A 56,711-nucleotide genomic window follows, 5' to 3' on the forward strand; every position below is an offset into this window, starting at 1 on the left:
CTTCTCAGCAAATGCCGCCGTCGAAAGCGCCGAAAGCATCGTCCCAGCCGCTAAGGCTATCACTAGTCGCTTCATCCTCGTCTCCTCCTGTGGTGCCCGGATGCACCGATTATTATCCGGTGGCTGTTGAAGCCTTCCTGCCTGCGCAGGACCTCATTGCTGGCCATAGCCGGCAAAAAGCTGGTTGCGGGGACTGCCGGTCAAAGGCAATCCGCCAATAATCGCTCAAATCGCTACGCGGTTAGCAAAGTATCGATCACGGTTCTCGCCTCCGCCTTGATATGGGGTATGGTACGTGACAAAAGGGAAATTCTGTCGAAGCTGTCCGGCTGATCCTCAAGCGACTGGCGAAGCGCCCGCCCGAACGCCATCCGGAGCTCAGTGCCGAAATTAATTTTTTTTACGCGCGTCTCACGCACAAGCCGTCGGCGGATATCGACCGGAATGCCGCTTCCGCCGTGAAGCACCAGCGGCAAACGCGTGACCTGCTCGATTTCGCGTAAAATATTGAAATTGATGCCGTCGGTCTTCTCGTGCTGCAGGTGGATATTTCCGACCGACACCGCCAAGGCGTCGGCGCCGCTCTCCTGATCAAAGCGGTGCGCGTCTTCGGGCAGGGTGTGGCGGGACGTTGCGCCGTCCGCATATCCGACGAAACCCACTTCGCCTTCGACAGAGACATTGCTCCCGCGCGCAGCTTCGACGACACGGGCGGTCAGCTCGATATTTGCACCGATTTCAAGCCTCGATCCGTCGATCATCACCGAAGTGAAGCCATTGTCGATTCCTTCCTGACATTCCTGCAGCGTATAGGCATGGTCGATATGGCAAACCACCGGAACCTTGGCCTGCTCGGCCAGCGTGCGGAACATTTTGCCGAGGATAGGAACGGGCGTATACTTGCGACAGCCCGGACCAGCCTGCAAAATGACGGCAGCGCCCACTTCGTCTGCGGCCTCGACATAGGCCAGAGCATCTTCCCAGCCGAGAACCACCAGCCCCGCGACGGCATATCGTCCGGTTATTGCAGGCTGAAGCACTTGGCTGAGCGTTGCGACTGTCATTTGAATTTCGCAATCATGTCTTTGATGCCCGGAATCGTTTCGATCTGATAGGCATGCGAAGGTTGAAAAAACTGGACGAGAGGACGCTGGCTCAACCCTCCCAAAATGGTGAAATAGTACATTTCATACCCGGGTGCCGCGACGCAGGGATGGTAGCCTTTTTCAAGAATGATGGTTGAGCCATCAATCAGATGATAGGCATCCCCGACTTTACCGTCTTCGCGTTGCACCAGCTGCAGGCCGAAGCCATGGTTTGGGCGAAACCGGAAATTATAGGTCTCGTCATGTCTGGTTTCTAATGGCAGACGATCCGTATCGTGCTTATGCGGCGGAAAGCCCGACCAGCCGCCCTGACCGACCGTGAAGAGTTCCGACACGAGCAGCCGACCGACACGATCGCGGTATTTGGTGCCGAGAATATGCTTGATCTTGCGGTGGGTCTTGGTTTCGTCCGAACCATATTGGATGTGGTCAATATCGCCGGCGCGCACCGCGAAGGGCTCGAGAGCCTTGTCAAATCTGGCGCCGGCAATGAATATTTCGGCAGAGTCCGACCTGCAGACAAACCGGACTTTGGCGCCGCTGGGGGCATAGACGCCTTCTGGTTCACCGTCCCAGACATCGGCGGTGCGGTTGCCGATTGCTGGAAAATTCAGACCTTCAATCTCAACATCGATTGTTCCGGTGGCCGGGACGACTGCGGTCTCATATGACGGCACCTGATATTCAAAGACCTGATCACGACCGAGTTTGACTATGTTGAAATAGTTCAGCGGCACACGCGCATCGTCAGCATCAATGATCGCACGGTTTTGATTGTCAAAAGGAGGAATATGCATCGATGGTCGTCCTTATTCTGGCCGGCTACACGAATGTGTTTCGATAAAGCTCTGTAACTCGGACGCATCTGGCATCGCGGGTGCGCAGCCCACCCGTGTCACGACAATTGCCGCCGCTGCAGAGCCGCGACGAAGGCAGGTTGCAAGGTCATGCCCTCTGGCAAGACTGGTGACAAAACTGCCCATGAACGCATCTCCTGCGCCAGTCGGCTTAAGAGCGTTCACAGTGAAGACGGGCGTGCTGATTTCAGCGCCATGGCTGAAACAGACAGAACCGCGTTCTCCCATTTTGTAAACGACAATGTCGGCTGTGCGGGCGGCAAGTTCACGGGCGGTATGCAACCCGTCGTTCTGGCCCGCGATCACACTGAATTCGACATCATTGCCAATCACGATATCGCTCAGCTCTGCCGCGCGTGCGCAGGTCATTGCCGCGCTGTCTGGACTGGTCCAGGAGTAAGGCCGGTAATCAATGTCGAAAATAACCGCGATACCTGCGGCGCGCGCCTGTTTGATCGCGTGGAAAGTCGCGCTGCAGGAGGGCTCTTTGGCAAGGCTGGTGCCGGTAAAGATCAATGCGCCAAAATTGCCGTATGGAATATTTTCCACATGGCCGATATCGAGTTCAAAATCGGCCGCGCCATTGCGATAGATGACGGACTGGCAGTTGTCGTTGCGTGTCTCCACCACCGCTAAAGAATTGCGTGCCTCGCCGCCGGCGGATTTGACGAAGCAGGTGTCGATGCCATATTTGTGAAGCTGCCTGAGCGTAAAACGCCCGACCGCATCATCCGAAACGAGCGTGACGAGCGCCACCGAGCCGCCGAGCCGGGTAATGGCTGCCGCAATATTAGCCGCCGAGCCCCCTAAGGCCGCACTGAACTGTGTTGCGTCTTCCGTGCGCGTTCCCGGTGGATCGGCATAGAGATCCAGGCCTGCACGCCCAAGAACCAGAAAGCTGTTTTGGCCTATCTGCGACATGGGCATGTCAGACTCCGGGCCGCTGATGTCGGCGTCCAGCCTCAACTTCGGCATGGGCTTTGTTGATTTCGGCGCGTTCCGAGATTTGCGGCGTGCCTATTTCCCACCACGTATGCCCTTCGCGGGTCCAGCCTTCAAAAGCGTCCACCTTCAGGCAGATCACGTAAGTGCGTTTTGCCGCCTTGGCGCGCAGGAACGCCTGTTTCAGATCGGCAATGGACTGGACGCTTTCGGCCAGTGCGCCCATGGAGCGCGCATGGGCCTCAAAATCGACGGCGAACGGCTCAACCGCGATATTGCAATCCTCGATAAGATTGTTGAAAGATACATTGCCCGTGTTGTTCTGCAGTTTGTTGATGACGGCGAAGCCGCCATTGTCGCACACCACCACGATCAGCTTTTTGCCGGTCAGAACAGATGAATAAATATCCGAGTTGAGCAAGAGATATGAACCGTCACCGGTAAAGACGATTGTGTCTTTGTCTGGCTCATCTTCGGCCTGAGCAATTCGCGCTCCCCAGCCGCCGGCAATCTCATAGCCCATGCAGGAAAAGCCGAATTCAACATCGACCGAGCCGACAGATTTTGTGCGCCAGTTTGCGGTGACTTCGGCTGGAAGGCCGCCAGCCGCCGCGACGACGCGATCGCGCGGAGCGCATAATTGATTGACCGCGCCAATAACCTGCGCATAGGACATGGGACGGTTGACGCCTTCCGGCGTCAGAGGGCTGGTGTTGGCCTCGACATAGCTGTTCCAGCCCGCGCGTTCGGCCTTGGCAAAAGTGCGCCACTCAGCAGGTGCTGAATAACCAGCAAGCTCGGGCGCCAGAAGCCCCAGCGATAATTTCGCATCGCCTATGATGCCCAGTGAACGGTGCTTTTCGGCATCGACGCGGCAGACATTTATGCTGATGAGGCGCGCGTCGCGCGAGAAGGCTGTCCATGAGCCTGTGGTAAAGTCTTGCAGACGGGTGCCGACAGCCAGAATAAAATCGGCCCTCGCAGCCAGTGCATTTGCTGAATTCGAGCCGGTGACACCAATCGGACCGCAGTTCAGCGGATGCTCCGCCAGCAGGTTTGCGCGCCCGGCAATTGTCTCCACCACCGGTATATGGTGAGCCTCGGCGAGGGCGGTCAGCTCTGCGGCGGCTTGAGAATATTGGACGCCGCCGCCAGCAATGATCAAAGGGCGCTTGGCTGATCTGAGCAATGATGCCGCTTCGGCGATATCGCGATGGTCCGGAGAATTGCGCCTGATGCGATGGGTCTTTTCCTCGAAAAATTCCACCGGATAATCATAGGCCCAGCCCTGAACATCCTGCGGCAGCCCCAGAAATGCCGGTCCGCAGGTGGCGGGATCCAGCATTGTGGCGATGGCTGCTGGCAAAGACTGGATAATCTGGGCGGGGTGGGTGATCCTGTCCCAGTAGCGCGTAACGGATTTGAACGCGTCATTGACCGAAATCGTCGGATCGCCAAAATGCTCAACCTGTTGAAGCACCGGGTCGGGCAGGCGTGTCGCATAGGTATCGCCGCACAGCAGCAGCAAGGGAAGCCGGTTTGTGTGGGCGATGGCTGCGGAAGTGACCATGTTGGTGGTGCCCGGGCCGGCCGAGGCCGTGGCAAACATAAAACGCTGACGCAGCTTTTGCTTGGCGTAAGCCACAGCGGCCATGGCCATGGACTGCTCGTTCTGTCCGCGCCAGACCGGCAACACATCGCGGTGCTGGTGCAACGCCTCGCCCAGACAGATGACATTGCCGTGGCCGAAGATGGCAAAACCGCCGCCACAAAGCCTGACACGCTTCCCGTCAATCTCGATGAACTGAGCCGCAAGGTGACGCACCAGCGCCTGCGCCATGGTCAGTCTGACGGTTTGCGATGTCGATTCCATTTTCTTCCCCCGGTCGCCCTTGACGAAAGTGTTTAAATCAGATTTGAATGTTTTGCAACCGGTTTCAATTTGGAATTTTGCGATGGGAAAAATAGGTATCGGAATTGTTGGGGCGGGCTATATGGGCAAAGCCCATTCGGTCGCATTTGCCGCCGTTGGCTCGGTTTTCAACACCGCGCTGCGTCCGTCGCTCGAGGTGATATGCACCACTTCAGAGGCCGGGGCGCAGGCAAGAGCGCGCGAATTCGGCTTCGCACGTGGCACGGCAAACTGGCGCGATTTGGTTCAAGACCCGAAAGTTGAGGCTGTTGTTATTGCCAGCCCGCAGGAGACGCACCGGGAGATAGCGCTCGCCGCCTTCGCGCTGGGCAAGCCCGTATTGTGTGAAAAGCCTTTGGGGCTGGGTTTGGCTGAAAGCCGCGAGATGGCACAGGCCGCCCAAAGAAGCGGGTGTATCAATATGACCGGCTTCAACTACATCCGTACGCCGGCCTCACAATTGGCCCGCGAGATTATTGGAGCAGGCGAAATTGGCGCGATTACCCATTTTCGCGGCGAACATACCGAGGATTTTTTTGCTGATCCGGATTTGCCCGCATCCTGGCGCACGCAAGGACGCGCCAACGGCAATATGGGCGATCTTGCTCCGCATATTATCAATGCCACTTTTGCTCTGGCAGGGCCCATAAAGTCGCTCATCGCAGAGATTGAAACCGTCTACAAGGTTCGCCCGTCGCCTCAGGGGCCGGTTGCCGTGACCAATGATGATCACGCCCAGATCATGTGCCGCTTCGCCAGCGGCGCGATGGGTTCGCTTTACATCAGCCGCATCGCGACTGGCCGGAAGATGGGATATGCCTATGAAATATTTGGCAGCCGCGGCGCGCTCCGCTTTGATCAGGAAGACCAGAATGCGCTCTGGCTTTACAAGGGCGACAGCGCGCCGGATCGTCAGGGATTCACCAAAATTCTGACAGGTCCGCTGCATCCTGACTACAAGGCCTTTTGTCTTGGGCCCGGCCACGGCACCGGTTATCAGGACCAGATCATGATCGAAGCACGGGATTTTCTCGAGGCAATAGCAACGGGTCAGGCCAGATGGCCAAGCTTTCATGACGGAATGCTGGTGAATCAGGTTATTGAGGCGGCTTGGAAATCGCACGAAGAACGCCGCTGGATTGACGTGGACACCATCTGAACAAGCAGGAATAGGGCTATACGTATGAATATTGAGATCGGAAATGCACCTTGTTCATGGGGTGTGGAATTTGCCGCGGACGCACGCAATCCGTCATGGCAGCGTGTGCTCGATGAATGCCGGGCCGCTGGTTACAAGGGGATCGAACTGGGCCCGATCGGCTTTATGCCGGAGGACCCGGCTGAACTGGGAGATGCCCTGCAGGCACGGGGTCTTGAATTGATCGGCGGCGTTGTGTTTCGCCCGTTTCATGATCCGGCCGGATGGAGCGAACTCAAGGATGCCGCGCTGCGCACCTGTACGTCCTTGCGCGCGCATGGAGCCAAGCATCTGGTTCTGATTGATTCCATCTCGCCGCGCCGCGCCCCCACTGCCGGGCGTCCGGATGAAGCTGAAAAGATGAACGGAGCCGAATGGGCCGCCTTTGTGCAGCGGTTCCACGAAATTGCGCGCATGGGACAAGATCACGGGTTGACGGTGTCGGTACATCCGCATGCAGCGGGCTTTCTTGATTTTGAACCCGAGATCGAACAACTTCTTGCTGATATCGACCCGGATCTGCTGAAAATATGCCTGGATACGGGCCATTCCCATTATGCCGGTTTTGATCCGGTGGCTTTCATGCATCGCCACATGCAGCGTATCGCCTATGTGCATTTCAAAGATATCGACCCGAAGGTGCGTGCGGAGGCTGTCGCAAAACGCACGGGCTTTTACGAGGCTTGCGGGCAGGGGATCTTCTGCAATCTGGGCAAAGGCATGACCGATTTCAGGGCCGTGTGCCAATTGCTGAATGACAAAGGCTATTCGGGCTGGTGTACGGTCGAGCAGGATTGCGATCCCGCCGGTTCAACATCGCCGCTCGACGATGCAAGGGCCAACCGGGACTATCTGAAATCCATCGGGTTCAATTAAGGAAGATATCCATGTCCAAGCTGAATTGGGGTTTGATCGGCGGCGGCGAAGGCAGCCAGATTGGTCCGGCGCATCGCATGAGTGCGGCGCTGGACGGGCTTTATAATTTCTCGGCCGGCGCGCTGGATGCCGATGCGGCAAAGGGGCGTGAATTTGCTGCGCGTCTGGGTGTGCCGCGGGATCGCTGCTATGGCGACTGGCGGGAGATGCTCGCCGGAGAGCGCGACCGCGCCGACCGGATCGACCTTGTGACAGTGGCGACTCCAAATTCAACCCATTATGAAATTGCCAAAGCCTTTCTCGAGGCCGGTATCAATGTTCTTTGCGAAAAGCCGATGACGGTGACGCTGGAGCAAGCCGAGGATATCGTTGCAACCGCCGGACGCACGGGCGCCGTTTGCGCCGTAAATTACGGCTACAGCGGATATGCGTTAGTTCGGCACATGCGCGCGATGGTGGCACGCGGTGACCTTGGCAAGATTCGTCTGATCAAGGCCGAATTTGCCCATGGCTTCCATGCGGATGCCGCCGATCTTGAAAATCCGCGGGTGCGCTGGCGCTACGATCCGGCGCAGGCTGGCATTTCGGCGCAGTTTGCCGATTGCGGCATTCATGCTTTGCACATGGCCAGCTTCGTCGCCAACCAGCAGGCGCGCGAACTTTCAGCCGATTTTGTTTCCTGTCTGCCCGGCCGAACGCTGGAAGATGACGCCATGGTCAATATTCGGATGGACGGCGGTGCGGTGGTGCGTTTATGGACCAGCTCGGTTGCTGTTGGCCGGATGCATGGCCTGAATATTCAGGTCTTCGGCGAAAAGGGCGGTTTGCGCTGGGCGCAGGAATGGCCCAACCAACTGTATTGGACGCCGCTGAATGGTCGGACGCAAATTCTCGAGCGTGGCGGACCTGACCTTTCACCCGAAGCCGACCGCGCCTCGCACGTGACCATTGGCCATGCTGAAGGCATGCCGCTCGCTTTCGCCAATATATATCGTGATCTGGCTGAAGCGATCAATGCAAAGAAGCAGGGCCGCACTCCCGATCCGCTCGCGTGTCACTACCCAACGGCGGTTGATGGACTGCGTTCAATTGCAGCAATCACAGCGGCAGTACAGTCGGCGGGCAAGGCAGGCGCATGGATCGACGCGCGTCCACTCAGCCTGCGATAATTGGCTTCAAAGTGGCGCGTTCGACGATATTGCAGGGAAAAAGCCGGATTTCCGGCTTTCTGTCGGCATCGTTGGCCAGCTCTACAACCAGTTCCACGGCGCTCATGACGATATCGCGTATCGGCTGACGTATGGTCGTCAGCCGGTAGGCGTCCCAGGCGGCGATGTCCATGTCGTTGAAACCCAAAAAACCGATGTCATGCGGAATGGACAATCCGTGCGAGCGGGCCGCGTCCATGGCTCCCATGCATATCAGATCGTCGCCACAAAACACGGCATCGACCTTTTTATCGGCCAGCAGCTCCAACATGGCCGTGCGTCCCGCAGCGTAACTGTAATTTTGAGCATAGCGAATTTCGGCAATGCCGATATTCAGTTCGTCCAGACGCTGCCTGAAACCGGCCAACCTGTCTTGTGTTGATGTGGCATATTCCGGCCCGCCCAGCATCGCAATTCTTTTGTAGCCACGATCAGCAAGCGTTTGCGCCGCCATGCGGCCGCCAAGCATGTTGTCGATACCGACCACATGCACATTCACGAGCGGGTCAAACCGTCCGAACGCATGAACGACGGGAACGTTGGCTTGCCGGAAGGCGTCGAGGAAATTCGGCGGCAGTGTGGAGGTGGCGACAATCATGGCGTCGACACTATATTGACGCAGAATCTGTACCGATTGCTCCGGATCGGTTTCGTCAGTCAGGTTGACAAGAACCGGACGCAATTCGCGTTGTTGCAGAACGCGCGTAAAAAGGTCGAAAACTTCAAGAAAAACCGGATTCTGAAAATTATTGGCGACCAGCCCGATCAGCTTTGTCCGTTTTGTGGTGAGACTTCGCGCAATCAGGCTTGGACTATATCCAAGAGAATTTGCGGCCTTCTCCACCTTGCTGCGCGTTTTTTGCGAAACGCTGGCGCCCGGTGTGAAAGCGCGGGACACCGCAGAGCGGGACACCCCCGCAAGTTTTGCCACGTCTTTAAGGGTAACAGCCATTTGTTCCGCTCAGTCATTCCAGCTGGTTCGTACAGCATTTCAGTTGTTTAAGAGTCGTAGCTGATCATTGGACCGACTTCTAGCACATAATGGCCGGAAGTCGTCCGCCAGCGCCGGCAAAGCCGGTGCGCTTCTGTCGTGGCGCAAGCATTCGGGCCACCGCGAAACCCCGGCTGGTGTATCAAGAGATGCGCGCCTGTCCAACCTTCACCCTGCGCAGCGGGATCGAGCTTTCGATAGAGGCCACACCGGGCAGCTTGGTGAACTTGCCTACAAGAAATTGTTCGAATTCGGCGAGGCCATTGGTGGCAATGCGTAACAAATAATCCCGGTTTCCAGTCATCAACCAACAATCCACCACTTCAGGAAACAGTTTAATGGCCGCTTCGAACTTTGCCAGAGCTTCATCGATCTGTTTGTCCAGTTTCACGGAAACGAATACTGAAAAGCCGTATCCAAGCGCCACCTCATCGATCTGAGCCGAATATCCGGTGATTATGCCTGCTTCTTCCAGTAACCGGACGCGGCGCGCGACGGGTGACGGGCTCAAACCGACGGCTTCGCTGATGTCGTTTATCGTGGCGCGGCCGTTTTTCTGCAACAGTTGCAGTACGGATATATCAACCTGATCGATATTGGTGGTTTTCATCATTATTTCCGTAAATTTTGATAATTGTGGCCAATATATATCGATTATTCAGTGTGAAAAGGTAAAAATCTTCTCTCAAGCCATATTATCTTAACACCATGAACATCATGGAAGGGCAGTCAAGGTGAACACTTCAGAACAAAAGCATCTGAGAACCGTGGAGCAGCGCCTGCTGTGGCTGTCACATTGGATGATCCATCACGCAAATCACATCCGCCCCAAGAGCGATGCAATAAAGATCGGCGGTCATCAGGCGTCTTCAGCGTCGATGGTCTCGATTATGACGGCGCTCTATTTTTCTGTTCTGCGCCCGGAGGATCGGGTGGCAGTCAAGCCTCACGCAGCGCCGGTGTTTCATGCGATGCAATATCTGATGGGCCATCAGACCCGCGAGAAAATGGAGAATTTCCGGGGCTTTGGCGGAGTTCAAAGTTATCCGAGCCGTACGAAAGATATCGATGACGTCGATTTTTCTACAGGGTCGGTCGGGCTTGGAGTTGCCGTAACCTGCTTCGCTTCTCTCGTTCAGGACTATATTCAGGCCAAGGCCTGGGGAGCAAAATTGTCCATGGGGCGCATGGTGGCGTTGGTCGGCGATGCGGAGTTGGACGAGGGCAATATTTATGAGGCGCTTCAGGAGGGATGGAAGAACGATCTGAGAAATTGCTGGTGGATCATCGATTACAACCGGCAATCGCTCGATGGGGTGGTGCATGAAGGGCTGTGGGGCCGCATAGAGCGAATTTTCGAGGCATTTGGGTGGGATGTCGTGCGGGTCAAATATGGTCGTCTGCAGCAGGCGGCGTTCGACGAACCCGGCGGAGACGCACTGCGCAAGTGGATCGATAACTGCCCGAATCAGCTCTATTCTGCGTTGACTTACATGGGTGGGGCTGTCTGGCGGGAGCGCCTGATGAATGATCTGGGCGATCAGGGGCCGGTCACTGAATTATTATCCCGTCGAAACGACAACGAACTGGCGGAGTTGATGGAAAATCTCGGCGGCAATTGCGTGCACACAATGGCCGAAACGTTTGCGTCCATCGACCATACAAGGCCAGTTTGCTTTCTTGCCTATACAATTAAGGGCTGGGGTACACCTATTGCCGGTCACAAAGACAATCACAGCGGTTTGATGACAAAAGCGCAAATGGCTGAATGGCAGGTGCGTATGCAGGTTCCCGAAGGTCAGGAGTGGGATCGCTTTGCCGGGGTGGAGGACAAGGCGGTATTGCAGCAATTTCTGGATAATGTGGCGTTTTTCCAGCGCGGACGGCGGCGGTTTGCCGACTCTGCACTGTCAGTGCCTGAAATAGGCTTTGAATCGAACAACGCAATTTCTACCCAGATGGCCTTTGGCAGGATTCTGGATGATCTTGCTAAAGGCAATAGCGATCTGGCCGGGAGGATAGTGACAACTTCACCAGACGTAACGGGTACGACCAATCTGGGGCCTTGGGTCAACCGGAGAAAGCTTTTCGCCCGGGTCGCTCGCGCGGATACCTTTATGGATGAAAAGATCGCCTCGACTGCGAAATGGGAATTTACCCCCGAGGGACAGCATATAGAACTCGGAATAGCCGAGATGAACCTGTTTCTGCTGCTGGCTGCGGCGGGGCTCTCGCATTCGTTGTTTGGCAAGCGGCTGATCCCGATTGGCACAGTGTATGATCCGTTTGTGGCGCGCGGCCTCGATGCGCTCAATTACGCCTGCTATCAGGATGCCCGGTTCATGATTGTCGGTACGCCGTCGGGCGTTACGCTTGCACCTGAGGGCGGAGCGCATCAATCCATCGGTTCGCCCCTGATTGGCATGTCACAGGATGGACTCGCGGCTTTCGAGCCGGCATTCGCCGATGAGCTGGCAGTTATCATGCAGTGGGCTTTTGAATATCTGCAGCGCGATGGCGAGGCCTATCCGGACGAACGTACCTGGCTGCGTGACGAGACAGGCGGCTCCGTCTATTTGCGGCTCAGCACAAATCCGATCGAGCAGCCACCCAAGCGGCTGAATGAGGACTTCCGTCAGGGCGCAGTTGACGGAGGCTATTGGTTGCGAAAGCCGGGACCGAACTGCGACGTGGTTATTGCCTATCAGGGCGTGGTGGCACAGGAAGCGATCCGCGCTGCAGGTATGATCGCCGGAAGCCGGCGCGATGTCGGCGTGTTGGCGGTGACCTCGGCCGACCGGTTGAATGCCGGTTGGACCGCAGCGCAGCGGGCAAGGGCGCGCGGGCGCCTTGACGCGGTTTCAACTGTGGAAGCTTTACTGCAAGTTCTGCCGCCACATTGTTGTCTTGTCACGGTTATTGATGGTCACCCGGCCACGCTTGCCTGGCTCGGTTCTGTTTGCGGTCATCGGACCATTCCGCTGGGCGTTGAACATTTCGGACAAACGGGGACAATCGGCGATCTGTATGACCATTTCGGAATATCGGCCGAAAGAATAGTCGAAAAAGTTGACGGTCTGACAATGGGCCGACGCATCATGCCTGCACTTGGATGACAGGTTGGATATGGGCAAAGACCGAACAGGTCTCGGCACGCCGATCACGACAGAACTGATGTTGCATTCGGATTTGAACTGGCGCGCAAAGCGGCATGGCCAGCAGGAGTCATGTGACACCATGGCAGAGGCTGAAATCCGACCGGTCCGGATGCCAACGCTCCAATTTCAGTAAAGCGTGAGCCGCGCCTTATGATTTTAATTGCGCCATCAGGCCCGCAAGATCGCCCATGCCCCAGTGCTCTGCAATCTTGCCGTCCGCGACGCGAAATATGTCGCAGGAAGTGAACTGCAGCGTTTTGCCCGTCGGCGCGATACCGAAATATATGCCCCGGTGTGTCCCTTTATAATTGAAGCTCGCCGCGACCATATCCGCATTGCTCACCATCGCCTCAACCGATACGACAAGATCAGGCATTCCTTTCAGGCGGTTGGCAAAAAACGCTACCGTCGCGTCTTTTGGCCTTACGCCTGCCGGTGGTGATGGTGCAGCGGCGGATATCTGGTGATTGACGTAATCCTCCGCAAACAAGGCTTCAAACGCCTTGATGTCGTGCGTGCTCAAAGTCTCGGCGAACTGCTCAGCGATGGTTTTTGTCCGCAGGTTGGACGCAGCCAGCGAAGGCCCGATGAAAGGGAGCCCCGCGCCAGACATAACCATACCGCGGATCAGATTTCGTCTGTCCATGAGAACCCCTATGTCAACATCAACGGCGCAAAGGTTGCTATCGGTAAAACGCCCCGTCTGCCCGATCGCTGCCAGCCGCTATCTCCGGTTCATCATCGTTCATTTCATGCCGCAATTCCAGTGCTCCGACGAAGGCGCACAGAACCGCAAACACGCATGACGATGCAGGATCAAGCCCCTGTCACGCGCCAGATGACATCGCCGACGTCGTCGGCAATCAGCAAAGATTTTCCCGGCCCGAGTACGACGCCAACCGGGCGGCCGTAAGATTCGGATTCGTCGGGTGCCAGAAATCCGGACGCGATGTCCCGCGGCGGACCGGAAGGCCGGCCGTTGGTGAACGGAATAAAGACAACCTTGTAACCGCTCAGCTTGCTGCGGTTCCATGAGCCGTGCTGGCCGATCACCATGCCATCTGGGAAGCCCGGCAAGGTGCCTTCCGGCATCCAGCACAGGCCAAGCGAGGCGGTGTGCCCGCCCAGCGCGTAATCCGGCGTCAGGGCTTTGGCCACCATGGCGGCATCCTGCGGCACGCGGTCATCGACGGTCTTGCCCCAATAACAGAATGGCCATCCATAGAAACCGCCTTCCTGAACTGAGGTCAGATAATCCGGCGGGGTCTCATCGCCCAGGCCGTCGCGTTCATTGACCACGGTCCAGAGCATGGAGCTGGTCGGTTCGAAGGCCATGCCAACGGGATTGCGCAAGCCGGAGGCGAAAATCGTGCAGTCGCCCGTTTTCAGATCGAGACGATAGATTGCCGCGCGGCCTTGCTCGGCTTCCATCCCAACCTCGCCGATGTTGCTCTGCGACCCGACGCCGATAAAGATTGCTGAACCATCCGGGCTGGCCAGCAGGCTGCGGGTCCAGTGGCCGCCGGGCTTGAACGAGGCCAGCCTGGTGCCCGGAGCAGAAATCCTGGCAGCGCCCGCCTGATAGGGAAAAGCAACCACGCCATCGGTGTTGCCGACATAGAACGTGTCACCGATAATTTGCATGCCGAAGGGCTGGTTCAGCCCCTCCAGAAAACGTTCCTGAAATTCCGCGACGCCGTCGCCGTCTTTGTCGCGCAAGAGCGTGATCCGGTTCGGGCTATCCCCCACTGCAGCGGCGCGGCGCATCGTGCTCAGCATGGCGTAATCAAAAATCGATTTGGTCTCGAAAGCCGGCTGCAGGGCTTCCGCCACGAATACGTCACCGTCGGGGCGCACATAAATCCAGCGCGGATGCTTGAGGCCGGTTGCGAAGGCATTGACCTTGAGACCGGCGGCAACCTGTGGAACATGCCCCGGCTTCCAGCCACGTGCGGTTGGCATTTTTAAAGTTGGCAGCGCGCCTTGGGCTCTGGCTTCTGGAATATTCGGAGAGGTGCCGATGGCCTGCTCGGACGGTACGCCGCGCATGCGCCGCCAGAGAACAGTTCCCGCGCCGATAATGGCGACAATGCGGGCGAAAATGCTCAGGAAACTCATCGGAACGATCCTTTGGTCAGAAACAGCCGGTTCGGACAGGCTTTTGCGATTCATTGCACCATGCCATTTTGCAAAGCCCACCACAACGGGCGTGTCCGCGTGTTTGAAACTATGAATTTGCCCCGTATTCTCAGGTCACCTGACAGCAGCCAAACGAAAGTTTGATTCAAGCTTCATAAGAGAAGAGCTCAATCGTTGTTCAATTTTGCAAGAATATTGTTTACGGCGCGCTGTGCAGCAATAACGGCGCCTGCCAGATATCCCGGTTCAGATGGGCTGGTCTCACTCCCCGCCATAATAAGGTGGCCCTCCCAGATGTCGGCAACCCATCGCGGATCGCGCGCCGCCGGATGTTCGCCGCCTGTTTGGTCGGCTGCGGTGGCGGTCAGAGGATCAGCGGCCCAATCCTTTAGCAAAGTCGCGCGCGGGGTGAGCGCGTCTGCGCCAAAAATCCTTCCGAGTTGCGCGAGGCATGCACTGATCAGCGCCGCGTCGCCGATAGCGGCACGCTGATCCGCACCGACGCCCAGAAAGCCAAACAATGCCGCCTTACCCGAGGACGTGGTCGCGTCATGGATTTCAACCATCGGCCCAACCATGCTCTGCGCCGTGCCGGAAAGCCCGGCCTTTCGCCAGAACGGACTGTCATAAACGGCGAAGAACTTCGCGTGAGGCGCCATCCAGGTCGGTGTGCCGCGCCAGCGGGCCAGAGCGGCAGGGTCCTGAGCGGGCAAGAAAGTAATTGTTTCTTCCAGCAGCCTCGGTGGCAATGCTGCAACCACTTGCCCGGCCAGTAGCCTCTCGGCGGCACCATCAGCCTTTCGCAAGATCAGTTCAACGCCGGCGCCAGACAGAATCATGTCTGTAACCCTCGCACCGAGAAGGATACAGGCGGCGGGCAATCTTGCGGCCAGCGCCCGGACGGCCGCTGCGCTGCCGCCGACCAATCTCATCGATTGCTGGTTTTCCATTGTCGGGGAATACCTCTGTGGCTTCTCACGCGACATACGCTCGAAAACGACATCGCCCGTGCTGTTCTGCGTAAATGCTTCCAGACCGAGTTCATCGATGAGCGAGGCCATGGCGGGTTGCATAGTCGGCCAGAACCATGACGGTCCCAGATCAAAGCCGTCGTTGGCCGGCAAGCCGGATTCGTCGACCGTCAGAATGCGTCCGCCAATCCGATCCCGCGCCTCAACCACGCGAACATCAATTCCGCGACCATGAAGCGCTTGCGCCGCATACAGCCCGGCAAGACCGGCGCCGACCACCACAACCTGACAAGATGTCATCGTGCTTGCCCTTCCGATACGGGCGCCTCGAACTGACAGACATCTTCGTGCAGCAGCGGCGCGCATTTAAACCAGACGCGCGCGCCGTCCGGCCCCGTTTTTACCTGAACGGGGAATCCGGCAGGCAGACGCAGCCAGCTCCAGCGCGTAAGTTCGTCTCCCTTTTCGATGAAGCTGCCTTCAAGCACCAGCAATTCCAGCCCATCGGGATTTTCAATCTCGACATTTGCATTTGCCCGCCATTGCTCCAGCATCACGCGCTCGCCCGAGCCCTCAAACAGGATCGTCGATTCCGTCACGCCACTGCGTATATCGGCCTTTTTGCCTTCACCGGGCCGCCGAACGATACGTTCGCGGTCATCCGCCTTGAATTGCCACAACTTGACCAGAATCGTGCACCCGCTTTCACTTCTTGGCGCGTGTCCGGTACCCGGCGGATTACGCACGTAGGTACCCTTGGGAAAATCGCCGCTCTCATCCTGAAAAATACCATCAAGCACAAGGAACTCCTCACCGCCGGGATGTTGGTGATGCGAGAATCGGCTGTTCGGTGCGTATCTGACGATAGACGTCGCGCGCGCCTTTTCGTCGCCGATGCGAAACAGCATTCGCCGGTCAACGCCTTTCGCCGGACTAGGCGTCCAGTCAATTTGCGCGGCATGAACAACCGTTCGGATAGCAAGGTTCTCGTTCAGTAGCATCTAAATCTCCAGATTATTGCTCTTAATAATCAATTTCGCTCCGGGCCTGCCGCCCGAATCCATTGTGCTGCGACACGAAAATACAGGCCGGATTTCCCATGCCGGGCATGGTGTTTTCGTCGTGTTAGTTTCGTCACGCCCCGGCATAATGATCGACCGACTGTACATGAAGCTTCGATGAAGGAAATCAACACCGTTTCCAACCAATTTTGGGGGCTGGCCAACGCGACACTTTTGCCTATCTACAGATCATGGCAAAAGTCTTGGTTTGGTTCGACGGTTCTTGCCCGCTCTGCAAGCGGGAAATTGCCCTGATGCGGCGGCTAGACAAGGCTGCCGCGATCGAATTTATCGATGTGACGCAAGATCAAACCCAGTGTCCGCTGGATAAGCGCATATTGCTGGCGCGTTTTCATGCTCAGGAAAATGATACGATTTATTCCGGCGCTGCCGCTTTCGCAGCCATGTGGCGGGCCATTCCCTTGCTGCGTCCAATCGGCATGATTGCGAGGAATCCCTTTGTGCTGGCGGTTTTGGAGCGGCTTTATCTGTTGTTTTTGCGCATTCGCCCAAATCTGCAAAAACTCATGCGACGTTTTGCATAGGCGGGCTTGATGCAACAGGCAGTCAATATCGTCTGGTTCAAACGGGATTTGCGGATTCATGACCACGCGCCGCTGGCCAAGGCTGCAGCCTGCGGGCCGGTTCTGCCGCTTTATATTATCGAACCGGATTATTGGAAATTGCCGGATTCATCGCGCCGGCACTGGCAGTTCATCCACGATTGTCTTGAAGATTTGCAGCGTGAATTCATGGGCCTGCAAGGGCAGTTGATTTTGCGCACCGGGCATGCCTTGGACGTGCTTGAGAACCTGCGCAGAAAATATGGCAAGATCAAGCTGTGGTCGCATGAAGAAACCGGCAATGCATGGACATTTGCCCGTGATAAGCAAGTGTTGAACTGGTGCAAAGCCCATGAAGTTGAATGGCAGGAAGCGCCGTCCAACGGCGTTGTGCGCCGCCTGAAAAGCCGTGACGGCTGGAGCGCAATTCGCGACAGGCGCATGGCGGAGCCAATAATTCCCGCCCCGCAAAGACTGGTCATGGCGGCAGATATTGCCAGTGAAACCTGCCCGGCAAAAGACCATCCGATGTTTGGCGACGCGATTGGTCAGGTTCAAAGCGGCGGACGCCGGGAAGGGCAGAGAGTTCTCAGATCCTTCCTGCAGGAACGCGCCAGCAGATATATGCTGACAATTTCCAAACCCGGCGTTTCAGCGCGACATTGTTCGCGGTTAAGCGCGCATATTGCCTATGGAACCTTGTCTGTCCGGGAGATCGAACAGGCCACGAAGGCGCGCATGGCGGATCTGGCAAAACGGCCAGATGACGGCGCCAAAATTCTGAACAGGAACCTGAGCGCTTTTCTCTCGCGTCTGGCCTGGCGCTGCCATTTTGTCCAGAAGCTGGAGCAGCAGCCGGAAATTGAATTCCGGTGTATGCACTCTGCCTTTGAAAATATGCGGGAGCCGCATTTCCGGCAGGATTATTTCGATGCATGGGCGTCCGGCCACACGGGCTATCCACTGATTGATGCAGCGATGCGCAGCCTGCATGCCAATGGCTGGATAACCTTCAGGATGCGCGCCATGCTGGTGTCTTTCGCCAGTTACCACCTCTGGCTCGACTGGCGTAGGACAGCCCCGCACCTGGCGCGGCTCTTTACAGACTACGAGCCGGGCATTCACTTTTCGCAGTTTCAGATGCAATCCGGCGTCACCGGAATTAATGCGGTGCGGATGTATAATCCGGTCAAACAATCATTTGAGCATGATCCTGACGGCAAATTTATTCGCCGGTATGTCCCGGAGCTGAAGGCTGTCGCAACACAATGGATCCATGAGCCATGGCTAATGCCGGAGCCGCCTGTATCCTATCCGAACCCTGTGGTCGATCACGAGACCGCCATACGACATGCCCGGACGCAGATCAGCGCTCGCCGCAAGGCAAGTGATTTTCGAGAAAATGCGCGCGGGGTCCATCAGAAACTGGGCAGCCGTCTCAAACAAGCTGACCGCAGGACTGCCGCCAAAAAAGACAAAGCCGAGAATAAAAATCAGTTAGCTTTTGATTTATAGGGGTTGATACGCAGTAAACATCGAGGCCCGCAACTCCCCGCCGCCGGCAGGAACGTGGCGGCAATGCCGGGCGCGGACTGCGTCAGGGCATTGGCCCCGAAGGTGAGGAATTTTGCCGTTTTGGCGATCGCTGCGGTGCTAAAGGACGCGCGTGGCGCAGAAAAACAGCCAAATTGTTCCGCAATTATATGATTCATGCAGCGAGCCCCTTGGGCTAATCAATTTTTACTGAACTTGCGCCCTATAGGGACTCGGATCTGGGGTCACCAGTTTTGCCTGAGCACTTTGGGGCTATTTTGCATTTGCAATCGCGAGGCGGCTTGCTCAACATTGCGCGATCGATTTTGAATAAGGTACCAGTTTTCATGAACGACCGTTCCAAACCATTAGCCCCGTCCACTTTTGTCGAAGCTGACGGTCTCAACGCCCTCGATGTTCCCGCGCGGACCGTGCCAGTGCCAGCGACAGTCAGTCCGCAGATGCGCAAGATTATAGGCGCACCCTTGCAACCGAACTGGAACATTCATCCGAGAACCAGCGAACAGTGGAAGGCTGCTGTTGATGCTTCGGCAGCGCGTACGATTGCCGCCCTTCCTTCTCTATGCCAGCGGTTGCATGTCAATGTCGAGAAGACGATGCTTGACGGGGTGCGCGCCTTTAAGGTCACACCTGAGTTTATTGCCCCCGAAAATCGCAATCGATTGCTAATGCATCTGCATGGGGGCTGCTACGTCTTCAGCCCGGGCGAAGCAGGGCTGCCTGAAGCTGTTCTCATGGCCGGGCTCGGTCACTTCAAAGTATTATCGATTGACTACCGAATGCCGCCGGAGGCGTATTTTCCGGCGGCGCACGATGACGCAGTCACAGCATGGAAGGCGGCATTGAGAATGGAGGACTCGAAGCGGATGGCTGTATTCGGCTCTTCGGCGGGCGGCGCGCTGACGCTTTCGTTGATGCTGCGCGTTAAACAGGAAGGGCTGCCTCTGCCAGCTGCCATCGCGTCAGGCACACCAATGTCGGATACGACTAAAATCGGTGACACATTCTACACCAATGAATTGCTCGACAACGTATTGGTGTCACGCGACGGGATTTGTGACGCGGCCACCAGATTCTACGCTAACGGCCATGCTCTGAGCGATCCGCTCCTTTCGCCAGTCTATGGCGATCTGAGTGGTTTTCCGCCAACGATCCTCACGAGCGGGACCCGTGATCTGCTGCTCAGCAACACGGTAAGGGTACATCGGAAGCTTCGCCAAGTTGGCGTCGAGGCGTGCTTGCACGTCTACGAGGGCCAGGCTCATGCGCAGTATTTGTTCGACGACACCGCCCCCGAAACCGAGGAGGTGTTTAAAGAAATTCGTATGTTTTTCGACAAGCATCTGGAAAACTAAGCAAACCGGCAAGCTCGCAGTCCTGAAGCGTATGCCACTGTGTGAGTGAGCGCTTAGGTCTGATCATGAGGCACTGCCTGCCGTTCGACAGCGGGAAGGTGGCGGCTCTGTTCGGCGTTCCTGATCGTGCGCCAGTTCATTTTTTTGAGAATGGCCCCCGTACCAACCGAACTGAGAACTGGTGCTGGCATAGCTGTGGCTGCAAACAAAACCAGAACATGATTTATTGATTTATTATTGATTTGATTGATTTGCAGTCCATGGCCGCTGCCTATCTTGAAAGGCTCAATTCTGCACAACGTCAATCTGTAGAGCATGGCGTCAAGGCGAACGCGTGTGCGCCTTCGGGTCCGCTGCTCGTCATTGCAGGAGCCGGATCCGGCAAGACGAATACGCTTGCCCATCGTGTTGCGCATCTGATTGTTAACGGTGCCGATCCGCGTCGAATTCTTCTCCTGACGTTTTCCAGACGGGCGGCGGCCGAAATGGAATGCGCACGTCTGTGGTATGATCCTCATCTTGAGCGAACACACCCTTGATCCGCCCGATGCAACGAGCGATCAGGCCGGTGTGCCGCTGCGCGACGAGAATTATTTAATCCTGTCCACGATCCATTCAGCCAAAGGCCAAGAATGGAAGTCGGTTTTTGTTCTGAATGTCGTCGATGGCTGTATTCCGTCCGATCTCGGCACGGGCACCACGGCCGAGATCGAAGAGGAACGCCGTCTGCTTTACGTCGCGATGACACGCGCGAGGGACGATTTGCATCTCATCGTTCCGCAACGCTTCTTTACGCATGGGCAGAGGGGTCAGGGCGACCGGCACGCTTATGCCTCCCGAACGCGGTTCATACCGAATGAACTTCTGAATTTATTCGACAATGCAGTTTGGCCGGCAGCCGCCAAGACATCAGGGACAATGCTCGGGCCAAGACAAAATGTCCTCGTCGACGTTGCTGCTCAGATGCGCCGCATGTGGCAATGAGCAATCTTGCCAAAGTCGTCATCAGCATGACCATGCCTGCGCAGCTTATTTCGGCAGCAATCCGCGCGTCATTCAGAACATTGGCAACAGTTGTTTCAATGGATCAGTTTTGCCGTCTGATCACGGGGGTAAAAAATGAGCGCGGCCATGAGGGAGGTCATAGCCGCGCCCGGACGATCACCGAATGTAGAGGGTCGTCCACATGCCGTCCATGGAATGACCGGCAACATCGCAGAAGAGTGTTTGCCCTCTCGGCTTTCGATCGAACGTCAGCACCTAGAACAAAGCAATCGGCGATGATCTCAAAGCTTCTCTTTCAATATTCTCCTGAAAATTCAATCCACGCGTCTACCTTGTCGCACTGCGGATTTTCCGCCTTGATCTGAGTCAAAAAGGGTATCCGTCGCCTCGGATCGGTTGGCATGGCTCTTCATCGTTGGCTGCAACAGGTATGATTTGCAGGTTCGGAGTGACCTTGCGACCAAACCATTTCTTCAAATGCGGTCTTAGCTAAATTGCTAATCTATTTTTGGCGCGCGCATGCCGCTGGCGCGGATGACAAGCGGCGTTTTTGTGCTAGCATCAAGACCTTGGAGATGCCAATCTCCGATCAATAACAACCACTTTGGGAGGATCAAATCATGGCATGGACAACCCCTTCTGTCAGCGAAGTCTGCGTCGGCATGGAAGTTACCAGCTATTCTTCAGCTGAAATCTGATCTCGCGCGCGCAGTATGGCGCGCCGGACAATCCGGGAGTTGAGACTGCCTGAAGGCGCGAGGCTCCCGGTCGTTGTTTATTCAATCAAGGCCGTCTCTCCGTGTCGGGGCGGTCCGCCTGTGCGCTTGACTTTTTTCTCGAGCGGGCCGGAAATTCCCGAATTTAGCAGTTGACCTGATCGCCCGCCGCATTGGCAATTTGCGCCGCGGCGCAAGAAACATGGATATGGAACGGCATGAAATGTTTTGCCCTCGCAATTTATCTTGCGTGTCTGGCGCCGGCCTGTGCGCAGTTGCAGGTGAAAATCGGTGTGATCAGGCAAGTGCATTCCAAAGAGACAATTTCGCTGCTTGATGTCCCGCCCGATGACGATTTTATTGCAGGTGCGGCGCTTGGCGTGGCCGATGACAACAGCACCGGCAAATTTACCGGCCAGAATTTTGACCTCGTCGATGTCAGGCTTCGCCCGCAGGATGATCTTTCCGCAGCGTTGCAGCAGTTTGCCGGGCAGAAAGTCCGGTTTTTCATTGCTGATTTGCCAGCAAATCGCTTGCTGGAACTGGCAGATAAGCAGCCCGACAGTCTGATTTTCAATGGCGGCGCAGATGACGAGATTTTGCGCGAGGAAGATTGCCGCGCCAATGTGATTCACGTCGCTCCCTCGCGCTCCATGCGCACGGATGCGATCATGCAATATCTCATTTGGAAGCAGTGGCGCAGATTCCTGCTTATCAAGGGGTCGCACCCGGATGACGAACTTCTTGCGCAGGCTTATCGCGCCAGCGCCCGCAAATTCGGCGGCAAGATCGTCGAGGAGCGAACTTATGTCGATACCGGCGGCAGCCGGCGCACCGATTCGGGTTCGGTTCAGGTGCAGCGGCAGATGCCGGTGCTTACACAGAGTGCGCCTGCCTATGATGTCCTGATCGCCGCGGATGAATCTCAGGTTTTTGCCGGATATCTGCCTTATCGCACGTGGGATGCGCGACCGGTTGTCGGCTCGGCCGGGCTTGTGCCGACCGCATGGGATGCCACGCATGAGCAATGGGGCGCAATCCAGCTGCAGAACAGATTTGTCCGCCTGTTCCACCGCACTATGAACGAGCGCGACAATTTTGCCTGGCTTGCCGCGCGCATCCTCGGCGAGGCTGTCACCCGAGAGGGCAAAGACGATGTCGCGTCGATCAGGGCGCGCCTTGTCAGTCCGGATTTTGCGTTCAGTGCGTTCAAAGGCGAAAAGCTCTCGGTTCGGCCCTGGAACCAGCAGGTGCGCCAGCCCATCCTGCTGAGCGACGGCCGCACGATCGTCTCCGCCTCACCGCAACAGGGCTTTCTGCACCAGACTTCGGTGCTCGACACTTTGGGGGTCGATCGTCCCGAGACCAAATGCAAAATGAAGCCATAGGACGTCATGAAATATCTTCTCGCTCTTGTTTTTTGCCTTACCGCCGCCCCGTTGAGGGCAGAACTTGCCTATATCAGCAATGAAAAGGGAAATTCAGTCACAATCCTCGATACGGACAAGCTTGAGGTCGTCAAAACCATCAAGGTGGGCGAGCGCCCCCGCGGCATTGCCGCCAACAAGGATGGCAGTCTCGTTTATGTCTGTCTGGGAGATGACGACACGATCATCATCATCGACACGAAAACACAGAAGATTATCGGCCAGCTGCCGTCAGGCCCTGATCCGGAGCATCTGACCGTCACCCCCGACGATGGACGAATTTATTTCTCTAGCGAAAACGACAGTTCGGTCGGCGTCATCGATCTTAAATCCGCGACGAAAATCGCGTCCATTCCTGCGGGTGTTGAGCCGGAAGGCATGGGCGTCAGCCCGGATGGAAAGCTTGTCTCCGTGACCTCGGAAACCTCCAATCTCGTGCAATTGATCGATCCGGCATCAAACGCAGTCGTCTCCAGCATATTCGTGGATTCGCGCCCGCGTTATGCCGAATTCAAGAGTGACGGCAAGGAATTGTGGGCCACCTCCGAAGTCGGCGGCACAGTCGATGTGATTGACGTTGCCGCGCGCAAGGTGGCGGCGCGCATCAGCTTCAATGTTCCGGGCCTGACACCCGAACTCATCCAGCCAGTCGGCATTTCGCTCACGCGCGACGGCGCCAAGGCCTTCGTGTCGCTTGGCCCGGCGAACCGCATTGCCATCATCGACACCGCCACGCGCAAGGTTGAGAAATATCTTCTTGTCGGCCAGAGGGTGTGGCATGGCGCTTTCACATCAGATCAGAAATATTACATTTGTGCCAATGGCCTGACCAACGATGTTTCGGTGATCGACGTTCAGGCCGAAAAGGTGATCAAAAGCGTCGAAGTCGGCGAAATGCCCTGGGGCGTGGTTATCATCAGGAAATGACCGACATCGCCCTTCATATCGCCGGTCTGAGCTTCTCTTACGGTGCACGCAAGGCCCTGCAGCAGGTGTCTTTTGACGTCATGAAGGGCGAGATGACGGTGCTGCTCGGCCCGAATGGTGCCGGCAAGAGCACTATCTTCTCGCTGATCACGCGGCTCTATTCGGCCCGGAGCGGCTATATCGACATCATGGGGCACGACCTTGCGAAAAACCCCGGCGCTGCCCTGAAGCAGCTTGGCGTCGTGTTTCAGGCGCGCACGCTCGATCTTGATCTCACTTTGCAGCAAAACCTTGTCTATCATGCCGCACTGCATGGCATTGGCGCCGCAGAGGCCAGAAGCCGCGCGGCTGAACTGCTGGCGCGCGTCGGCCTGCTGGACAGGGCAGGCGACAAGGCCCGCACCCTGTCGGGCGGGCAGATGCGCCGCGTCGAGATTGCCCGCGCCCTGATGCACCGCCCGAAACTGCTTTTGCTGGATGAAGCGACTGCCGGGCTCGACGCCGCCTCACGCGCGGACATCCTGGCTCATGTCCGGCGCCTTGTCGCCGAGGACGGCCTGAGCGTGCTCTGGACCACTCATATCATCGATGAGGTGGGGCCGGGAGATAAAGTGCTGGTGCTGCACCGCGGCGCATTGATGGCGTGTGGTACGGTGGACGAGCTTTGCGCGCAGACCGGAGCGCCGGATATTGCTGCGGCCTTTGCCGCACTGGTGGGAGAAGCGGCATGAGTGGCTTTTCCATGCGGGCCTATGCCATCTGCATGAAGGGCATCCTGTGGCGGGAGGCCTTGCGCTTCCTTTATCAGCGCGAGCGCTTCGTTTCGGCGCTGGTGCGCCCGCTCGTCTGGCTGCTGATATTTGCTGCCGGGTTCCGTCAGGTGCTGGGCGTATCGATCATCCCGCCTTATGACACCTATGTGCTCTATGAAGTGTATATCACCCCGGGGCTGGTGGCCATGATCCAGCTTTTCAACGGCATGCAAAGTTCGCTGTCCATGGTCTACGATCGGGAAATGGGCAATATGCGCATCCTGCTGGTCAGCCCGTTTCCGCGCTGGTTCCTGCTCGTCTCCAAGCTTTTGGCAGGCACGCTCGTGTCCATCCTTCAGGTTTATGCCTATCTGTTTGTCGCCTATTTCTGGGATATAGAACCGCCGAGCTGGTGGGGCTACCTGACAGTTTTGCCTGCGCTTCTGCTGTCGGGCTTCATGCTGGGCGCGCTCGGCATGTTGCTGTCTTCGGTGATCAAGCAGCTTGAAAATTTCGCGGGTGTGATGAATTTTGTCATTTTTCCGATGTTTTTTGCGTCATCGGCGCTGTACCCGCTTTGGCGGATACAGGAATCAAGCCCTGTTCTCTATTTTGTCTGCGGCCTGAACCCGTTCACTCATGCGGTCGAACTAACCCGCTTTGCTTTTTATCAGCAGATGAACTGGTCTGCGCTTACCATTGTGGCGGGTTGTTCCGCGGTCTTTCTTGCGCTGGCCATCTGGGCATATGATCCCTCAAAGGGGTTGCTGATGCGAAAAGACGCATAGATATCTGGCCTAATCATCGGGAGGCAAGTGCCATGTTGAAATTGATCGCCTGTGCCGCTGTCGGCATGTTCGTTGCGTCACCTGTTTTCGCGGCGGATAAACCGACCCGGTTCTGGAACCTGACGGCGAAGACTGTCACGCACTTGTTTCTCTCGGAGCCGGGCAAGGCGGCCTGGGGTGCCGACTTGACGAAATCCGACGCGGACGGAACCGTCGATCACGATGAGCGGCTGAACCTGCCCGGCATTAATTCAGGAATTTATGATGTCAGGATTGAGGATGTTTCGGGGCGTATCTGTATCATCCGGAACGTAAAAATTGTTCAATCAAAAATATTCGCGATTGAAGAAAAGCAAATAGGTGAATGCACTCAAAAATGAGATCGTATATTGTTCGAAAATTCAAAATATTATAACTTTGATGCGTAATATTTCATTTATAAAATTCATAAAAAACGTGATTTATATTAACGATAGAGCGCCACGCAGCTTCGGTCTCCTGGCTTCATATTAGAAATTAAAAATATATAAAAAGAGACGATTTTTCAATGTAATCACAGTCTTTAGCGCGGTGATGCACGTGTCATACGACCTAAGTATAGTCTGAAAGATTCTGCGTGACTTGCAATACGGATTTTGTCACATTTCATTTGCCAGCGGCTAGCTAGGGAGGCAGATGTCATGGTAAAATTTAATAAACGAAAATTATTGGTTGCTTGGTCGTTTATGGCGGCCTTTGGTTTCGCGGGCGCAGCTTCGGCGCAGGAAGTGACCCAGGATAAAGCCGAGGCTGCTGTTGCAGCCAAATCAATCAATATCACGGACAAGCAGCTCGCCGATGCGGCGAGCAACACGTCTGAATTTCTCCACACCAATGGGAATTATGCGCAGACGCGCTATTATCCCAATGCCAGCATCAACACTAAAAATGTGAAAAACCTGCATCCCGCCTGGATCTTCCAGACGGAGGTGAAAGAATCGCTCGAAACGACGCCGATTGTCGCCGACGGCATCATGTTCGTGACGACATCGTTCAGTCATGTCTATGCGCTTGATGCCAAGACCGGCGTTGAGTTGTGGCATTACAAGCCCAAGCTCGGCCCTGTGACCACATATTGCTGCGGTCCGAACAACCGCGGTGTTGCCGTAGATGGCGGCAAGGTTTTTGTAGCCACCCTTGATTCCAAGCTGGTGGCGCTCGATGCCAAGTCCGGGTCGGTTCTCTGGTCGCAGGTTATCGCAGACCCCGAGAAGGGCTACAGCGAGACGATGGCTCCCACCGTGGTCAAGGGCAAGGTTCTCATCGGCACCAACGGCGGCGAATATGGTATTCGCGGCTTTGTGAAGGCCTTTGACGTCAATGACGGCAAGTTGCTCTGGACCTTCAACACCGTTCCGGAAAATTCGGTCGGCGTCTGGGCAACCAAGGATGCAACCGGTCGCGATATGCACCGAGACATTGCTGCTGAGAAGGAAGCTCTGGCCAAGAACGGCGACCCCTATAAAACATTGGGCGGCGGCGTTTGGCAGAACCCTTCGGTTGACCTGAAACTCAACCGCATCTTCTTCGTTGTCGGCAATCCTTCGCCCGATCTCGACGGCGCTGCTCGTCCGGGTGACAATCTTTACACCGACTCGCTGGTCTCTGTTGATCTCGATACCGGCAAATATGTCTGTCATTTCCAGTATATCGCTCACGATGTCTGGGATCTTGACTCCGTCAGCCCGACAGTTCTGGTCGATGCCAAGGACAAGAAGGGCAATATGGTTCCGGCAGTGCTTCATGCAGGCAAGACCGGCCATGTCTATGTGAACAACCGCAAGGACTGCAGCCTGATCCGCTTCTCGCAGGCCATGGTGCCTCAGGAGAACATGTGGACGCTTCCCACCAAGGAAGGCGCACGCATGCTGCCGGGTGCAAACGGCGGCGTGGAATGGTCTCCGATCGCCGTCAATCCGGTTCTCGGCTATTCGTTCGCGGTCAACCTGCATCAGCCGATGACCTATCAGGTCCAGAGCAGCCCCTATCCGGACGGCAAGCTCTGGCTTGGCGGCGCGTTCAAGGTCATTCCCTCGGAAGAGAGCTATGGCAATGTGACGGCCGTGGACTACAACACCGGTAAGATCGCATGGCAGGTCAAGACTCCGCAGCCGATGATCGGCGGCGCGCTGGCCACAGCGGGCGGCCTCGTCTTCGCTGGCGAGGGCAATGGCTGGTTCAAGGCCTATGATGCGAAGAACGGCAAAGTGCTCTGGCAGTTCCAGGCCGGCGCTGGCGTGAATGCTCCAGCCTCGTCCTATGCCATTGGCGGCAAACAATATATTGTTGTTGGCGCCGGCGGCAACACGCAGCTTGATTACAAGCGCGGCAATGCCATCATTGCCTTTACCAATTAAGGCCCGAGATAAAAGGGGGCTGGCTGCATGCAGCCAGCCCCTTTTTCTTGCAGACAGGACATAATGAATGTTGCGTATTATTCTGACTATTCTCGCTTTTTTCTGCGTGCAGGTGGCCTATGCGGCGTCGCCAATCGAGCAAAAAGCCCAGATCTGCGCCGGATGCCACGGTGATGCGGGCATTCCGGTTGCCAAGGATATTCCGATCATATGGGGGCAGAACTCCGGCTATCTGTATTTGCAGTTGCGCGATTTGCAGAAGGGCGCCCGCAAGAACGAGATCATGAACGGCATTGCCGCCGGATTGTCGCGTGAGGATATGATGGCTCTGGCCGAATATTTTTCATCGAAGCCCTGGCCGAATATTCCTCAGCCATCCGCCAGCAAGGAAGACACGGCCACGGCGCTGCGCGTCAATGCTTCCGTCGGCTGTTCTGGCTGCCATCTCGATCATTTTCAGGGTGACGGCTCCGTACCGCGCACAGCCAATCAGCAGCATGACTATCTCATAAAGACCATGCTGGAATTCCGCAATCACATCCGCAACAACAACCCGGGCATGTCCGACCTGATGAATGCGGCATCGGAAGACGAGCTTAAAGCCATGGCCAATTATCTCGCAGGACTGAATTAGCCAGTAAGAAGTGCTGTCATTCGGAAGTGCTGCTTTGCTTATGGCAGCACTTCCCCGGACGTTGTCTCGCCCTCGCGGCAGCAGATCTCTGGCAGCCTAGGGTTTGGCGGCGTTGCTCGCGGCATCGGGCTTGAGCAGAGCCGCCACTTCAGCATGGCCTGCGCCCATCGCTATATCGAATGCCGTCTTGCCGCGGTCGTCCTTGTCCTGCGGGTTTGCGCCATGCGCCAGCAGATAGGAAACGACATCTTTGGCGTCGTCGACGCCTGTCCCGCTTGAATAGCCAGCCGCCCACATCAGGGCCGTGAGGTCGTGGCCATATTTGTGATTGATGTCGACGCCCAGTTCAAGCAGCCGTGCGACAATCCGCTTGTAGCCCAGCGCCGCGGCATAGACCATGGCCGTTTTGCCGCTGTCATCCGCCGCATTCACGTTGGCGCCCGCTTCAACAAGGATGTTCATCGCCTTGAGGTTGTCGCGATAGGCCGCCGCCGCCAGGGCACGGTTGCCGCCGCGCCCCGGCTGATCGACGCTGGCCTTGTGCTGGAGCAACAATTTGATCGTGGTCAGGCGATCGCCCTCGGCAGCAAAAAACAACGCCGTCGATCCGGCAACCGCACGGGCATCGACATCTGCGCCGTGGTCGAGCAGATACGTGACAACCTGATCCTGCCCTTCGCCGGCGGCGCGCATCAGAGCGGTGGCGCCGACACGGTCGCGTCCCTCGATATTGGCACCATGATCCAGCAGGCTCTGAACCAGCGGCAGGCAGCCATGCCGCGCGGCATTGATCAGCAAACCATTGAGCTGGTAGGAATCGTCGCGCTTCAGCGTGGCGGCCTTTTGCTCGAAGCTGCTGCACAGACCGGCATCGACAGCGGCAGACACGGGCAGGCAGGAGGCGGCAAAAAGGCTTCCGGCAATAGTGGTGATAATGAGTTTGGTGCGCAGCATGATGTCAGAATGTTAGGATAATTTTTTGGCCAGCGCCAGTATAACCGCTGCCACTTTCGCGAAGTGGAAAACAACAGCTTCCGCTTCCAGGCAAGCCCTGCCGCAACGGCCTGTCCGATCCGACAGGAGCATCGCCTTGTCTGCAAACATGATCTCCCCGCTCAGGCTATAAAGAGGCACATCCGGGACACTCTTGACAGTGTCAGCATATTGAATACAAAGTTGATTAATATGATAAAAGTTTAATATAACAGATGCAATGATACTATGGTACGATAAAAGTTTAGGTTTTTCAGTCTTTTCAATGAACGAGACCGCAGTATTTTGATCTCGTGTTGGGTAAAAAAGTCGCGGTTTTCCGGGACATTTTGCTCAAACCATAGGTGGGAAGTCCTGGATTTAGACCCCGCAGAGGGTGCACGGATTGGCAGTCCGATTTCAAAGAGGCGCCGACAGGTCCCCCTACCGCAGCATGCCAATCCCAGGGAGGGGACGATCAATGGCAAATACAACTCTAAACGGACAAGCAAATCCATCTTTGCTCGACCGGGCGGCTACAATCGCCGGGCCGGGCTTCAACCGCTGGCTGGTCGTACCAGCCGCGCTCTGTATTCATCTTTGCATTGGGATGGCCTACGGCTTTTCGGTCTTCTGGCTGCCGATGACCAAGCTGATCCCGAATGCTCCTGCCTGCGGCGATCTCGACTTTATAGCCTCGTTGACCACCACCACCTGCAACTGGTCCGTTCCAGTTGAAACTCACGTGTTCGAAACGTTTATCGCCATTCTGGGCATTTCCGCCGCAATCTGGGGCGGTTGGCTGGAACATGCCGGACCCCGCAAGGCCGGCTTCATCGCGGCCTTGTGCTGGGGTGGCGGCATGGCGCTTGGCGGCATCGGGGTCGCCACCCATCAGCTCTGGCTGTTCTATCTCGGCACCGGCGTGATTGGTGGGGTGGGGCAGGGGCTTGGCTATATCACGCCCGTTTCCACCCTCATCAAGTGGTTCCCAGATAGGCGCGGCATGGCCACCGGCTTTGCCATCATGGGCTATGGCGGCGGCGCCATGGTGGGCGCGCCGCTGGCCGTCTGGCTGATGAAATATTACGCCCATGACAACGTTCAGGGCGTATCACAAACTATGATGACGATGGGTGCAATCTATTTCATCGTCATGAGCATCGGCGCGTTCAGCTTCCGTGTTGCTCCCACAGGCTGGATGCCCGAAGGTTGGAAACCCGCAGCCACTGCGGGCAAGGCGATGATTACCACAGGCCACGTGCACCTCAACACCGTCGTCAAAACCCCGCAATTCTGGCTGATCTGGCTGGTTCTCTGCCTGAACGTGACCGCTGGCATCGGCGTGATCGCCATGGCCAGCCCGATGTTGCAGGACGTGTTCGGCGCGCATCTGCTCGGCGCCAATGGCGCGAATCTTTCCTCCGATGCACAGAAGGCCGCTATCGTCGCGGCTGCGGCAGGTCTCGTGGGTTTGATCTCGCTTTTTAATTCTCTGGGCCGCCTGTTCTGGGCTTCTCTTTCGGACAAGATCGGACGCAAGACCACCTATTACATCTTTTTCATACTTGGGATCATCGTCTATTGCCTGCTCCCGACATGGGGTCATATGCAGCTTCCGGGTCTTTTCGTGCTCTCGATCTGCGTGATCCTGACAATGTACGGCGGTGGCTTCTCGACCATTCCGGCCTATCTCGCCGACATCTTCGGAACGCAAATGGTTGGTGCCATTCACGGGCGTCTGATCACGGCATGGTCGGTCGCCGGCATCGCAGGCCCGATGATCATAGCCTCGGTGCGTCAGTACCAACTGGACAATGGCGTGGCGAAAAACCTCGTTTATGACAATACGCTCTATGTCATGGCGGGACTGCTGTTCGTCGGCCTGATCTGCAACCTGCTGGTCAAACCAGTTGATCCGAAACATTATATGAGCGAGGCCGATCTCAAGACCGAGCGTGCGTTACAGCATGACCAAACTGCTCCTGAGGCAGTCAAGGCTGCTGCACGCGGAGCGTTCGGAGTGGTGGGCGTGGTCTTCTGGCTTGCCGTCGGAATCACATTCCTCATCGGCGTCTGGATCGCGCTCTCAAAAGCAGCGGCACTGTTCTAGGAATAAAATGTAGCTTTATGCCGGACGCAGGTCCGGAGGAGATGCCGGGGCCGGTAAACGACCGCCCCGGCCATTGGCGTAATAATAGGTGCCTACCTGCGTCGTGATGGTGAAACCCGGTCGATTCAAGCAGTCAGTCCTTCGATCGTGTATCCGGCGTTGGTCAGCGCACGCACCAATGCCTTGTAGCCGATCTTCGCATATTCGGCGGGCGGGGCCTTGATCGGGTCCTGTTCTGCCTCGACGACGAACCAGCCCTCATAGCCATAACCTGCAAGCTTCTTGAGAATGGCGTCGAAATCGAGCGAGCCGTCTCCCGGCACGGTAAACGCACCCTTCACGACGGCATCGAGAAAGCTCTCCTTATTGCGGTCGAGCTTGTTGATCACGTCCATGCGCACGTCTTTGGTGTGAACATGGGTGATGCGTTTGTGATGGTTGTCGATGACCCGCATCACATCGCCGCCCGCAAAGGCCATGTGCCCTGCATCAAAAAGCAGCGGGATGCCGGACCCGGAATGTTTCATGAACATGTCCAGTTCGCTTTCCGTCTCGATCACCGCAGCCATATGATGATGATAAGCGAGCGGCATGCCCTGCTCAGCGCACCATTCGCCAAATGCGGTCATTTTGCGGGCATAGATTTTGATTTCATCCTCGGAGAGCTTCGGCTTGGTGGCGAGCGGCTTGGAGCGATCGCCCTGAATGGTGCGCGCACATTCGCCATAGACGATGCAGGGCGCATTGACAGCCTTGAACAAAGCCATCTGCTGCGCGATGCGGTCTTTTTCAGTCTCGATGTCGCCATCCAGCAGCAGGCCAGAGAACCAGCCGCCGCAGACGCTCATGTTATGGGCCTTCAGAATGGGGCCGAGCACCTCTGCATCCATCGGAAAGCGACGGCCTGTCTCCATGCCGGTAAACCCCGCCGCGCCGGCCTGCCGCAGGCATTCCTCCAGCGAAACGTCGTCGCTCAGTTCTTCGAGGTCATCGTTCCACCACGCGATAGGTGCAATTCCGAGTTTGGCTTTCATGGCCGGTTCCTTGTTCAAAGAGATAAATTGAGCTTGTGGATGTTCAGACGCCGACACGCTGTTTTTTGCGGCCCTCAAGCTGGTTTTTCGAAGCCTCGTTGACGGCCGGACGGGCACTGACCTGCGGCACGCCTACATCCCACCATGCATCGCCGGGGGTCCAGGTGAAGGCATCCGAAACGATTGTCAGAACGGTGGTGCGGTCGGTGCTCCTTGCCCAGTCCACGGCTGCGCCGAGATCCGCAAGGCTCTCAACTCTGCGGGTCAGTGCGCCCATCGATTCGGCATGCTTGGCGAAATCGACAGGGAAGGGCTGCTTGACCCGGCAATCCTTGAGCAGATTGTTGAAGCTTGCGCCGCCTTTGCCATTTTGCAGGCGGTTGATCACGGCATAACCGCCATTGTCGCAAACGATCAGGATGATCTTGTGGCCGGTGAGTACGGTCGAATAGATGTCCGAGTTCATCATCATATATGTGCCGTCGCCGATCATGACGATCGGCACCCGGGTGGGATCGGCCATAGCCGCGCCCCAGCCGGATGCAATCTCGTACCCCATGCAGGAGAAGCCGAATTCGCAGTCAAAAGTATTGGGAGCCTTGACGCGCCAGTTCTTCATCACTTCGCCGGGCAGGCCGCCTGCGGCTGTCACGAGATAATCGCGTTCTCCGGCATGCGCGTTGACGATACCAACAACCTGCGCATAGGTGGGAATGGGCTCGTTGCTCGGCTTCTGGTAGGCATCGAGCGCTGCATTCCATTTGGCAAACTCGGACTTGCCATGGTTCGTCCATTTGGCATCGGCCTTCCAGTCCTTGAGAGCGGCGGCCAGTTCCTGAAGCGTTTCTCGCGCATCGCCGATGACCGCGAGGGCCTGATGCTTGGTTGCATCAAACCGCGCAGCGTTGATCGAGATGAATTTTGCGTCCGGCGAGAAGCATGTCCACGAACCGGTTGTGAAATCCATCAGACGGGTGCCGACAGCCACAATCACGTCGGCTTCTGCCGCCAGCGCATTGGCAGAAGTTGAGCCGACAATTCCGATAGGTCCGACATGTGCGGGGTGGTGATGCGTCAGCGCACCCTTGCCGGCAATGGTTTCGCAAACCGGAATGCCGTGCTCGGCGGCAAATGCGCCAAGAACGTCTTCGGCGCCAGAATAGCGCACGCCGCCGCCTGAAATGATGAGCGGACGCTTGGCGGCCTTAAGGATTGCAAGCGCCTCGGCCAGACGATCCTTGTCCGCGCGCGGACGCGGTATGGCGTGGATGGTGGGCTTGAAGAAACTCGACGGATAATCCCATGCCATTTCCTGCACATCCTGCGGCAATGCGATAAAGGCCGGACCGCAATCGGCCGGGTCCAGCATCACGGCAACGGCCTGCGGCAAGGAGGAAATGATCTGCTCGGGATGGGTGATGCGGTCCCAATAGCGCGTCACAGCGCGGAAAGAATCATTGACGTTGATCGACGGGTCTCCGAAATGCTCGACCTGCTGCATGACAGGATCAGGCCGGCGATTGACGAACGTATCTCCGGCCAGCAGCAGCACCGGCAGGCGGTTTGCATGTGCAACGCCGGCAGCCGTTACCATGTTGAGTGCGCCGGGGCCGATTGAAGAACTCGCAACCATAATCTGACGCCGGCGCTTGGCCTTGGCAAAGCCTATGGCGGCCAGCGCCATGGATTGTTCGTTCTGGCCGCGCCATGTCGGCAACGTGTCCTGTACCGCCTCCAAGGCTTCGGACAGACACGTCACATTACCATGGCCAAAGATAGCGAAAACGCCGGGAAACAGCATCTCCTTTTTGCCGTCAATCATCGTAAACTGGTTGCAGAGATAGCGAACCAAGGCCTGAGCCATAGTGCAGCGAACCGTCGACATGCGTTTTCCTCCCGAAATTCCTGAGCATCAATATTGCTGATGTTTCGTTTCAGGAAAATTTATTGCAGTTTACAATTTTTTGCAAGTGAAATTGCAAAAAATAAAGAACGCAAGATTTACGGCGTCGCGGGATTTTTCTGCCGTCGCATGTGAGCCGTGGTCCGGTTATGAGCCATTTCGGTTACGGTCGGAATGCGGGGCGTCGACTCTCGTCCGGGTTGAAGCAGGGCGGCTGTAGCCACGGCTATGCACTGCACCAGACACATCGGCGCAGCCAGAGACCGTGAGAACGTATATTCATCTTCCGCGATAGTGAAAAGAATCCGCGCATCTTTGGCTAATGGCGACAGCTGGCTGTCAGTTATTCCGATGATTGGCGTGGCATTGGCCGCTGCCACGTCGGAGATGACGATCACTTCCTTTGCGTAGTGCCGAAATGCGATTGCAATCAGCACATCGCGGTCTGACATTGTTGCGGCCATTTCCTGCGCGAGGCCACCTGCGGGGTCGAGAAGAACAACGCGGCGGCGAAGCATCGTCAGAAGATATCTGAGCAGCAACGCGATAGGCTCCGATCGGAGTTGGCCCGCAACATAAATTGTCTCGGCGTTGACCAGCAGATCGGCAGTCTCGGCGAGGGCCTCCTCCGTCACGCCTTCAAGCAGGCCCTGAAGCGCCGCTATGTCTCGCACCACCAAATCGCGCAAATAGCCGAGATTGCCCTCATTCTCGTTGCGTGAAAGCTCGCCCTCGAGCGCGCTGATACGTTCCCGAAAGCCGGGGGCGGCGGTGGCCAGCCTCGTCTGGAAAACCGATTGGAGTTGCTTGAATCCGGAATAGCCGAGGCCCTGAGCAAAACGCACGAGGCTCGACGGGTGCGTCCCGCATTTTGCGGCAACTGCATTGATCGAGTCGAGCGCCACGACATTTGGGTTCTGCGTCAGGAAACGTGCTATCCGCTGAAAGCCGGCCGACAGATTCGGATATTCCCGGGTGATCAGGTTGACGATCCCCTCATAATTCTGTGGAATTGCCTCAGTTGGTCCGCTGCTTTTGATGGGCATAGTCGTTCCTTTGTTTTGCCTGCGGCTTTGTCTCTGGCCTCGAAATTCAATCCCTATAAGGCATCTCAGAATCTGGATCAGGTATCAAGTATCTGGGCTTTTGTGCTGTTAAACCAAACTTCGGAATTTGACCAACTCCGCTGAGAGGCGTGAACCGATTCAAATGGCAACACCTCGGCCAATAAATTTAATTGCAAAAAATTTATAATACGCAATTATAATTGTCAAAAGATGCATAGAACGCATCGTGACCGAGGCACGAAGCAGGGAGCGCCATTAGAAGTGCATGGACAGTTGGGTTGTCGCTTACAATCTTTCACAGCCATGTTGCCCACTCCATTGCAGACCTGAGTGCATCTGCCGATGCCGCAGAATATCGGGAATATAGCACAGGTCGACGTTTTTGCAGCAATCGTTGCAGAAACTGCAATCCATCAAAACAAGGAATAGCAACAACCTATGGAGGATCTGGCGGGTTCAACGGGCGATAGAGCGGAACGAACGTCCTGTTAAGTTGGCACATCGCTGCCTGGACACCCGTTTGATGCGCGCGCCCTGCGGCGTCGTAGCAGGCTTTTATAGGAATGAACTGACACAATTTGGCTTTTTGGAAGGGTTGGTAACATGCGTGACATTGGTGTGGGCATTATTGGGACTGGATTCATGGGTAAGGCGCATGCGATTGGCTACAGGGCGGTCGCGGGCATTTTTCCGGGCAGTCTGCGCCCCGTTTTGCAATCGGTCGCCGACATCAACCAGCATGCCGCTGAGCAAACCGCAAAGCAGTTCGGCTTTCGCCGCTGTCAAACCGATTGGCGCGCGCTCGTCGAGGATCCTGAAGTCGAGATTGTCTCGATAACCACCCCTAATGCGGTTCATCGTGAAATGGCACTAGCCGCTATTGCAGCTGGAAAGCACGTGCATTGCGAAAAGCCGATTGCGCCCAATGCTGAAGCTGCAAGAGACATGATGGAAGCCGCCGAGGCAGCGGGTCTCGTGACGCAGGTTGGCTATAATTATATCAAAAATCCGATGCTGAAATTGGCCCGCACGATGATTGCGGCTGGAGAACTGGGTGAAATCACCGGCTTTCGCGGCATTCATGCTGAAGACTATATGGCCGATCCGGAAGTTCCGTTTAACTGGCGTGTGGATTCCAGCGGCGGAGCCGGCGCCATCGCCGATATCGGCAGCCATATCATCGGGATGGCCCGGTTTCTGCTGGGCCCGATCAGTGCAATCAATGCCGATCTGGAAACGGTCGTCAAAAGCCGTCCGGTTGCGCCCGGTTCGTCTGAGCGCCGCGCTGTCGAGGTTGATGATATTGCCCGGCTCGCGGTCAGATTTGAGCGTGGATGCCGTGGAACCATTGAAGCCAACTGGGTGGCGACGGGCCGGAAAATGCAGCTTGGTTTTGAACTGACCGGCACCAAGGGTTCCCTCGTTTACACGCAGGAACGTCTCAACGAACTTCTGCATTACCGGGCAGGCGGCGATTCCCGTCATAGCGGCTACACGCGTATCGAGGCGGGGCCTCAGCATCATCCCTACGGGCTGTTCTGCGTTGCGCCGGGACATCAACTCGGATTTAATGATCTCAAGACGATCGAGGTTGCCGAATTTCTGGCAGCAATCGCGGGCGGAGAGAAGCAGGGGCCCGATTTTCGTGAGGCCTGGGAAATTCAGAAGATCATCGACACTGCGGTTCGATCATCCAAATCACAAAGCTGGCAGATGATCGGGTAAAATTTTAAGTGCCGGAAATCATCCGAGGCGATGAACATAGAAATTGACCTGCAAAATTTATTTGCTATAATTTTTTTCAAGCAATAAATTTTGCAAGCCAGATAATAATGCAGCCGAAAGAGCTGCAAGACCGGGGGGAGGTTCTAAGGTGGCTTTGCTTGAAGTTCGTGATGTATCAAAGAGCTTTGGCGCTATTCATGCTGTAAACGGCATCAGCTTTACAATTGAGGCTGGAGAGGTCGTTGGCCTGATGGGCGATAACGGTGCGGGCAAGTCTACACTGGTCAAGCTCATTGCCGGGAATTTTCCGCCAACGGAGGGGGAAGTTCTAGTCGATGGCGAAGTTTGCCATTTTCATAAGCCGATAGAAGCCCGGGCAAAGGGTATCGAGGTTGTTTATCAGGATCTCGCGCTCGCTGATAATCTTACCGCTGCCCAGAACGTCTTTCTCGGGCGGGAGGCGAAAAAGGGCATCTGGCCGTTTCGCGTGCTTAACAAGCAGGCCATGATCGATCGTTCCGGCGAGTTGTTCGATGAGCTGAAATCCGAAACCAGACCTCAGGACCTCGTGAAGAAAATGTCGGGTGGGCAACGTCAGGCGGTGGCTATCGCCCGCACACGGCTTTCCAATGCGAAGCTTGTGCTTATGGACGAACCGACTGCTGCCATTTCGGTGCGTCAGGTCGCCGAAGTGCTGGAGCTTATCCGCCGCCTGAAGCATCAAGGTGTGGCCGTCATTCTCATCAGCCACCGCATGCCTGACGTATTTGCGGTGTGCGACCGGATTATCGTCATGCGGCGCGGCACCAAAGTTGCGGACAAACCAACAATATCGACCTCTCCGGAGGAAATCACCGGCTTGATTACGGGGGCCATCCGTGAAGCATAATCCTCCCAAAGCGCCCCAGACTGGCCATGCCGCTATATCGGACGTTGTGCTGATCAAAGAACAAACTTTCGCAGCGCGTATCATCTCGAGCCAGCCTTTCTGGGTGACGATCGCGCTTATCGTGCTGGTCGTGATCATGGCTATCATCGAGCCCACGTTCGGCACATCCGAAAATGCCGCCAATGTGACCCGTAACTTCGCGCCGATCGGCATCATGGCGATGGGCATGACCGTGGTCATCATTACCGGCGGCATCGATCTCTCCGTCGGTTCTGTCATGGGTCTCGTGGCCATCGTGGCCGGGCTTTTCCTGACCTGGCATTATTCCTGGTATGTTGCTTTTACTATGGGAATGATCGCGGGACTTGCCTGCGGCGCCGTCAACGGGATTTTTGTCGCTTATGTCGGCATGCCATCCTTCGTGGTTACATTGGGCATGTTGTCGATTGCGCGCTCGCTGGCCGTGGTGTTTTCCGGCAATCAGATGTTGTACCAATTCGGACCTGACGCTCCGATTGTCAAAGCCATAGGGCAGGGCAAGTGGCCGCTGCACGCGCCGGAAGGCTGGGCGCCGCACTGGATTCCCGAATTATCCTCGCATTTCTGGGTGATGGTCGGGCTGGCGCTGATTGTCGGTTATGTGTTTCATTTCAAGGCCTGGGGTCGTCATCTGTTCGCTATCGGCGGTAATGAGCAGGCGGCCCGGCTGACCGGCGTATCGGTCGACTGGATCAAGTTTCAGGCTTACGTCTTCTCCGCATTCACGGCCTCGGTCGCATCACTTCTGCTGCTCGGCTACAACGGATCGGCGATCAACGCCATGGGGCAGGGCTATGAACTGCGGGTGATCGCGGCGACCGTGATCGGCGGGGCCAGTCTGATGGGCGGCTCAGGAACGGCCTTTGGTGCCTTCATCGGCTCCGCTTTCCTTGAAGTCATCCGCAATGCGCTGCTTATGGCTGGCATCGATTCCAATTGGCAGGGCGCTTTTGTCGGCGCCTTCATCATTCTCGCGGTGCTTCTCGGCATGCAATCGGGGGGCAAGTCGATCATTTCCGCTACTTTGGAGCAGTTATTTCCGAAAAAGCACCGTTAGAAACCGGATTCACTGCGGACCAATCAGTGAAGATTAATGAGGAGGAAACAATGAAGAAAATATTCTTGAAGACGGCTATCGCCATCGGCGCCATTTCAGTGGCAATGTCCGGCGCGCAGGCAAAATATGTTTTCGCTCTGGTGCCGAAGAACATGAACAATCCGTTCTTCGATCAGGCACGCGATGGCTGCAAAAAGGCCGAGGCTGAGTCGAAAGGCGCTTTTGAGTGCATGTATATTGGACCCGGCGAACATGGCGGCGGCGAAGAGCAGGTGCAGATCCTGCAGGATCTCGTAGCCAAGAAGGTCGATGGTATCGCCGTATCCCCATCCAATGCGGCGGCTGCTGCAGTGGCATTGCAGGCAGCCAAGGAAGCCGGAATTCCCGTTCTGACATGGGATTCTGATCTCCTGCCTGAAAACAAGGGATTGCGCGCCGCCTATATCGGCACCCATAACTACGAAATCGGCGTGAACCTCGCCAAGCTCGCCATGCAGGTCAAGCCGAAGGGCGGCACGCTCTGCATTCAATCCGGCGGTGCTGCTGCTGCCAACCACAATGAACGCATGCAGGGTATTCGCGATACTTTGGCAGGCAAGAAATCCGCCGCTTCGCCCGGCGACCGCCTGACGGGTCAGAATGGCTGGACGGAAATCGACGGCTGCCCGCTTTATACCAATGACGACTTCCCCGTGTCGGTGCAGCAGTTCACGGACATTATGGCCAAGAACCCCAAGCTTGATGCTTTCATCCCGACCGGTGGCTTCCCGCAGTTCATTCCGGATGCTAACCGCGCTGCAGTGGCACCTTATAAGGACAAGATCGCCTCTAAATCTCTTGCTCTGATCGTGGCCGATACGCTGCCGGTGCAGATCGACCAGATGAAGGAAGGTCTCTCGCTCGGCCAGGTCGGCCAGCGTCCGTTTGAAATGGGCTACAAGACCATGATGGCCTTTGAAGCAATGAAGGAAGGCAAGCCTGCGCCGGCTGACCCGACCTACACGGGCCTCGATGTCTGCACGCCTGAGAATGTTGCCACCTGCATTGGCAAGTAATATCTGATTTACTAAAGCTTTCGGGGCGGGATGCAAATCCCGCCCCGTTTTGTTTGCGCCGCGATCCGTCAGGCCGGCGGCATTTACGAGAATGTCGAAGCGACCGGAATCTGTGTCCGATGTTTCGTAGACTGCCCGGCTTGCAGCAACTTTTACGAGATTAGCCCGGGCAAAACGCCGTCACGATCAGTCTTGGCGCGGATAGCTTACGCCACAGCCTCGCATTTCCCGGCGTTGCGGCCACTCGTTACCAGCACTTCCGCTTCCTGTCGGCTTTGCTAAGGGCAGTGGCGCGTGGCCGTATTATCCGGGCAATCAGGCTGGCGGTTTGGCGGCCGGAAAATGACTGCGGCAGGCAACGGTTCTGCCGGCCTTGCGTGATCATCGCTACATTATCCGCGCACAGAAAAACGCCAGCATTCTCAGGAATGCTGGCGTCCGGTTCATTCCATGAATTCAGAAACTTTGTTGGCCGGTTGCCTTTTCGATGAGTTTGTCAATCGAAACAGCAAGGACAAGCAGCAGTCCCGTGACGATAAGTCGAACTTCGTTTTCGACACCCATCAAGTTCAGCCCGTTCTGAACCGTGCCTATCACGAGTGCGCCAAGCAAGGCTGCGTAAACCGATCCCCGACCGCCAAACAGGCTAACGCCGCCAATGACAGCCGCTGCAATGGATTCCAGCAGGAGCGTGCCGCCGCCGACGCCACCACCCGAGAACACGCCAACGCCGAGCGTCCGTGACGCTCCAATAATTCCAGCGAGCGCGGCAATGCCGCCGGCAATCGCAAAAGCGGCCATCTTGATGAGCGGCACTTTTATACCCGCGCGGCGTGCCGCTTCATCGTTATTGCCGGTTGCATAGAGATAGAGCCCAAACTGGGTTTCTCCGAGCACGTAGCCGCCAAGGGCGAGCAGCACGACAAACACCAGCACGATAACCGGTATGCCCTGATGCGCGTTCAGTACGGCAACGACGATTGCGCCGAGCAGGGCGCTGGCCAAAAGCGGAAAGACTACGCTTTTTGTCAGTGAAACTTCGAGGCCAGCGTGTTTGCGGCGCAGGAAGCTGGAGAATATGAGTGCTGCATAGATAATCATGCCCACCGCCAGGACGCCCCAGGCTGCAGGCCCTTCGACGGTGCCTTGCGCTATTTTTTCTATGCCTGTACCCATGAGGCCGTATCTTGCGGTATCCGGCAGCAGCAGGAGTTGCAGGCCGTTAAGGGCGAGCCCGAGACCCAGCGTTACCACAAATGAAGGTACGCCGACATAAGTCACCCAACGGGCCGAAAGGCAACCGATAAGCGAGCCAGCCACTATTGCAGACGGAATTGCAACCCACGGGGAAATGCCGTGCTCGACAATGAGCTTGGCCATCAGAACCGAAGTGACACCATTGATTGCCGCTACTGAAAGGTCTATTTCCTTGACCAGCAGGACAAACATGAGTCCCAGCGCCATGATCCCGACCACGGTACTTTGCACCAGAAGGTTTGAGAGATTTCTTGGCGTCAGGAAGACGTCGCTTTGTGTCACAAAAAAGATCCAGAGAGCGACCAATCCGACCACGACGGGCAAAGCCCTGAAATCAGTAGCCAGCATTTCGCCGAACGTGCGGCTCTTGGTCACGACTGGCGTCGCGGATGCTTGGGTCATCGTGAAAATCCTCGTATTCTATGTCCGCACAGGGACTCAACCGGCAAGATTGACGCTCTCGTTGCCGCCAACCATGGCATTGACGACTTGCTCGCCCGTCACCTGGTTTGATTTGAAACTGGCGGCGTTTGTTCCAAGCCGCATGACTTCAATCCGATCGGTCGAATTGACGACGAAGTGGTGAATATCATGGCTGACGACAATCACGCCCAAGCCCTCATCCGCCAGACTTCTGATCAGCGAGGCCACCTGTTCTGCCGCCGAATGGCTGAGTGCTGCGGTGGGTTCGTCAAAAATTACCACTTTCGGGGTCCACAGGATGGATCTCGCTATTGCGATATTCTGCCTCTGGCCGCCGGACATTGCGCCAACAGGGCGCGTCAGCGACAGGTTCCCGAGCCGCATGCGCGTCAGCACTTCACGGGCGCGCACTTCGCATTCGGCGCGGCGAATGCGCCCGCCGAACCAGCTTGATCCTGTCAGTTCCCGGCCGAGAAACAGATTCTGAACCGCGTCAAGGTTGTTGCACAGGGCCAGATCCTGATAGACCGTCTGGATGCCCTGCGCTGTTGCATCCGCTGGGGTTTTTATTTTAGCGGGCTTGCCTTCGAGTTTATATTCGCCCGAGTCATAGCCGATGACGCCGGCAATCACTTTCACAAGGGTTGATTTGCCCGCGCCGTTGTCGCCGACCAGCGCCACAACTTCCCCGGCAAAGACATCTACAGACGCTCCGCGCAGGGCCTGCACCGATCCAAAGGACTTGCGGATATTTCGCAGCGAAACGAGCGGCGTTTTGCCTGAATTATCGGTTGTTTCAAATTTTGATTGCGTGTTCGCAATGGCGGACATTGGTATTTCCTCCCGGTGTGGAAGAGGGCGATGATGTCCATCGCCCTCCCGCTGTCTGCTGCCAGATTATTTGTGGCTTTTGCAAATCTTGGTATCTTCAATGCCTTGGCAGATTTCGGCCCAGGTCCAGACACTAGCCTTGACAACGTCTGAAAGGTTGTCAGCGGTAATGTCGGACACCGGCAGGAACACCGCTGGAACGTCCATGAACTTGTTATTCACCTTGCCGTTGATGATATCTTTCGGCACGCCCTTACCGTTGAGAAGGGACGCGGTGACTGTAGCCGCGTAAGTGGCTTCGATCTTCAGGTCCTTGAGAACAGAATTGTCCTGCCAGCCCTGCGCAATATAACGCAAAGCCTCAACGGTGGCGTCCTGACCGCCGGTCACGAGCTTCTGGCCCGGCTTGAAGCCCTGGCTGATCAGAGCAGCGATAGAGCCGCCGGTCGTGCCGTCGTTCATGCCAAGAAACACGTCCACGTCGCCGCCGTTGCGGGTCAGGCAGTCTTCCGCAAAGGATTGTGCCTTCACCGGATCCCAGTTCTGGGTGTACTGCTCGCAAACCACTTTAACTTTGCCGGAATCAATCAGGGGCTTGAGATATTCATTCTGGCCCTTTTCATATTGACCGGTGCCGTATTCGCCCTGATTGCCTTTCACGCGGGCAACTTTCACCGGTGTTTTCGTCATTTTCGAGATCAGTTCGGCGGCGCGCTTGCCCTGCGCCTCACCGACGGAAAGCGAATCGAACACCACCTGCACGGCGGCTTTTCCGCCAACGGCATCGTGATCATAAAGGACAACCGGAACCCCGGCCTTATCGGCGGCTGCCAGGCTGCCTGCGGCAAGATTGGCGTCCGTCGAGGCCAGCACGATAACCGCAGCGCCCTGAGTGATGGCATCCTCGACCAGACGCTGCTGGCGTGCCGGATCTCCGTCGCCGTTCTGGACGATCACGGTCGCATCAGGAGCCTTTTCCTTCATTGCAGCCATGAAGAAGGGCTTATCCCGGCTCTCAAAGCGGATCGTCGTGGAATTCGGCAAAATAAAGAAGACTTTTTTCGTGCTTGCGGCTTCGGCGATTCCGGCAAAGGTGCCCACCATCGCAGTCGTAGCCAGAAGTACCTTCAATCCTCGCATCATTATCATTCCTCCCATGGAAGCAAATCAAAGTTTCATTTCCCTCAGGGCGTCCGCCTGAAAGCTTTGGTGCGGCATTCTTAGGCGGCAAACCACTTTGCACGCCGCGAAGCCGAATTCGGAAATTGTATTTGCAATTTTTATTGCGTCGAAAACTATGATGCAATTTTAAATGTGTCAATGATTTTTGCAATTATTTTTCAATCAGAAACTTAATTGCAATTTTTGTTGGCGGTTCATAAAAATGATCCGCTTGGGTTCGTCCGCCGGTGTTGATTGACGTCCCATGTCACGAACCAAGTGTTGCAATATGCAAAGGCTGAGTTGCGTCCAGGTGTTGATCAAAACTTTCCAAGTGGCACGCAGGAGGATTCCAGGCGCAGCATTTCGGGGTGTTGATCGGTAACTTAACCGTCACCGACCGGCAGAGACTGCGTCGGATCAGACAAGTTGTAGGAATTCTTGTTGCAAAAATAAAATTAATGCAATAAATTTTGTTCCAACAGGAATGCTGACGCGGCATTCGATAAAATCAGGGAGTGCGCCATGTCTGAACGCCAAGCGGCAGGAGGCCCGGATTCATCCGACGGCATTCAAAATCCGGATCGTTGGTTGCGATTGTCGTTCGTTGACGGCGCGCAAAGCGATTTGAATACGCGCACGCTGGACTCTTTGTTACGGAAATTCGCGACCGCAATACAGGCAATCTGACTTCTCGAGGAGCGCATCTGATGTACGATAAATTTGGTCTCTTTTTTGATGGTGCCTGGCATCGCAATGGCAACTCCGGCACGATCGAGGTTGTTGATCCGGCCACCGGGGAGGTGCTTGGACACATTCCGGCAGCAGGTGTTGTTGAGGTCGAGGAAGCTATAGCCTCCGCGGAAAGCGGATTGAAAATCTGGCGCGAAACCGCGGCTTGGACCCGGGCGGACATGCTTCATGCGGTTGCAGACAGAATGCAGGCGCGCACCGAAGAGGCGGCCCGGCGCATTACACTGGAGGCTGGCAAGCCGTTGGCGCAGTCGCGTCGCGAGTGGGCGCTTTCAGTTGATCAGTTTCGCTGGCACGCCGAAGAGGCGCGGCGGATTTATGGCCGCATCGTTGAAAGTCGGGTCCCGGGCGGCCGTCTGGAAGTGCAGCACGAACCGGTTGGCATCGTGGCGGCGTTTACCGCCTGGAATTTCCCCGCTGTGCTGATTGCGCGCAAGGTTGCGCCAGCTTTGGCGGCTGGCTGCTCGGTTGTCGTCCGCCCCTCATCGGAAGTGCCGGGCGTGGCCATGATCATGATTGACTGTCTGAGGGAAGCGGGCCTCCCAAAAGGTGTTGTGAATCTTGTGGTCGGGCCGACATCGACAACCTACAACACTCTGGTGGCTTCGCCCAAGGTGCGCAAGATCACGCTCACGGGTTCAACGTCGGTCGGCCAGCAGATGATCCGCGACGCAGCTGCAACCTTGAAGCGCGTCAGCATGGAACTGGGCGGCAATGCGCCGATGATCGTGTTCGAGGATGCCGATGTCGAAAAAGTGCTCGATGTGACGGTTCCGACCAAATTTGCCAATGCAGGTCAGGTTTGTGTGACCCCGGACAGGTTCTTCGTGCATGAGAGTCTGCATGAGCGCTTTGTCCGGGGATTTGCTCAACGCGCCAAGGCGCTGAAGCTCGGACACGGCCTTGAAGACTCGACGCAGATGGGCCCGCTGATCAACCAGCGGCGGGTCAACGCCATAGAGACGATTATTGCCGATGCCGAGAAGCGCGGCGGCAAAATCGAGGCTGGCGGAAAAAGACCAGCGGGAATGAACAAGGGTTTCTTTTTTGAACCGACTGTCATTTCGCATCTGCCGGATGATGCACTGGCCATCGCTGAAGAGAATTTCGGCCCCATTGCCGCTATTACCTCTTTCTCCGAAAAGCAGGATGTTTTTGCGCGCGCAAACGCTGGTGATTTCGGGTTATCGGCTTATGTCTTTACGCACAATCCGGCGCTGATCCGCGAGGCGGTATCCAATCTGCAGTCAGGCATGGTCGGCGTGAATTCCTATGCGCTGGCCGCGGCGGAAGCGCCCTTCGGGGGCATCCGTTCATCCGGCATGGGCCGCGAGGGCGGCACCGAGGCGATTCACGACTATCTGAACGTCAAGCTTTCGCAAATTGTTCTCTGAAAGGCGCGATCATGAAATCGAATGGCATACGCGCGCTCTGGGCCGCACAGAAGCCTGTCCTGAACGGCTGGCTCTCAATCGCCTGTCCCTTCACCGCAGAAATCATGGCCGAACAGGGCTATGACTCAATCACGATCGACTTGCAGCACGGCTTGATCGGCTATGAAGTCGCAACCGGCATGTTGCAGGCCATGCGCGCCAGTGGCGTGACGCCGATGGTGCGGGTGCCTTGGCTCAATCCTGCCGATATCATGAAAGCACTTGATGCAGGCGCTTATGGCATCATCTGCCCGATGATCAACTCTGCCGCCGAAGCGGCGCAGTTTGTTTCTTATATGCGATATCCGCCGCACGGCGTGCGCTCCTTTGGGCCGACCCGGGCAAATTTCTCGGCGGGTTCAGACTATGGGCAACACGCTGACAGGGAAGTGCTGTGCTTTGCGATGATCGAGACGGCCGAGGCCGTGGCAGACATCGACGCTATCGTCTCAACCCCCGGTCTTGATGGTATCTACATCGGACCTGCCGATCTCACCCTTGGCCTGACGGGGCGTAAATATCCTACCGGTTTCGATCGGGAGGAGCCGGAAATGGTTAACGCCATCAAACATATTCTCAACCGGGCCCACAAGGCCGGAATTAAGGCCTGCCTGCACAACGGTACGCCGGCCTATGCCGCGAAAGCCATCGGTTGGGGCTTTGATCTCGTGACCATTTCAAATGATGTGCGGCTGCTTGCCGGCGCCGCTCAGGCCAGTGTCGCGGCGACGCGCAAGTTACTTGATCAGGCGCCGGGTTCGGCCGGAACCGCAAGCGGGGGAGGCTATTGAATGCCGCATATTCTTGTCGCCGGAAAAATCCATGAAGCCGGCCTGAACCTGTTGCGAGGCCGGCCGGACGTAACTTTCGATCTGGTCAATGAGGTCTCGCTTGACTCCTACTTGCCCCATTTGCCCAAGGCGGATGCCGTGCTCATCCGTACGCAGCCGATGCCGGCACAGGCCATTCAGACGGCTGCGAAGCTGAAAATCGTATCCCGGCATGGTGTTGGATTCGATGCGGTGGATGTTGGCGCACTGAATGAGCGTGGCATCCCTTTAACCATCGTGGGCGACGTCAACTCACGCTCGGTGGCCGAGCATACTTTGATGTTCATGGTGACTCTGGCCAAGCGCACATTGCCTTACGATTTGGCAACGCGCGGAGGCAACTGGAACTACCGCAATGGCTTTTCTGCCACGGAACTGGCGGGAAAAACTCTATTCCTGATTGGTTTCGGGCGGATCGGACGGCATGTGGCGAAACTCGCGGCTGCATTTGAAATGCATGTCATTGCCTACGACCCTTATGTCAGCGCTGACAACATAAGTACTGCCGGTGCTTCACCGGTCGCTCGGATCGAAGATGCTTTGCCAATGGCGGATTTTGTTTCGATACATATTCCCAAAGCTGACAAGGGCGCGCTGCTGGGGCAACGTGAACTTGGCATGATGAAGCCCTCCGGCTTTGTTATCAACACGGCCAGAGGCGGGATTGTTGACGAGGCTGCGCTGCTGAATGCTCTGAGTGAAGGGCGGTTGGCGGGTGCGGGACTCGACGTTTTCGCGAGTGAACCGCCTCGCTCCGACGACCCGTTGCTGAGCAGTCCCCACGTCGTTCTGAGTCCGCATTCGGCCGGGCTCACCGAGGAATGCGCGGCGCGCATGGCCATATCTGCCGCCCAGAATATTCTCGACTTTTTCGACGCCAAGCTGGATCCGGCACTTGTCGTCAACAGGAACGATCTTTCACCTGCCGCCAGCAATATGCTGCTGCGCGCCTGATGTTATCTGCGGAGATTATAATGCGAACGATTAAAGGACCGGCGGTATTTCTGGCTCAGTTTGCGGGCGATGATCCGCCGTTTAACAGCCTCGACGGCCTGGCCGGGTGGGCAGCGGACAAGGGCTTCAAGGCTGTGCAGATCCCGACCTGGGATACGCGCGTGATAAATCTGAAAATGGCGGCGGAAAGTCAGGCCTATTGCGACGATTTCATGGGCACTCTCTCCAAGCATGGTCTTCAACTGGCCGAACTCGCCAGCCATTTGCAGGGTCAGCTTGTGGCCTTGCACCCGGCGTTCGATGTGCCGGCTGATTCATTTGCCGCTGCGCATGTGCGTGGCAATCCTGCAGCGCGTCAGGCATGGGCCGTCGAGCAGTTGCAATTTGCCGCCAAGGCGTCAAAGCGTTTTGGTCTTGATCGCCATGTCACGTTCAGCGGCTCTTTGCTCTGGCCTTATCTCTACCCTTATCCGCAATGGCCGGAAGGTCTGATCGAGGATGGCTTCAACGAATTGGCCAAGCGCTGGCTTCCGTTGCTCAATGCGTTCGATGCTGCCGGAGTCGACCTCTGCTATGAGGTTCATCCGACCGAGGATTTGCATGACGGGCTGACCTTCGAGATGTTTCTTGAAAAGGTCGGCAATCATTCCCGCTGCAATATCATGTATGATCCCAGCCATCTGATTTTGCAGTCGATCGACTACCTCGCCTATATCGACCATTACCACGAGCGCATCAAAACCTTCCATGTGAAGGACGCTGAGTTCAGGCCAAATGGCAAGACGGGGGCCTATGGCGGGTTCCAGCCCTGGCTGAACCGGGCAGGGCGGTTCCGTTCGCCGGGAGACGGACAAGTGGATTTCGGCGCAATCTTCTCGAAGCTGGCTGGCTACAACTACGATGGCTGGGCCGTTCTTGAATGGGAGTGCTGCCTGAAGAATTCCGAGGACGGTGCTGCCGAAGGCGCGAAATTCATTAAAGATCATATCATCCGTGTTGCGGATCGGGCCTTCGACGATTTCGTCAAGGCAGATGCCGATCGCAGCGCCAACCGTTCCATGCTTGGTATTTAAGGACTTGTTACATGACACAGAAAACTCCTCCCCGCCGCCTGCGGCTTGGCATGGTCGGCGGCGGCTTTGGCGCCTATATCGGCGGCATTCATCGCCTTGCCGCCAGACTTGACAATCACTTTGAGCTTGTGGCCGGAGCCTTCGATGTCAATGCCGAGCGCGGCCACACGTTCGCGGCCGAGAATTATGTTGCGGCCGATCGTTCCTATGCCGATTACAAGGCCATGGTTGCTGGCGAACTGGCCAGAGCCGACAAGATCGATGTCGTTGCCATTTGCACGCCCAATCACACGCATTATCCGATTGCCAAGGCCTTTCTTGAGGCCGGCTTTGACGTGATCTGCGAAAAGCCGATGACGACGACACTTGATGACGCCGTCAAATTGCATGAGCTGGCGCAATCGACGGGGCGGTTCGTTGGCGTCACCTACACCTATTGCGGCTATCCGATGATTCATGCGGCGCGCAAAATGGTCGAAGACGGCACTTTGGGTAAAATCCGCGTGGTGCAGGTTGAATATCCGCTGGAGTGGATGGCGACATCTATAGAATCCGAAGGCAATCAGCAGGCCGCGTGGCGCACCGACCCCAAATTATCGGGGCGCGGCGGCAGCATCGGCGATATCGGCACGCATGCCTATCATCTGGCCGGATTCGTCACCGGGCTGAAAGCAGAATCGCTTTGTGCTGACCTCACGACTTTTGTGCCGGGCCGGAGTCTTGACGACAATGCGCATGTGATGATCCGCTATCAGGGTGGCGCACGCGGACTCCTATGGTCGTCGCAGGTCGCGATTGGCTGCTCGAACGGTCTGCGCCTGCGCATATTCGGTGAGAAGGGCAGCCTTGTCTGGCATCAGGAAGCGCCGAATGAATTGACCTTCTCGCCTTTGTTTGGCAAGCCTGAAACCATCAAGCGTGGGCGTGACGATCTTGGTGCCGGTGCCGCTGCGCGGACGCGGACACCGCCCGGACATCCGGAAGGCTATATCGAGGCTTTCGCCAATCTCTATTCGGGATTTGCCGAAGCCATTCGCGCCCGGGCGGATGGTCGGCCGGTTTCGCCAGCCGGGCAAAACGTGCCCACATCCTATGACGGTTTGAAGGGCGTGGCGTTTGTAGATGCCGTGGTTGACAGTCACGAGATCGAACCGTTCAGTTGGACTCGTCCCGCATTCGTCTAAGTGAATGACGATAGGTAACAATTGGTCTTAGATCGAATTCATACAAACAAGCATCCACCGTTCAATTCGACCGGCGGATGCTTTTTTGATTCCCGTCTGTTGAGCTCCTATCCCTATAACCCGGAACTTCCGTCGGTCCGGTCCGAGATTGTTGATGAGCCTGTAGCGTATTTGGCTGTAAACATCATGTAGTCACGGTGACTTTGCCCCCGGAGCTTAATCCGATTTGAAATTCGTTCTGGCGCAACGTGAAGTGCCCCCCCCCCCGATTTTGGACCAGCCGGAGCTGGAATTTTCCGGGGTTTTGGCTCAGGACTGCGGGGGTGCCGATGAGCCTTTGATGAGCTAAATCGGCACCTTGTTGCCGATTTAGCTGTGCGGTCGAACCTCGTTATAGTCCCTAAACCAATCCTCCACTTATCGTCGGGCATCGTCAAGGCTCAAGAACCCATGAGCGTTCAGGCACTCGTTCCGGAACTTCCCGTTGATGGGAAAGACGGCCCCGAGCCTTTGCAGCTGGTGGTAATCAATCCGCTGTTTGAATAGCCCCTAGATTTGTGGACACCTTCTTACCTAAAATTTAGGCAAGGAGGCCATAAGGGCAACGCCAAATTCAGTGACGATTTCAAGCGTGACGCGGTGCGTCAGATCACCGAGCGAGGTTATCCGGTCGCGGAAGTCTCGCAGCGTCTGGGCGGCAGCCAGCATTCTCTGTACGAATGACGCAAGAAGTTCTCGAAGCCATCACCCAATTCCAGTGAGGGTGGCCAGTCGGTCGAGATCCGCCAGTTGAAGCGTGACTTGCACGAGTGACGGAGGAGTAGGATATCCTAAAAAAGTGACCGCGTATTTCGCCAAGGATGCAAAGTGAGGTAGGCGTTCATTACCGAGCATCGCCCGGTCTTTTCGATCCGCGCCATGTGCCGATGCCTCTCAGTTCAGCCGAGTGGGTTTTACGCCTGGCTGAAGTCTCCTTTCAGCGGAAGGGCGCGAGAGGATCAGCGGCAGATTTATCTCATCAACGACGCCTGGGAAGCCAGCGGCGAGGTCTATGGCTGTCGCAAGCGCCATGATTGTCGCATGGATATGGGTGAGCCTTGCTGCCCGAACCGGGTGGCCAGCCTGGCGCAGATCGCCGGTGTTCGCGCCGTGATCGGCTACAAGAAGCGCCCCGGCAAATTGAGCGGCAAGCCTTAACTGGTCGTCGATAACACGCTTGATCGCCAGTTCGACGTCGAGGCACCAGACAAGGCATGGGTGACGGACATTACATATATCGGCACCCATAAGGGTTTTGCCTACCTCGCGATCATACTCGATCTCTTCTGGCGTCGCATCGTCGAATGGTCCATGCAAGGCCGCCAGACGACCAATGTGGTCCTGCAAGCCCTTCTGGCCGCCGTGTGGCGCAGAAAGCCGAAGAACCGCGCACTGCTGCATTCGGATCATGGCTCGCAGTTCACCAGCATGGTATGGGTCTAATTTATTGGGGGCACGTCAACTCTATATAATCTCTCATGCCTTTTGTAATGAGTTCGATGGGTCCCAGCCCGGTTCATCAAGCAGCGTGAACGACCGACGATCGCCAAGAACGACCACTTCTAGATTGTTCTCGGCTTCAGGGCTGACATAGGCGAAAGCTAAGCTTTTTCCGACAACGTGGCCAAACGCGCCCGAAGTGCAGACGCCGACGACGCGGTCACCTTGCATCACTGCCTCCCCTCCATAAATATCGCAATCGGTAGCGGCGACCTCACCATAAACTAGTCTTGTCTTGACCCCTTCAGTCCGCACGGCCTCAGTTGCCGCGCGGCCGCGGAACTTCCCTTTGTCGTGGGCAAAAAATCTGGTGCAATCAGCCTCTATCAAGGTGATCTCATTAGTTAGTTCGGAACCATAACCGCGATAGGCTTTCTCCATGCGTAGCGAATTTATTGCATGAGCGCCGAAATCGACAATTCCGTAAGGTTGACCTGCCGCCCAAACTGCTTCGTATAGGCGTGTGATATCTGAATTAAGTGCATGCAGTTCCCAACCTAGCTCGCCAACATAAGTGACTCTCAGGGCGCGGACATGGATTCCCGCAAGGGTGATTTCCTGTGCCGAGAGCCAACGGAAGGCTGCGCTGGACATATCGGTGCCTGTTAATCCAGCAAGAACATCTCGTGACTTCGGGCCCGCAACGACAAGCATTCCGAATGTGTCTGTGACATTTGTTATTGTCACATCTGGACCAGCGGTAAGAGCCAAGTCGTCCTGCGTTTGTTCTTCAGCGCCAGCGCCAGTCAAAACGTAGAAATGCTCAGGGCCCAAGCGTGTGATTGTCCATTCGCCAAGTATTCGACCATTGTCGGATAGCGCGTGTGTCAACGTAATGCCGTCAGGCTTTTTCGGCAATCGATTGGCAGTCAAGCGGTCTAATAGCGCCTCAGCTCCTGGGCCCGTAACATCGAACTTGGCGAAACTGGACAGGTCCATGATTCCAACCCGCTCGCGTACTGCACGACATTCGGCGGCGATCAGATCAAAGGTGTTAGAGCGACGAAATTGCAGCTTTTCGACAAAGCCCTTGGGCGCAAAATATTTCGGCCGCTCCCAGCCGTGCACTTCAGTCATCACGGCACCTTTGGCTTTCAACACCTCGTATAGCGGAGTGATGCGACGAGGGCGGCCGGCTTGAACCTCACGCCCCGGTAGGGGCGTTTCAAACATGTTCTCGTAGTCGTCGAAGCTCTTGGCGCGCGTGTAAGACGGATCAGCGTAGGCGCCGAAGCGACGGGGATCGAGGCTTGCCATGTTAATCTCTGCGTCACCATGGACCATCCATTGCGCCAAAAATTTGCCGCAACCGGCCCCTTGAGCAATCCCGATCGAGGATCCACAGCACTGCCAGGCATTTGGTACCCCCGGCATCGGCCCAACCAGTGGATTGCCATCGGGCGTGTGCGGAATGGCGCCATTGATGATACGCTTTATGCCTGCCTTCGCAAAAATAGGCATACGCTCCAACGCCTTTTCCAGCCAAGGTATTATGCGGTCAAGATCACCCTCGAATAACTCGCTCTGGCTTGACCATTCCGGCCATCCACCACGCTTTGACCAAGCTTCTTTTGCGCCAGTGTGTTCATAGATTCCAATTAGTCCCGCTTTCTGCTCTTGCCGGTAATAGCCGGCCGTCGCGGGATCGCGCATTACCGGCAATTCAATTGTGCTGTCCTTGAACTCAGGCAAGGGCTCAGTCACTAGATATTGATGTTCCATATTTGTAATGGGTGTATCAACGCCTAGCCATTTACCGACTTCACGCGCATAGCACCCCGCGGCATTAACAACATGTTCGCATATGACCGGGCCCTGTTCGGTGTCCACGCGAAATTCGCCCGATGATAGCCGTGTGATGCCAGTCACGCGGAGGTGCCGTTGAATGGTTGCACCCATCTGCCGCGCTCCTGCGGCCATTGAGTTGCAGGCGCTAGAGGGGTCTACATGGCCGTCAAGCGTGGTATGGGCTCCAGCCAGGATGCCATCAGTTTGCAGCCATGGATTCAGTTCGCGTATGCGGTCAGGTCCGATGATTTCCATCGCAAAGCCCACATTGGCAGCAAAGCCCTGAACGTGACGAAACCAGTCTACTTCCTCCGATGTTGTAGCCAAACGGATGCCGCCGCAACCGTGCCAACCGGTTGGCTGGCCCGTCAACGCTTCCAGTCGAGGATAGAGCGTATTTCCGAAGTGGTGAATCTTGGCCATATTGTAATTGCCGATAAAGGAAGGGCATTGTCCGGCCGCGTGCCAAGTTGACCCGCTGGTTAGTTCGCCCTTTTCAATCAACAGCACATCTGTCCAGCCCGCTTCGGCGAGATGATAGGCCAGACCCACCCCCATCATGCCGCCACCGACAATAACCACCTTCGCGTGTTTTTGCATGACCGATCTCCCTACCAGACACCGTTACCGGCCTGCATCCTTTCGCGCGGAAGAATGATGTTATAATTTTCTCGGATTGCCGAATCTATCTTATTGCTGATATGGCGTGGGTAATGATTGGCCAAAATTTTGCGCACTCGGTCACGCGCCACTGCGCGGGTGTCCCGCGCACCTGCATCCTGCCATTCGCCTATACTGCGGCGGTCAGCGATTTCGGGATAGACATAGTCGGTCTTCATCCGGGCAAAGGTCTGAGCATGGCCCAAGTAATGGCCGACACCCATGACCGTGTCGCGGATCACATCAAAATTCAGCGTATCGGACGAGACTTCGATTCCTTTTACTGTACGCAGAATCGCGCCTAGAAGGTCGTTGTCGATTACATAGCCTTCAAATGTTGTTCCCATAAGTGAGCCCTGCATGCCTGCGCATTCATGGATCATTGTGGCTCCTGCTTGTGCAGCAAGTGAAACGGTATAGCCCTTCTCTCCGCCGCTTTGTGCATCCGGCAGCTTGCTGTCAGTCATACCTGCGGGTACCGAGTTTGGCAGATCGTAGAAATTCGCCATTTGTGCGCAGGCGGCCGACAAGAGTGCCTGTTCGCCGGACCCGCCGGACATCGCTCCGGTTCGAAGGTCCGAAACAAATGGCCAGGCCGCGAAAATTCCACGACACCCTGGATCAATGATGTGACAGAGAATTAAACCCGCCAAAACTTCGGCGCAGGCTTGCGCAACCGCCCCGGCCAACGCGGCTGGTGCCGTTGCCCCGGCCTGACCTGCAGATACCAGAAGGATAGGCATACCAGCCAGGACAGCCGCCTCAAGCGCGTCGCAGCTTTCGGTGGCAAAACGCATTGGCGGTACCACATGGCAGCATACAGCTGTACAGAAAGGCCGTTCGCGGTGTCGACCCTCTCCTCCCGCAACTGCATCCAGCATCGGCTGCACTGCGCGGACAGAAGCGCTGTCAGTATAGCTGACTGCAATCGATTTTGACGTCCCTGACAGACACGCATAGGTCGTGTTCAAGTCGAGATCGAGAATTGTTTTTGCATCCCGTGCTACAATTGATCGGTGATACCAGTGGATATTATCCAGCCGGTCAACCAAACGGGCAATGTCGTAAAGGTCGGCAACCGTGCTTTCTCGATATTGACCATTCTCGAAATCCATAATTGTGGGCGCGGCCCCGCCTGTGCCGGTGTGAACTCTCTTACCGCCGATCTCGATATCGTGAATCGGATCAATGCCGTGCAGGATAAATTTGCGGCGGGAGTGGGCAATCACATCTTCAACAAGGGCGCGGGGAAATCGCAACCGGCCGTCTCCATCAACACGACAACCGGCTGCGATGGCTCGCGCCTCGAGGCTTGCAGTCAGTTGCGACAGGCCGAGCTCTTCGAGAAGTTGCAAAACAAGTTCGTGGATTTGCAGGATATCGGTGTCGGTCAGTGGTTTGTAGCGGCCTCCGACCATGCCCGCGGGAACAGGCGATGGCGACTGTGCATTATCTACGCGGTTTCGACGACCGGGGCGGCGCGATGAAAGTTCAGACATAGCGGATCCTTAAAGCTGGCTGCAGTGCCAGCAGGCACGGAATCCTTGTGTCGTTCAAACGATCATTTCGAATGGCTCACATTCTTTGACGTAATACGAAGTTCAACCTGATCTATGGCCTCGCCTTTGATCCAGTCCAGAAAAGCAAGAATCTGCGGGTCGGGTACGGCATCGCTGGATGTGCACAGGTAATATCCATCTGGCGTTTCCACCGCTCGATCCACGGGACAGACGAGGCGCCCTTCAGCCAGCAGCGGGTCGGTGATATAGCTCCAGCCTAGCGCGACACCATGGCCAGCTTCAGCAGCCTGCAGCACCATCGGATAAGAGTTAAACCGCAAACCGCGCCTCACGGGCTGTCCGTTCACTCCTTGCCTCAATAGCCAAGTTCGCCAATCTACCCCACCAAAAGATGGTTTTCCGTATTCGAGATGAAGCAGCGTTTGATCAAGCAGATCTTCAGGTCGACGCAGCGCTGTGTGGTCACCTAAATAGGCTGAACTGCAGACCGGATAGACCCTTTCACCAAATAGAAGTCGAGCCTCAATCCCTTCCCATCGACCAGATCCGAACATTATGGCTATGTCTGCTTCACCGGTTCCCGGTAATACAGGCTGATCTGTTGCGAGAACACGAAGATCAACGTCTGGTTGTAGCTTTCCAAAACGTTGGAGGCGCGGCATCAACCAGAACCACGCAAAGGCGACTGACGCGCTGACGGTGATCTGCGGTGCTTTTTTTATTGCACCAAGTGCCGCAAGGCAGGCGCTCATGTCGTCTAATCCCCGCGTAACAGACTCGAATAGGCGCTGACCCTCCGTGGTCAGATTGAATAGCCCCTAGAATTGTAGACACCTTGTCCCTTAAAAATGAGGCAAGGAGATCGTCATGGGTAATGCCAATTTCACAGAAGAATTCAAACAGGACGCGGTTAAA

The 56,711-nt window shown here is 56.3% G+C and carries 48 protein-coding genes and 3 pseudogenes; 29 read left to right on the top strand and 22 right to left on the bottom strand.

Translation table 11 applies throughout. The annotated features are described in order from the left end of the window. Nucleotides 1-233: 233 nt before the first annotated feature. The 4 genes from AC0N03_RS15255 to iolD (AC0N03_RS15270) are packed head-to-tail and all read right to left on the bottom strand — an operon-like array spanning nucleotide 234 to nucleotide 4,778. Nucleotides 234-1,064, bottom strand: coding sequence for a class II fructose-bisphosphate aldolase (locus tag AC0N03_RS15255; RefSeq protein ID WP_474289747.1), 831 nt, complete (start codon nucleotides 1,062-1,064; stop codon nucleotides 234-236). Beyond that, a complete protein-coding gene (locus AC0N03_RS15260) occupies nucleotides 1,061-1,903 on the bottom strand; it encodes a 5-deoxy-glucuronate isomerase (protein ID WP_474289749.1) in 843 nt (280 codons plus the stop codon). Before AC0N03_RS15260 ends, AC0N03_RS15255 begins: the two co-directional genes overlap by 4 nt. A 12-nt stretch (nucleotides 1,904-1,915) precedes the next feature. Continuing rightward, on the bottom strand, nucleotides 1,916-2,890 hold the full coding sequence (gene iolC / locus AC0N03_RS15265; RefSeq protein ID WP_474289751.1) for a 5-dehydro-2-deoxygluconokinase: 975 nt from the start codon (nucleotides 2,888-2,890) through the stop codon (nucleotides 1,916-1,918). Between the two features lies 1 nt (nucleotide 2,891). Next, on the bottom strand, nucleotides 2,892-4,778 hold the full coding sequence (iolD, locus tag AC0N03_RS15270; RefSeq protein WP_474289753.1) for a 3D-(3,5/4)-trihydroxycyclohexane-1,2-dione acylhydrolase (decyclizing): 1,887 nt from the start codon (nucleotides 4,776-4,778) through the stop codon (nucleotides 2,892-2,894). A gap of 82 nt (nucleotides 4,779-4,860) precedes the next feature. On the opposite strand from iolD (AC0N03_RS15270), the gene AC0N03_RS15275 reads away from it, so the two are divergent. Genes AC0N03_RS15275 through AC0N03_RS15285 form a run of 3 tightly spaced genes read left to right on the top strand, consistent with a single transcriptional unit; the run spans nucleotide 4,861 to nucleotide 8,060 of the window. Next, complete coding sequence (locus tag AC0N03_RS15275; RefSeq protein ID WP_474289755.1) at nucleotides 4,861-5,976, top strand: Gfo/Idh/MocA family protein; 1,116 nt, start codon at nucleotides 4,861-4,863, stop codon at nucleotides 5,974-5,976. Between the two features lie 24 nt (nucleotides 5,977-6,000). After that, nucleotides 6,001-6,891 (top strand): TIM barrel protein, encoded by an 891-nt coding sequence (locus AC0N03_RS15280; RefSeq protein WP_474289757.1) that lies wholly within the window; start codon nucleotides 6,001-6,003, stop codon nucleotides 6,889-6,891. An 11-nt stretch (nucleotides 6,892-6,902) separates the two neighbouring features. Then, the gene (locus AC0N03_RS15285; RefSeq protein ID WP_474289759.1) at nucleotides 6,903-8,060 is read left to right on the top strand and encodes a Gfo/Idh/MocA family protein; all 1,158 of its coding nucleotides are present in this window, start codon (nucleotides 6,903-6,905) and stop codon (nucleotides 8,058-8,060) included. On the opposite strand, the gene AC0N03_RS15290 is transcribed toward AC0N03_RS15285, so the two are convergent. Beyond that, on the bottom strand, nucleotides 8,047-9,051 hold the full coding sequence (locus tag AC0N03_RS15290; protein ID WP_474289761.1) for a LacI family DNA-binding transcriptional regulator: 1,005 nt from the start codon (nucleotides 9,049-9,051) through the stop codon (nucleotides 8,047-8,049). The two genes, AC0N03_RS15285 and AC0N03_RS15290, sit on opposite strands and share 14 nt — an antisense overlap. A gap of 181 nt (nucleotides 9,052-9,232) precedes the next feature. Then, nucleotides 9,233-9,703: an Lrp/AsnC family transcriptional regulator gene (locus AC0N03_RS15295; RefSeq protein WP_474289763.1), complete on the bottom strand. Its 471-nt coding sequence runs from the start codon at nucleotides 9,701-9,703 to the stop codon at nucleotides 9,233-9,235. Between the two features lie 187 nt (nucleotides 9,704-9,890). Between AC0N03_RS15295 and AC0N03_RS15300 the strand changes: the two genes are divergently transcribed. Beyond that, entirely contained in the window at nucleotides 9,891-12,206 is a 2,316-nt protein-coding gene (locus AC0N03_RS15300; protein WP_474289813.1) for a transketolase-like TK C-terminal-containing protein, read from the top strand. A gap of 190 nt (nucleotides 12,207-12,396) precedes the next feature. On the opposite strand, the gene AC0N03_RS15305 is transcribed toward AC0N03_RS15300, so the two are convergent. The 4 genes from AC0N03_RS15305 to AC0N03_RS15320 form a co-directional block, all read right to left on the bottom strand. Further along, complete coding sequence (locus tag AC0N03_RS15305; protein ID WP_474289765.1) at nucleotides 12,397-12,894, bottom strand: ester cyclase; 498 nt, start codon at nucleotides 12,892-12,894, stop codon at nucleotides 12,397-12,399. Between the two features lie 170 nt (nucleotides 12,895-13,064). Next, entirely contained in the window at nucleotides 13,065-14,366 is a 1,302-nt protein-coding gene (locus AC0N03_RS15310) for a PQQ-dependent sugar dehydrogenase (protein WP_474289767.1), read from the bottom strand. Between the two features lie 188 nt (nucleotides 14,367-14,554). Then, a complete protein-coding gene (locus AC0N03_RS15315) occupies nucleotides 14,555-15,658 on the bottom strand; it encodes a flavin monoamine oxidase family protein (protein WP_474289769.1) in 1,104 nt (367 codons plus the stop codon). After that, nucleotides 15,655-16,359: a cupin domain-containing protein gene (locus AC0N03_RS15320; RefSeq protein ID WP_474289771.1), complete on the bottom strand. Its 705-nt coding sequence runs from the start codon at nucleotides 16,357-16,359 to the stop codon at nucleotides 15,655-15,657. Before AC0N03_RS15320 ends, AC0N03_RS15315 begins: the two co-directional genes overlap by 4 nt. Nucleotides 16,360-16,568: 209 nt before the next feature. On the opposite strand from AC0N03_RS15320, the gene AC0N03_RS15325 reads away from it, so the two are divergent. From AC0N03_RS15325 to AC0N03_RS15385, 13 genes and pseudogenes are all read left to right on the top strand, one after another. Beyond that, nucleotides 16,569-16,964: a thiol-disulfide oxidoreductase DCC family protein gene (locus AC0N03_RS15325; RefSeq protein WP_474289773.1), complete on the top strand. Its 396-nt coding sequence runs from the start codon at nucleotides 16,569-16,571 to the stop codon at nucleotides 16,962-16,964. A 9-nt stretch (nucleotides 16,965-16,973) separates the two neighbouring features. Then, on the top strand, nucleotides 16,974-18,497 hold the full coding sequence (locus AC0N03_RS15330) for an FAD-binding domain-containing protein (RefSeq protein WP_474289775.1): 1,524 nt from the start codon (nucleotides 16,974-16,976) through the stop codon (nucleotides 18,495-18,497). Nucleotides 18,498-18,862: 365 nt separating this feature from the next. Next, a complete protein-coding gene (locus AC0N03_RS15335) occupies nucleotides 18,863-19,891 on the top strand; it encodes an alpha/beta hydrolase (RefSeq protein WP_474289777.1) in 1,029 nt (342 codons plus the stop codon). Nucleotides 19,892-20,151: 260 nt separating this feature from the next. Further along, nucleotides 20,152-20,875 (top strand): annotated as a pseudogene (locus tag AC0N03_RS15340) (UvrD-helicase domain-containing protein). After that, nucleotides 20,872-21,261 (top strand): hypothetical protein, encoded by a 390-nt coding sequence (locus AC0N03_RS15345; protein ID WP_474289779.1) that lies wholly within the window; start codon nucleotides 20,872-20,874, stop codon nucleotides 21,259-21,261. The pseudogene AC0N03_RS15340 and the gene AC0N03_RS15345 overlap by 4 nt, the downstream one beginning before the upstream one ends. A gap of 255 nt (nucleotides 21,262-21,516) precedes the next feature. Continuing rightward, nucleotides 21,517-21,594 carry a pyrroloquinoline quinone precursor peptide PqqA gene (gene pqqA, locus AC0N03_RS15350; RefSeq protein ID WP_474289814.1) on the top strand — a complete coding sequence of 26 codons (78 nt, stop codon included), beginning with the start codon at nucleotides 21,517-21,519 and terminating at the stop codon, nucleotides 21,592-21,594. A gap of 236 nt (nucleotides 21,595-21,830) precedes the next feature. Next, complete coding sequence (locus AC0N03_RS15355) at nucleotides 21,831-23,000, top strand: ABC transporter substrate-binding protein (RefSeq protein ID WP_474289781.1); 1,170 nt, start codon at nucleotides 21,831-21,833, stop codon at nucleotides 22,998-23,000. A 6-nt stretch (nucleotides 23,001-23,006) separates the two neighbouring features. Then, entirely contained in the window at nucleotides 23,007-23,966 is a 960-nt protein-coding gene (locus tag AC0N03_RS15360) for a PQQ-dependent catabolism-associated beta-propeller protein (RefSeq protein ID WP_474289783.1), read from the top strand. Then, a complete protein-coding gene (locus AC0N03_RS15365) occupies nucleotides 23,963-24,697 on the top strand; it encodes an ABC transporter ATP-binding protein (RefSeq protein WP_474289785.1) in 735 nt (244 codons plus the stop codon). The genes AC0N03_RS15360 and AC0N03_RS15365 overlap by 4 nt, the downstream gene beginning before the upstream one ends. Further along, the gene (locus tag AC0N03_RS15370) at nucleotides 24,694-25,506 is read left to right on the top strand and encodes an ABC transporter permease (RefSeq protein WP_474289787.1); all 813 of its coding nucleotides are present in this window, start codon (nucleotides 24,694-24,696) and stop codon (nucleotides 25,504-25,506) included. Before AC0N03_RS15365 ends, AC0N03_RS15370 begins: the two co-directional genes overlap by 4 nt. A gap of 32 nt (nucleotides 25,507-25,538) precedes the next feature. Next, complete coding sequence (locus tag AC0N03_RS15375) at nucleotides 25,539-25,886, top strand: hypothetical protein (RefSeq protein WP_474289789.1); 348 nt, start codon at nucleotides 25,539-25,541, stop codon at nucleotides 25,884-25,886. 300 nt (nucleotides 25,887-26,186) lie between these two features. Beyond that, nucleotides 26,187-27,902 carry an outer membrane protein assembly factor BamB family protein gene (locus tag AC0N03_RS15380; RefSeq protein WP_474289790.1) on the top strand — a complete coding sequence of 572 codons (1,716 nt, stop codon included), beginning with the start codon at nucleotides 26,187-26,189 and terminating at the stop codon, nucleotides 27,900-27,902. 67 nt (nucleotides 27,903-27,969) lie between these two features. Continuing rightward, nucleotides 27,970-28,536 (top strand): c-type cytochrome, encoded by a 567-nt coding sequence (locus AC0N03_RS15385; protein ID WP_474289791.1) that lies wholly within the window; start codon nucleotides 27,970-27,972, stop codon nucleotides 28,534-28,536. Nucleotides 28,537-28,632: 96 nt separating this feature from the next. On the opposite strand, the gene AC0N03_RS15390 is transcribed toward AC0N03_RS15385, so the two are convergent. Continuing rightward, nucleotides 28,633-29,490 (bottom strand): ankyrin repeat domain-containing protein, encoded by an 858-nt coding sequence (locus tag AC0N03_RS15390; protein ID WP_474289792.1) that lies wholly within the window; start codon nucleotides 29,488-29,490, stop codon nucleotides 28,633-28,635. Between the two features lie 499 nt (nucleotides 29,491-29,989). Between AC0N03_RS15390 and AC0N03_RS15395 the strand changes: the two genes are divergently transcribed. Then, a complete protein-coding gene (locus AC0N03_RS15395) occupies nucleotides 29,990-31,621 on the top strand; it encodes an L-lactate MFS transporter (protein WP_474289793.1) in 1,632 nt (543 codons plus the stop codon). A gap of 125 nt (nucleotides 31,622-31,746) precedes the next feature. Here the strand turns inward: AC0N03_RS15395 and iolE are convergent, their stop codons facing one another. The 3 genes from iolE to AC0N03_RS15410 form a co-directional block, all read right to left on the bottom strand. Further along, complete coding sequence (gene iolE / locus AC0N03_RS15400; protein WP_474289794.1) at nucleotides 31,747-32,655, bottom strand: myo-inosose-2 dehydratase; 909 nt, start codon at nucleotides 32,653-32,655, stop codon at nucleotides 31,747-31,749. Nucleotides 32,656-32,698: 43 nt separating this feature from the next. Next, nucleotides 32,699-34,540, bottom strand: coding sequence for a 3D-(3,5/4)-trihydroxycyclohexane-1,2-dione acylhydrolase (decyclizing) (gene iolD / locus AC0N03_RS15405; RefSeq protein WP_474289795.1), 1,842 nt, complete (start codon nucleotides 34,538-34,540; stop codon nucleotides 32,699-32,701). A 116-nt stretch (nucleotides 34,541-34,656) separates the two neighbouring features. Next, nucleotides 34,657-35,604 (bottom strand): MurR/RpiR family transcriptional regulator, encoded by a 948-nt coding sequence (locus AC0N03_RS15410; protein ID WP_474289796.1) that lies wholly within the window; start codon nucleotides 35,602-35,604, stop codon nucleotides 34,657-34,659. A gap of 624 nt (nucleotides 35,605-36,228) precedes the next feature. Between AC0N03_RS15410 and AC0N03_RS15415 the strand changes: the two genes are divergently transcribed. From AC0N03_RS15415 to AC0N03_RS15430, 4 genes are all read left to right on the top strand, one after another. Continuing rightward, the gene (locus AC0N03_RS15415; protein WP_474289797.1) at nucleotides 36,229-37,350 is read left to right on the top strand and encodes a Gfo/Idh/MocA family protein; all 1,122 of its coding nucleotides are present in this window, start codon (nucleotides 36,229-36,231) and stop codon (nucleotides 37,348-37,350) included. Nucleotides 37,351-37,498: 148 nt separating this feature from the next. Then, on the top strand, nucleotides 37,499-38,239 hold the full coding sequence (locus AC0N03_RS15420) for an ATP-binding cassette domain-containing protein (protein WP_474289798.1): 741 nt from the start codon (nucleotides 37,499-37,501) through the stop codon (nucleotides 38,237-38,239). Then, nucleotides 38,229-39,335, top strand: coding sequence for an ABC transporter permease (locus AC0N03_RS15425; protein ID WP_474289799.1), 1,107 nt, complete (start codon nucleotides 38,229-38,231; stop codon nucleotides 39,333-39,335). Before AC0N03_RS15420 ends, AC0N03_RS15425 begins: the two co-directional genes overlap by 11 nt. A gap of 50 nt (nucleotides 39,336-39,385) precedes the next feature. Further along, nucleotides 39,386-40,390, top strand: a complete 1,005-nt coding sequence (locus tag AC0N03_RS15430) for a substrate-binding domain-containing protein (RefSeq protein ID WP_474289800.1) — start codon at nucleotides 39,386-39,388, stop codon at nucleotides 40,388-40,390. Nucleotides 40,391-40,846: 456 nt separating this feature from the next. Here AC0N03_RS15430 and AC0N03_RS15435 read toward each other — a convergent pair whose 3' ends face one another. The 3 genes from AC0N03_RS15435 to AC0N03_RS15445 all read right to left on the bottom strand — a co-directional run bounded on the left by AC0N03_RS15435 (nucleotide 40,847) and on the right by AC0N03_RS15445 (nucleotide 44,044). Further along, the gene (locus AC0N03_RS15435; protein ID WP_474289801.1) at nucleotides 40,847-42,049 is read right to left on the bottom strand and encodes a sugar ABC transporter permease; all 1,203 of its coding nucleotides are present in this window, start codon (nucleotides 42,047-42,049) and stop codon (nucleotides 40,847-40,849) included. A 36-nt stretch (nucleotides 42,050-42,085) separates the two neighbouring features. Continuing rightward, complete coding sequence (locus AC0N03_RS15440; RefSeq protein WP_474289802.1) at nucleotides 42,086-42,901, bottom strand: ATP-binding cassette domain-containing protein; 816 nt, start codon at nucleotides 42,899-42,901, stop codon at nucleotides 42,086-42,088. 66 nt (nucleotides 42,902-42,967) lie between these two features. Then, entirely contained in the window at nucleotides 42,968-44,044 is a 1,077-nt protein-coding gene (locus AC0N03_RS15445; RefSeq protein ID WP_474289803.1) for an ABC transporter substrate-binding protein, read from the bottom strand. Between the two features lie 543 nt (nucleotides 44,045-44,587). Here AC0N03_RS15445 and AC0N03_RS15450 point away from each other — a divergent pair. Genes AC0N03_RS15450 through AC0N03_RS15475 form a run of 6 tightly spaced genes read left to right on the top strand, consistent with a single transcriptional unit; the run spans nucleotide 44,588 to nucleotide 50,289 of the window. Further along, nucleotides 44,588-44,752, top strand: coding sequence for a hypothetical protein (locus AC0N03_RS15450; protein ID WP_474289804.1), 165 nt, complete (start codon nucleotides 44,588-44,590; stop codon nucleotides 44,750-44,752). Nucleotides 44,753-44,772: 20 nt separating this feature from the next. After that, nucleotides 44,773-46,209, top strand: coding sequence for an NAD-dependent succinate-semialdehyde dehydrogenase (locus AC0N03_RS15455; protein ID WP_474289805.1), 1,437 nt, complete (start codon nucleotides 44,773-44,775; stop codon nucleotides 46,207-46,209). A gap of 11 nt (nucleotides 46,210-46,220) precedes the next feature. Then, nucleotides 46,221-47,039, top strand: coding sequence for an HpcH/HpaI aldolase family protein (locus AC0N03_RS15460; RefSeq protein WP_474289806.1), 819 nt, complete (start codon nucleotides 46,221-46,223; stop codon nucleotides 47,037-47,039). After that, complete coding sequence (locus tag AC0N03_RS15465) at nucleotides 47,040-48,032, top strand: hydroxyacid dehydrogenase (protein WP_474289807.1); 993 nt, start codon at nucleotides 47,040-47,042, stop codon at nucleotides 48,030-48,032. 20 nt (nucleotides 48,033-48,052) lie between these two features. Continuing rightward, complete coding sequence (locus tag AC0N03_RS15470; protein ID WP_474289808.1) at nucleotides 48,053-49,105, top strand: sugar phosphate isomerase/epimerase family protein; 1,053 nt, start codon at nucleotides 48,053-48,055, stop codon at nucleotides 49,103-49,105. 11 nt (nucleotides 49,106-49,116) lie between these two features. Then, entirely contained in the window at nucleotides 49,117-50,289 is a 1,173-nt protein-coding gene (locus tag AC0N03_RS15475) for a Gfo/Idh/MocA family protein (RefSeq protein WP_474289809.1), read from the top strand. Between the two features lie 369 nt (nucleotides 50,290-50,658). Here AC0N03_RS15475 and AC0N03_RS15480 read toward each other — a convergent pair. Beyond that, nucleotides 50,659-50,775: pseudogene (locus tag AC0N03_RS15480) on the bottom strand (integrase core domain-containing protein); the annotation flags it as partial. Between the two features lie 87 nt (nucleotides 50,776-50,862). Continuing rightward, nucleotides 50,863-50,997: a hypothetical protein gene (locus AC0N03_RS15485; protein ID WP_474289815.1), complete on the bottom strand. Its 135-nt coding sequence runs from the start codon at nucleotides 50,995-50,997 to the stop codon at nucleotides 50,863-50,865. Between AC0N03_RS15485 and AC0N03_RS15490 the strand changes: the two are divergent. Then, nucleotides 50,938-51,765 (top strand): annotated as a pseudogene (locus tag AC0N03_RS15490) (IS3 family transposase); the annotation flags it as partial. The gene AC0N03_RS15485 and the pseudogene AC0N03_RS15490 sit on opposite strands and share 60 nt — an antisense overlap. Before the next feature lie 39 nt (nucleotides 51,766-51,804). Here the strand turns inward: AC0N03_RS15490 and AC0N03_RS15495 are convergent. From AC0N03_RS15495 to AC0N03_RS15505, 3 genes are all read right to left on the bottom strand, one after another. Beyond that, nucleotides 51,805-54,216 carry an FAD-dependent oxidoreductase gene (locus tag AC0N03_RS15495; protein ID WP_474289810.1) on the bottom strand — a complete coding sequence of 804 codons (2,412 nt, stop codon included), beginning with the start codon at nucleotides 54,214-54,216 and terminating at the stop codon, nucleotides 51,805-51,807. 11 nt (nucleotides 54,217-54,227) lie between these two features. Beyond that, on the bottom strand, nucleotides 54,228-55,775 hold the full coding sequence (locus AC0N03_RS15500) for a trimethylamine methyltransferase family protein (RefSeq protein ID WP_474289811.1): 1,548 nt from the start codon (nucleotides 55,773-55,775) through the stop codon (nucleotides 54,228-54,230). 62 nt (nucleotides 55,776-55,837) lie between these two features. After that, on the bottom strand, nucleotides 55,838-56,548 hold the full coding sequence (locus AC0N03_RS15505) for a LysR substrate-binding domain-containing protein (RefSeq protein WP_474289812.1): 711 nt from the start codon (nucleotides 56,546-56,548) through the stop codon (nucleotides 55,838-55,840). Between the last annotated feature and the right edge of the window lie 163 nt (nucleotides 56,549-56,711).

Source organism: Methylocystis sp. sgz306128 (assembly GCF_056032725.1).

Coding starts and splice junctions, on each gene's coding strand:
- AC0N03_RS15255 (WP_474289747.1), bottom strand. CDS start 1,064: ATGACAGTCGCAACGCTCAGCCAAGTGCTTCAGCCTGCAATAACCGGA.
- AC0N03_RS15260 (WP_474289749.1), bottom strand. CDS start 1,903: ATGCATATTCCTCCTTTTGACAATCAAAACCGTGCGATCATTGATGCT.
- iolC (WP_474289751.1), bottom strand. CDS start 2,890: ATGCCCATGTCGCAGATAGGCCAAAACAGCTTTCTGGTTCTTGGGCGT.
- iolD (WP_474289753.1), bottom strand. CDS start 4,778: ATGGAATCGACATCGCAAACCGTCAGACTGACCATGGCGCAGGCGCTG.
- AC0N03_RS15275 (WP_474289755.1), top strand. CDS start 4,861: ATGGGAAAAATAGGTATCGGAATTGTTGGGGCGGGCTATATGGGCAAA.
- AC0N03_RS15280 (WP_474289757.1), top strand. CDS start 6,001: ATGAATATTGAGATCGGAAATGCACCTTGTTCATGGGGTGTGGAATTT.
- AC0N03_RS15285 (WP_474289759.1), top strand. CDS start 6,903: ATGTCCAAGCTGAATTGGGGTTTGATCGGCGGCGGCGAAGGCAGCCAG.
- AC0N03_RS15290 (WP_474289761.1), bottom strand. CDS start 9,051: ATGGCTGTTACCCTTAAAGACGTGGCAAAACTTGCGGGGGTGTCCCGC.
- AC0N03_RS15295 (WP_474289763.1), bottom strand. CDS start 9,703: ATGATGAAAACCACCAATATCGATCAGGTTGATATATCCGTACTGCAA.
- AC0N03_RS15300 (WP_474289813.1), top strand. CDS start 9,891: ATGATCCATCACGCAAATCACATCCGCCCCAAGAGCGATGCAATAAAG.
- AC0N03_RS15305 (WP_474289765.1), bottom strand. CDS start 12,894: ATGGACAGACGAAATCTGATCCGCGGTATGGTTATGTCTGGCGCGGGG.
- AC0N03_RS15310 (WP_474289767.1), bottom strand. CDS start 14,366: ATGAGTTTCCTGAGCATTTTCGCCCGCATTGTCGCCATTATCGGCGCG.
- AC0N03_RS15315 (WP_474289769.1), bottom strand. CDS start 15,658: ATGACATCTTGTCAGGTTGTGGTGGTCGGCGCCGGTCTTGCCGGGCTG.
- AC0N03_RS15320 (WP_474289771.1), bottom strand. CDS start 16,359: ATGCTACTGAACGAGAACCTTGCTATCCGAACGGTTGTTCATGCCGCG.
- AC0N03_RS15330 (WP_474289775.1), top strand. CDS start 16,974: ATGCAACAGGCAGTCAATATCGTCTGGTTCAAACGGGATTTGCGGATT.
- AC0N03_RS15335 (WP_474289777.1), top strand. CDS start 18,863: ATGAACGACCGTTCCAAACCATTAGCCCCGTCCACTTTTGTCGAAGCT.
- AC0N03_RS15345 (WP_474289779.1), top strand. CDS start 20,872: ATGAGCAATCTTGCCAAAGTCGTCATCAGCATGACCATGCCTGCGCAG.
- pqqA (WP_474289814.1), top strand. CDS start 21,517: ATGGCATGGACAACCCCTTCTGTCAGCGAAGTCTGCGTCGGCATGGAA.
- AC0N03_RS15355 (WP_474289781.1), top strand. CDS start 21,831: ATGAAATGTTTTGCCCTCGCAATTTATCTTGCGTGTCTGGCGCCGGCC.
- AC0N03_RS15360 (WP_474289783.1), top strand. CDS start 23,007: ATGAAATATCTTCTCGCTCTTGTTTTTTGCCTTACCGCCGCCCCGTTG.
- AC0N03_RS15365 (WP_474289785.1), top strand. CDS start 23,963: ATGACCGACATCGCCCTTCATATCGCCGGTCTGAGCTTCTCTTACGGT.
- AC0N03_RS15370 (WP_474289787.1), top strand. CDS start 24,694: ATGAGTGGCTTTTCCATGCGGGCCTATGCCATCTGCATGAAGGGCATC.
- AC0N03_RS15375 (WP_474289789.1), top strand. CDS start 25,539: ATGTTGAAATTGATCGCCTGTGCCGCTGTCGGCATGTTCGTTGCGTCA.
- AC0N03_RS15380 (WP_474289790.1), top strand. CDS start 26,187: ATGGTAAAATTTAATAAACGAAAATTATTGGTTGCTTGGTCGTTTATG.
- AC0N03_RS15385 (WP_474289791.1), top strand. CDS start 27,970: ATGTTGCGTATTATTCTGACTATTCTCGCTTTTTTCTGCGTGCAGGTG.
- AC0N03_RS15390 (WP_474289792.1), bottom strand. CDS start 29,490: ATGCTGCGCACCAAACTCATTATCACCACTATTGCCGGAAGCCTTTTT.
- AC0N03_RS15395 (WP_474289793.1), top strand. CDS start 29,990: ATGGCAAATACAACTCTAAACGGACAAGCAAATCCATCTTTGCTCGAC.
- iolE (WP_474289794.1), bottom strand. CDS start 32,655: ATGAAAGCCAAACTCGGAATTGCACCTATCGCGTGGTGGAACGATGAC.
- iolD (WP_474289795.1), bottom strand. CDS start 34,540: ATGTCGACGGTTCGCTGCACTATGGCTCAGGCCTTGGTTCGCTATCTC.
- AC0N03_RS15410 (WP_474289796.1), bottom strand. CDS start 35,604: ATGCCCATCAAAAGCAGCGGACCAACTGAGGCAATTCCACAGAATTAT.
- AC0N03_RS15415 (WP_474289797.1), top strand. CDS start 36,229: ATGCGTGACATTGGTGTGGGCATTATTGGGACTGGATTCATGGGTAAG.
- AC0N03_RS15430 (WP_474289800.1), top strand. CDS start 39,386: ATGAAGAAAATATTCTTGAAGACGGCTATCGCCATCGGCGCCATTTCA.
- AC0N03_RS15435 (WP_474289801.1), bottom strand. CDS start 42,049: ATGACCCAAGCATCCGCGACGCCAGTCGTGACCAAGAGCCGCACGTTC.
- AC0N03_RS15440 (WP_474289802.1), bottom strand. CDS start 42,901: ATGTCCGCCATTGCGAACACGCAATCAAAATTTGAAACAACCGATAAT.
- AC0N03_RS15445 (WP_474289803.1), bottom strand. CDS start 44,044: ATGATGCGAGGATTGAAGGTACTTCTGGCTACGACTGCGATGGTGGGC.
- AC0N03_RS15450 (WP_474289804.1), top strand. CDS start 44,588: ATGTCTGAACGCCAAGCGGCAGGAGGCCCGGATTCATCCGACGGCATT.
- AC0N03_RS15455 (WP_474289805.1), top strand. CDS start 44,773: ATGTACGATAAATTTGGTCTCTTTTTTGATGGTGCCTGGCATCGCAAT.
- AC0N03_RS15460 (WP_474289806.1), top strand. CDS start 46,221: ATGAAATCGAATGGCATACGCGCGCTCTGGGCCGCACAGAAGCCTGTC.
- AC0N03_RS15465 (WP_474289807.1), top strand. CDS start 47,040: ATGCCGCATATTCTTGTCGCCGGAAAAATCCATGAAGCCGGCCTGAAC.
- AC0N03_RS15470 (WP_474289808.1), top strand. CDS start 48,053: ATGCGAACGATTAAAGGACCGGCGGTATTTCTGGCTCAGTTTGCGGGC.
- AC0N03_RS15475 (WP_474289809.1), top strand. CDS start 49,117: ATGACACAGAAAACTCCTCCCCGCCGCCTGCGGCTTGGCATGGTCGGC.
- AC0N03_RS15485 (WP_474289815.1), bottom strand. CDS start 50,997: ATGCTGGCTGCCGCCCAGACGCTGCGAGACTTCCGCGACCGGATAACC.
- AC0N03_RS15495 (WP_474289810.1), bottom strand. CDS start 54,216: ATGCAAAAACACGCGAAGGTGGTTATTGTCGGTGGCGGCATGATGGGG.
- AC0N03_RS15500 (WP_474289811.1), bottom strand. CDS start 55,775: ATGTCTGAACTTTCATCGCGCCGCCCCGGTCGTCGAAACCGCGTAGAT.
- AC0N03_RS15505 (WP_474289812.1), bottom strand. CDS start 56,548: ATGAGCGCCTGCCTTGCGGCACTTGGTGCAATAAAAAAAGCACCGCAG.